The following is a 56,826-nucleotide window of genomic DNA, read 5'->3' as shown; positions in this document are numbered from 1 at the left end:
AAGGCCACCCAGTGGTCGCTCTCCAGGACGACGCGCTCGCCGGCGAGCTCGCGCTCCAGCACGGCGTCGAACAGGTTCTCCCCGCCACTCGCCTCCTTGTGGGCGGCGAGCGATCCGAGCATCAGGGCGGTGCGGGGGGTAGTGAAGGGGTAGGCGTAGATCTGACCGTGCGGGTGACCGAGGGTCACTCCGATCTCCCGGCCGCGGTTCTCGAAGCAGAACACCTGCTCGACGGCGGTCAGATGGGACAGCTCCGCGGTGCGATCGGTCCAGGCGTCCAGGACCAGGCCGGCCTGTTCCTCGGTCAGATCGGCGAAGGAGGCGTTGTGGTCGGAGGTGAAGCAGACGACCTCGCAGCGGCCGGAGTCGCCGGCGAGCGAGGGGAAGCGGTTCTCGAAGACGACCACGTCGTACGAGGAGTCCGGGATCTCGCTCAAGTGCTCGCCCCTGGACGGACACAGGGGGCACTGGTCGGCGGGCGGGAGGTAGGTGCGGCCCTGCCGGTGGGAGGCCACGGCGACCGAGTCGCCCAGCAGCACATCCCGGCGGATCTCGGAGGTCGTGACGGTCCGCTCCAGCGGCCGGCGGTCCACCGCGTCCCGCACGGTGTCGTCGCGCAGGTCGTAGTAGATGAGCTCACGACCGTCGGCCAGCCGGGTCGAGGTCTTCTTCACGACACCTTGCCTTTCTGCAGCACTGCCGGACTCCTCGTCCGCACCGGACCACTCATCAAACATAACCCAACACAACAAACCACAACGCACCACCAGCGTCAACATCACAATCCAACAAAGAGCATCATCAGAAGTGTTCAAATAACGAACATCGAGGCGTAGATTCCGAACTGATTGATTCACGCAACGAAGCGAGTAGGCATGCAAACCCCCACATACCTCGCCACCGGGCTACGGCTCCCCACGAACGGGCTCGACTACACGATCCTCGGGATCTACTTCGCAGTGGTGCTGGGCATCGGCTTCGCTGCCCGGCGGTCGGTGAAGACCAGCCTCGACTTCTTCCTGTCCGGGCGCTCACTGCCCGCCTGGATCACGGGCCTCGCGTTCATCTCCGCCAACCTGGCCGCCACCGAGATCCTCGGCATGGCCGCCAACAGCGCGCAGTACGGCGCCTACACCGTCCACTGGTACTGGATCGGCGCCATCCCCGCCATGGTGTTCCTGGGCCTGGTGATGATGCCCTTCTACTACGGCTCCAAGGTCCGCTCGGTCCCGGAGTTCCTGCTGCTCCGCTTCGACAAGGGGGCGCACCTGCTGAGTTCGATCCTGTTCGCATTCGCAGCCATCCTGATCGCGGGTGTGAACCTCTACGCCCTCGCGATCGTGGTCGAGGCGCTGCTCGGCTGGCCGCAGTGGGTGGCGATCGTGGTCGCCGGGTTCTTCGTCCTCGCGTACATCACCCTCGGCGGACTGTCGTCCGCGATCTACAACGAGGTACTCCAGTTCTTCGTGATCCTGGCCGCCCTCATCCCGCTCACCGTGCTCGGTCTGAAGAAGGTCGGCGGCTGGGACGGCCTGACCGACAAGCTCAGCGCGACCCACGGCCACAACTTCACCACCGCCTGGGGCGGCACCGGCATCGGCCACGTCAATGCGCTGGGCGCCAACTGGCTGACCATCGTCCTCGGCCTCGGCTTCGTGCTGTCCTTCGGCTACTGGACGACCAACTTCGCCGAGGTGCAGCGCGCGCTGTCCGCGAAGAACCTCTCCGCCGCCCAGCGCACCCCCCTGATCGCCGCCTACCCGAAGATCTTCATCGTCTTCCTGGTGATGATCCCGGGCCTGGTCGCCGCCGCCCTGGTGCCGAAGATCGGCACCCCGGGCTCGGGCCTGCAGTACAACGACGCGATCCCGTACCTGATGCAGGAGCTGCTGCCCAACGGCGTGCTCGGCATCGCGGTGACCGGTCTGCTGGCGGCCTTCATGGCTGGTATGGCGGCCAATGTCTCGTCCTTCAACACGGTGTTCACCAACGACATCTGGGCCAAGTACGTGGTCCGGCACCGCGAGGACGAGTACTACGTGAGGTTCGGACGGCTGATCACCGCGGTCGGTGTGCTCGCGTCGGTCGGCACGGCGTTCTTGGCCTCGTCGTTCTCCAACATCATGAGCTACCTGCAGACGCTGTTCTCCTTCTTCAACGTGCCGATGTTCGTGGTGTTCATCGTCGGCATGTTCTGGAAGCGCGCGTCCGCGAAGTCCGGCTTCTGGGGCCTGCTCGCCGGCACGGTGACCGCCATGGTCAACTACTTCGTCGTCTACAAGCAGGGCATCATCGCCATCCCCACCGACCAGGGCGCCAACTTCGTCTCCGCGATCGCCGGTTTCGTGGCCGGTGCCGTCGTCATGGTGGCGGTCTCGCTGTTCACCAGGCCGAAGCCCGAGGAGAGCCTCCAGGGCCTGGTCTACGGCACCCGCTCCCCCGGTATGGCCGAGGCGCCCGCCAAGGGCGACGACGCCTGGTACCGCAAGCCGGCCCTGCTGGGCTGGGGCGCCGTCGTCCTCGCCGCCGCCTGCTACATCCCGTTCTCGCTCTGACCGCGGGAGGATTGAGAGACCATGTCCGAGTACTCCGAGCATGACGTCCAGCGCGCGGTCACCGATCTGGAGGGCAAGTCCGCGACCGCTGCCCGGATCTTCGACCTGCGCCGCATCATCGGCGGCCTCTTCGTGATCTACGGCGTCATCGTCATGATCGCGGGCTTCACCGCCTCCGACGCCGAGATCCACAAGGCCCAGGGCGTCAACATCAACCTGTGGACCGGCCTGGGGATGCTGCTCCTCGGCCTGTTCTTCCTCGTCTGGATGAAGCTGCGCCCGGCGGCCGCACCGGTCCCGGACGAGAAGCCGGAGTGACGCCGAGGGCGTGCCCCGGGTCGCCCCACCAGGGGTGATGTGCCGGCCTGCCGCGTGACCGCCCCGCGCCCGTCCCGGGCGCGGGGACCGCGCACCGGCGCTCCTGGCGGACCGCCCGAGCCCCGCACCCCGCGGACCGTCCCGGCGATCCGGCGTCGCTCACTCCGTGCGTGGCGATGCCGCGTCGCGTGGGCCCGCGCGGTCCAGCAGTCCCGTGCGGGCCGCGAGCGCGGCAGCCTCCAGACGGGAGCCCACACCGAGCTTCATCAGGACCCGCTGGACATGGGTGCGGGCCGTCGACGAGGCGATGCCCATACCGGCCGCGATCAGCCGTGTGTCCTCGCCGTCCGCGACCCGTACCAGGACCTCCACCTCGCGCGGGGTCAGCATCTGCAGCAGGCGCTGCCCCTCGTCGTCGGGCTGGGCCGCCGGATTGAGCAGCTCGCTGAACGCGCCCTGCAGGAGCTGCGGTGCCACCGCCGCCTCACCGGCCCGCGCCTTCATGATCGCCCGCTCGACGCCCTCGATGCGCTCGTCGTGCCGTACATAGCCCGAGGCCCCAGCGGCGAACGCGGCCGCTATGCCGCGCGGATTCGGCACCGGCCCGAGGACCAGCACCGCCACCTGCGGACGTTCCCGCTTGATCCGCACCACCGGGTCGAAGGCCCCCGGGTCCGCGGGAGTCGCCGTCCCCATCAGGCACACCTCGGGCGCCCTGGTGATCACTAGTTCCGCCGCACCCGCCGTGGGCGCCGCCGCGGCCAGCACACGGTGTCCTCGCAGCTTCAGCGCCGAGGCCAGCGCCTCGGCGAGCAACCGGTGGTCGTCGACCACCATCAGCCGCACTCCCATCGAGCAACCCCCCAGTCCCCCCGTGGATGCCCACTATGGATGCCCACTGGGCCGCACGGACACAAGCCCCCGGTCACACCCCCCGGACTTCATGTCCCCGGAAGCTACACGCTTGTTCGACGTTGCGCTCCCCTTACCGGGGGAAAGTGCCCCGGATTACCGACATCCCGCCCATTCGCACACTGATGAGGGGTACGCGCAAGGCCCCGCCCCTGAACAGGGGCGAGGCCTTCTCCGTGCGCGCCGTACGTGCTATTTCACACCGAAGCCGAGCGCGGTGTACGCCTTCGCGTCCGCCGAGTACGGCTTGCTCACCAGTGCCTTGCCGAAGAACAGCCGGCCCTCGGTGTAGAGCAGTTCGGAGGACTTGGGGACCATGCTGCTGATCGCGCCGAGGACTTCCGCGGAGGCCGGCGTCTCCAGCAGCTTGGTCTGCCTCAGATTCGTGCCGTCGACGGAGACCACCTGCGCGCCCTTGTCGAACGGACCGCTCTTGTACGCCAGCAGATTCCCGCCGTCCATGCGGATCGGGAAGATGTCGTAGCCGTCTCCCGCGTCGATCCGGTCACCGGTGGTCTTCCCGGTGGCCAGCGAGAAAGCGACGATCTCGTTGGTCCGCGCGCCCTGGGCCGTACCGTCGTGCTGCTCGGTCGGCACGTACAGCTTGTCGTTCCCGACCACGATCGCGTGGCAGTCGTGGACCTTGCCGACGCCGCACGCGTGCTCGTACTTGCCGTCCGCCAGCGTGATCTTGGTGCGCAGCTTGCCGATGTCGTCCAGCGAGAAGACGTCCGTGGCGCCGGAGGCGGTGATGTCGCCGGAGTCCACGCCGAACACGACCGGCTTCGTGGAGACCACCTTGGCGTTGTCGATGCCCTTGGGCAGCTTGTAGGACCACCGCACGGCGCCCGTCCTCGGGTCGAGGAGCTGCACCTCGTACGCCTCGTCGCCGTAGTCCCCGCACTTGCGCACCGCGACGAGCTGCTCGCCGCCCGCGTAGCCGACGTCCGTGCAGGAGCCCGTCTTGGGCTGCCAGAGCACCTTTCCGCTGGTCGCGTCGAAGGCGGCACCACCGTAGTAGCCGGCGCCGACCGCGACCGTGGTGCCGCTGATCGAGACCTCGCCGAACGCGACGGGGGTGTCACCGGTCTTGACCGACCTGGTCCACAGCTTCTTCCCGGTGGCGACCTCGAACGCCGTGATGTCGCTGCACGGCTTGCGGTCCCGCGCGTTGGCCCGCTTGCCCGACTCGCTGACCACCGCGGCCACGCCGGACGAGCTGATCTCGGGCGAGCCCGCACAGGTCTGGCCGTTCAGCGGAAGCGTCCACTTGGTCGTGCCGGAGTCCGGGTCGTAGCCGACGATCTTGTTGACGCCGGCCTTGGCGTAGACGGAGCCGGTGAGCCAGGAACCGGTGACGCTGTCGATCTCCTGCTTGTCCTTGACCTCGGGCGCGGGCACCTGGAAGAGGACCTTCGCGGCGGTGTCGGCCGGCGCCTTCTCCTTGGACCCGGCGCCCGAACCGCCGGTTCCGCCCTTGTCCTGACCGCTGCCGCCCGACGCGGAGTTGTCGCTCTTGCCGCTGCCGGACGAGCTCTTGGCGTACCAGACTCCGCCGCCGACGATCAGCGCGATGGCCACGACCGCCGAGACGATGATCCACACCTGGGCACTCGGTCCCTTGCGGCCGCCGCCGCCCTGCGGGGGCTGCGGATAGCCGTAAGCGGGCTGCTGCGGGTAGCCGTAGCCGGGCTGCGGAGACGGGTAACCGTAGCCGGGCTGCTGCGGGTTGCCGTAGGGCTGCTGCTGCGGGGTCGGCGGCTGCGGATAGCCGTAACCCGGGCCCTGAGCGGGCGGCGGGGGCGTCGGGGGCGGGGTCTGCGGGGGCACCGGCGGGGTCTGGGGCGCTCCGAAGCCGCCCGGCGGCGGGTTCTGCGGGGCGCCGAAGCCGCCCGGCGGCGGCTGGTTCGGAGGCGGGGGCGGCTGGCTCATGACGTGAGTACCTCGAAGAACCGATGAGTGGTGGGCGGGGACGCGGGAGCAGGCAGCCGGATCACTTGCCGTAGGCCAGCATCAGCTTCTCCTTCGACTGGTTGCGGCCGCTCAGCCGGGTGCTGGAGATGTAGAAGCGCCCGTCCACGTAGTCGATCGCCTTGGCGTAGAAACCGCCCTCGACCGGCGCGGCGCCCGACGGATTCCGCAGCAGCCCGGTGACGGTGTGGCTGCCGTCCGTCGTGGGGAGGGAGACCACTTGGCCGCCGGCGCTGTACGAGGGCTGGACGTAGGCGATCAGACGGGTGCCGTCCGACTTCAGCGGGAGCATCGACTCGTCGCCCGGGGACTTCACCCGCCACTTCTCCTTGCCGGTGTCGAGGTTGACGGCGACGATCTCGTTCGGACCGGTCTTCGCCTCGGTCGGCAGGTACAGGGTGTCCGAGTCGGCCACCACACCCGTGCAGCCCTGCAGGTCACGCTCGAGGACGGCCCAGCCGCACTGGGGGGCGAAGGACTCCTTGGAATGGACGTCGGAGCGGGGGGTGCCGTCGTTCTTCAGCGTGGAGATGGCCGCGGCCTTCTTGTCGTCGTTGGTGAGATACAGGACGACGGGGGCGACCGAGAAGGCCCGCGAGACCGTCCAGCCCTTCGGGATCGGCCTGGTCCACTTGGCCTTGCCGGTCGTGGGGTCGAGCTCCTGCACCTCGTCGTGCTCGTTCGGCCCTCCGGCGCCGCAGGAGGCGACGGAGATCAGCTTCGTGCCGCCCGCGAACGCGCTCGGGAAACAGGCCGCGCCGTAGCGCTGCTTGTCCCAGAGCTTCTTGCCCGTGCCGACGTCGTACGCCGTGCCCGACTGGGAGCGGCCGACCATCAAGGTCTTCCCGGTGACGGTGAGTTCGAGGCTGAGGGTGCTGTCGAACAGGGCACCGTCGGCGACCTCGGCGCTCCAGCCCTTCTTGCCGGTGCCGAGGTCGATCTCCTGGAGCCGGTTGCACTTGGCGTTGCTGCTGACCCCGCTCATGTAGGCCACGACGATCTTGTCGTCGGCCGTCTTTCGCGGGGTCACCGCGCAGATCTTCTGCGGGAAGGAGATCGGGTCCCAACTGGGGGCGCCGTCGGCCACGTTGTAGGCGAAGACCTGCTTGTACGCGGCCTTCACGGCCGACTTGGCGGTGATCCACATACCGGGGGCGTCGGCACCGGAACCGGGCGCGTCGGGCGCCTCCTTGTACCAGAGGACCTTCGACTCGCCTGCCTTGCGGCCCTCGTTGAGGTTCTCCGGATCCGCGCCGCCGTCACCGCCGCCGTCGCCGGGGTTGACCGGGACGGAGGCTCCCGTCGACGGCGTGGCCTTAGGGCTCCCGCCCGCGGTGGGCTTCTTGCCCCCATCGCCGCTGACCGCGTACACGGTGCCGCCTATCACGAGCAGCACGGCGATCGCGGCGCCCACGGCCAGCGCGGGCCTGCCCTTGAAGGGGTTCTTGGAGCCGCCATTGGGAGGCGGGGTGGGCACGCCGGGGAACTGGTGCGGCTGCTGCGGGTACCCATGGCCGGGCTGGGGCTGGACGTAGGGGCCGGACTGCTGGGGGTAGCCGTACCCGGGCTGGCCGTACGGGCCCGCCTGCGGAGGCTGGGCGTAGGGGCCGGACTGCTGCGGAGGGCCGTACCCCGGCTGCGGCGGGACCGGGGGCTGGGCGGGCGGCGGAGGTACGGCCTGCCGCGGATCCTGCGGTGGTCCGAATCCGCCCTGCGGCGACTGCGGATCCTGCGGCGCTCCGAAGCCGCCGCCCGTCGGCGGCTGAGTCATCAGCGCTTCCCCCCTTTTTCTGATGTGTTCCCCACGCCCGTGGTGTCGTTTCCGCCACGTCGTCGGTACTCAGAGTGTTCTCAGGCGGCCTTTTCTATCACCGCGCCGCCCATGAACACGGGGCCACCGCCGGCCCTGTTCCCAAGGGAGGACCGGCCCGTGATGCCCCCGTTACGCGTGCCGGTCCGCAGGACCCCACCACCCTGAAACCGGCACGCGTTCTTCACGTGATGTCCGCAGCCGCCCGCCGAACGGCTAGGCCTCGTCCGCGAGTTCCAGCCAGCGCAGCTCCAGTTCCTCACGTTCGCCCACGAGTTCACGCAGCTCGGCGTCCAGTCCTGCCACCTTCGCGAAGTCCGTGGCGTTCTCGGCGATCTGCTGGTGGAGCTTGGCCTCACGCTCGGAGATCTTGTCCAACTGCCGCTCGATCCGCTGGAGTTCCTTCTTCGCGGCGCGGGCGTCGGCGGCGGAGGCGCCGGCGGGCTTCCGCTCGGCGGCCGCCGGAGTGGCGGCGGCCGCCGCCGTCTCCTCCATACGATGGCGCCGCTCCAGGTACTCGTCGATACCGCGCGGCAGCATGCGCAGCGTGGCGTCCCCGAGGAGCGCGTACACCTTGTCGGTCGTCCGCTCGACGAAGAACCGGTCGTGCGAGATCACGATCATCGAGCCGGGCCAGCCGTCGAGGACGTCCTCGAGCTGGGTGAGGGTCTCGATGTCGAGGTCGTTGGTGGGCTCGTCGAGGAAGAGGACGTTCGGCTCGTCCATGAGGAGGCGCAGCAGCTGGAGGCGCCGCCGCTCACCACCGGACAGGTCACCGACGGGCGTCCACTGCTTCTCCTTGGTGAAGCCGAAGGTCTCGCACAGCTGGCCCGCGGTCATCTCGCGTCCCTTGCCGAGGTCGACCCGCTCGCGTACCCGCTGCACAGCCTCCAGGACCCGCCAGGAGGGGTCGAGCTCGGCGACCTCCTGCGACAGATAGGCGAGCCTGACGGTCTTGCCGACGGCGATCCGGCCCCCGGCGGGCTGCGTCTCCCCGTCGCTGCGCGCGGCGTCGGCCATGGCGCGCAGAAGGGAGGTCTTGCCGGCGCCGTTGATGCCGACGAGGCCGATGCGGTCGCCCGGGCCGAGCTGCCAGGTGACGTGCTTGAGCAGCAGCTTGGGGCCCGCCTGGACGGTGATGTCCTCGAGGTCGAAGACGGTCCTGCCGAGCCGCGACGAGGCGAACTTCATCAGTTCGCTGCTGTCCCGGGGCGGCGGCACGTCCTGGATCAGCTCGTTGGCGGCCTCGACGCGGAAGCGGGGCTTGGAGGTCCGGGCGGGCGCGCCGCGGCGCAGCCAGGCCAGTTCCTTCCTGATCAGATTCTGCCGCTTGACCTCCTCGGAGGCGGCGATCCGCTCGCGCTCGGCACGGGCGAAGACGTAGTCGGAGTATCCGCCCTCGTACTCGTGGACCGTCCCCCGCTGCACGTCCCACATCCGGGTGCACACCTGGTCCAGGAACCAGCGGTCGTGGGTGACGCAGACGAGTGCCGAGCGGCGCTCACGCAGATGGTTCGCCAGCCAGGCGATGCCCTCGACGTCGAGGTGGTTGGTGGGCTCGTCCAGCACGATCAGGTCCTGCTCGGCGATGAGCAGCTTGGCCAGCGCGATCCGGCGCCGCTCGCCACCGGACAAGGGGCCGATGACGGTGTCGAGTCCCTGCGGGAAGCCGGGCAGGTCCAGCCCGCCGAACAGCCCGGTGAGCACGTCGCGGATCTTGGCGTTGCCCGCCCACTCGTGGTCGGCCATGTCCCGGATGACCTCGTGGCGGACGGTGGCGGCCGAGTCGAGGGAGTCGTGCTGGGTGAGCACACCGAGGCGCAGCCCGCCGGAGTGGGTGACACGGCCGGAGTCGGCCTCCTCCAGCTTGGCGAGCATCCGGATCAGGGTGGTCTTGCCGTCGCCGTTGCGGCCGACGACCCCGATCCGGTCCCCTTCGGATACGCCGAGCGAGACACCGTCGAGCAGGGCGCGGGTGCCGTACACCTTGCTGACGTTCTCGACATTGACCAGGTTGACGGCCATTTCTCTCCTGACGCGGGGATCGATCAGCCTTCAAGCCTAGGGCCTGCGGGGGAGGTGGCGGAACGCGAGCGCCTCACCACTCTTTGTAGTGATGAGATCCGTGATCGACGGCCACAGTGAGAGGTAGGCAGCAGGATCCCGTCCATGGGAGGAACCACGACCGCCGACTCCGTCGAGCACCGCTTCAGTGGCCGGTGCCGCCGCAGAACGGCTACACCGTGGACGACCTGTTCACCCTGCCGGATCTCCCGCCGCACACCGAGTTGATCGACGGGAGCCTGGTCTTCGTGAGTCCGCAGCGCCGCTTCCACGCCAGCGTGATCGGCCTCCTGGTCGGCGGTCTGCGTACCGGGCTGCCCGCCGCATTCCGGGTCGGTCGGAAGATGACCGTCATCCTCGACACGCGCAACGGTCCCGAGCCGGATGTCAGCGTGGTACGGGCCGAGGCCATCACAGGACCGGACCAGACCAGTTGCGAAGCGAAGGACGTGGTTCTCGCCGTCGAGGTCGTTTCCCCGGACTCGGGGTCCCGCGATCGTACGACCAAGCCGCGGCATCGACCTGACCGCCGTCGACGACCTCTGAGCCGGGTCAGACGGCCACTTCGCGCCCTCGGCCCGCCCGCTCCACCAGCAGCCACCCGGAGAGCGTCATCACCACGGCCGCGGGAGCGGTGACGTGCACGGCTATCAGCAGCGCCGTCCGTCCTTGCAGAAGTCCCCCGAAGCCGACCATCGACAGGCCCAGGACCCCGAAGAGGCAGAGGGTGACGCCGAGCGCGGCGGCGGGTCCCGCCCAGGCGCGCGGCGCACTCGGCCCCCGTGCACCCGAGGGTTTTTCGAAGACACGGAAGACGGCCACCAGGACACCGGTGAGCGTCACGGCAGCCACGATCCGCAATGGTACCTGTATCCACCACACACCCGAGCCGGGCTCCGGCATCCGGACACCCGCCGCGAGCAGCGCCCCGTAGACGCCGAGCATCGCCGTCAGGTGCCACAGGAAGGCGGTCATCGAGATGCCGTTGGCCGCGACGACCGTGCGCCACACGCGCGGGCGGTTCAGCCACCGTCCCGCGGGTCCGCGCAGCAGCTCCACCGCACCGACCAGCCACAGCCCGTGGCACAGCAGGGCGAGCGTGGGCGGCGCCATGTTGGAGACCTTCTCGCCCGGCATGCCCACCATCGACAGCGGATACGGCCCGTAGGTCACCAGCAGCAAGGCGCCCGCGGCTCCCGCGCCGGCGAGGAGGTACGGCCGGCCGAGCCTGCCGTCCGCGCGCAGAAACCCGAGTTGGTGGATCGCCAGCCAGACGAAGGCGAAGTTGAGGAACTCGACGTAGGGGACGTCGAGGCCGAAGCGAAGCAGGTCGACGAGGACGGCCGCGGCGACGAGCCCGCCGAACGCGCCCCACCCGTACCTCTCGTGGAGCCTGAGCAGCGGCGGGGTGAAGGCGACCATCGCCAGATAGATCCCCACGAACCACAGGGGCTGCGCGACCAGTCGCAGGCTGACGTCGAGCAACCCACCGCCGAGCCCGGCCAGTTGGAGGGCCAGCGCCGCCGCGCCCCACACCGCGATGAACACGACGGTCGGCCGCAGCAGTCGCTGGAGGCGGGCGCGCAGGAAGACCGAGTAGGCCTTGGAGGTACCGCGGCGGGTCGACCGGTAGGAGAGGGCGTGCGAGAAACCGCCGACGAAGAAGAACACCGGCATCACCTGGAACACCCAGGTCAGTGGCTGGAGCCCGGGCTGAAGGGCGAGCAGGTTGCCGACCTGCACCCGTCCGTTCCCGCCGACGGACACGGCGGCCATCAGCCAGTGCCCGAGCACGACGGTACCGAGCGAGGCGACGCGCAACAGGTCGACGAAACGGTCGCGGGAGGCCGGCGTGGCGGCGGCGAGGTCGCTGGGTCTCATGGGAGTACGGTCGCGCGGGCACCAAAGGACGCATCAGCGCACTCGTACTCAAGTGCGGGCTGAGTACGCGGACTTGATCGTGTACGGGTACAACCTCGGGACCCGCATCTGTGCGTAGGCCGGGAGGCGGTGGCCCCACAGCACTTACGCCGGCTCGGGCGGGCGCCCACCCCACGGCAGGAGACGGCAACGGTCGGGCCTCGGCCTTGAGCGCGTCGCTCAAGGCCGGAGCAACCGCGTCAGACCACGGTCGCCCCGAGTGCGGGTGACACGGCCACCCGGGCCGATCGGCACGTGCCCGACGCCGTCAACGCCTGGGCGATCTTCTGCGTGGCGGAGGCGTCCGGGGCGAGGAACGCCGTCGTCGGCCCGGACCCGGACACCAGCCCGGCCAGTGCGCCCGCCGCCCGCCCCGCGGCCAGCGTGTCCGCCAGTTCCGGGAACAGCGACAGCGCGGCTGGCTGGAGGTCGTTGGAGACCGCCGCCGCGAGCGCCTCGGCGTCGCCCTTCGCGAGCGCGTCGAGCAGATCCTGCGAGGCGACGGGCTCGGGAATCCGCACGCCCTCGTTCAGCCGGTCGAACTCCCGGAAGACGGCCGGAGTCGAGAGCCCCCGGTCCGCCATGGCGAACACCCAGTGGAAGACCCCGCCGACCTCGAGCGCGCTGAGCCGCTCGCCCCGCCTGGTGCCCAGCGCCGCCCCGCCCACCAGACTGAACGGCACATCACTGCCCAACTCGGCACAGATCTCCAGCAATTCGGCACGCGGCGCCCGTGTGCCCCACAGCGCGTCACACGCCACCAGAGCCCCGGCCCCGTCCGCGCTGCCGCCCGCCATACCGCCGGCGACCGGGATGTCCTTGGCGATGTGGATGTGCACGGCCGCCTCGAGCCCGTGGCGTTCGGCGAGCGCCAGCGCCGCCCGAGCGGCCAGGTTCGTGAGGTCCAGCGGCACCTGCGCGGCGTCCGGCCCCGAACAGGTGACGCGCAGTTCGTCGGCGGGCGTCACGGTGATCTCGTCGTACAGGCCGACGGCGAGGAAGACGTTCGCCAGGTCGTGGAAGCCGTCGGGGCGGGCGGCGCCCACCGCGAGCTGCACATTGACCTTGGCCGGTACGCGTACGGTCACGCTCACTGCTCGGACTGCTCCTCGTTCTCGGCGGGGCGGTTCTCGGTGCCGCGGTTCTCGGTGACACGGATCTCGGCGGTGCGGTTCTCGGCGATGCGGTTCTCGGCGATGCGGGCGAACTCCTCCACCGTCAGCGACTCCCCGCGCGCCTGCGGCGAGATCCCGGCGGCGACGAGCGCGGCCTCGGCCGCGGGGGCCGACCCCGCCCAGCCGGCGAGCGCGGCCCGCAGCGTCTTGCGCCGCTGTGCGAAGGCCGCGTCCACGACCGCGAAGACCTCGGCCTTCGACGCGGTGGTCTTGACCGGCTCGGTGCGGCGGACCAGCGAGACGAGCCCGCTGTCGACATTGGGCGCGGGCCAGAAGACGCTGCGCCCGATGGCTCCGGCGCGCTTCACGTCGGCGTACCAGTTGGCCTTCACGGACGGCACCCCGTACACCTTCGAGCCCGGGGCGGCGGCCAGCCGGTCGGCGACCTCGGACTGCACCATCACCAGAGTCCGCTCGATGCTCGGGAAGGTGTCGAGCATGTGCAGGAGCACGGGCACCGCGACGTTGTACGGCAGGTTCGCGACGAGCGCGGTGGGTGCCGGAGCCGGCAGCTCCCTCACGTGCAGGGCGTCGGAGTGCACCAGCGCGAACCGCTCTGCGCGCTCGGGCATCCGCGCGGCGATGGTCGAGGGCAGCGCGGATGCCAGCACGTCGTCGATCTCGACGGCGGTGACGCGTTCGGCGACCTCGAGCAGCGCCAGCGTCAGCGATCCGAGCCCGGGCCCCACCTCCACGACGACGTCGTCGGGCCGCACACCGGCGGTGCGCACGATGCGCCGCACGGTGTTGGCGTCGATGACGAAGTTCTGACCACGTTGCTTGGTGGGACGTACGCCGAGGGCGGCCGCCAGTTCACGGACGTCGGCGGGGCCCAGGAGGGCGTCGGGGGTGGGGCTGCTCACGGACCAAGGGTACGGGGCGGCGCGATACGGCCGTGCATGCGTGGCCACAGGCGGCGCCGGACCTCCCCCGGCACCTCGCGGGCCGGGGGAGGCGCGGGCGGCGCGCCTCTCGCCGAGGCAGCGCCCCGGCCCTCGGTGCCCCGGGGAACCGGGAACCGGGGCGAGGCGGTCGCCGCCCGGCCCAGGGAGCTGGGGCCGCCTCCCAGGACGACGAGGCGGGTGCCCAGCCTCCCCGGCACCTCGCGGGCACCGGCCCGGCCCGGGCGGACCGCCGTACCGGCGCCATCCCCCGGGGCGAGGCGGTCGCCGCCCGGCCCAGGGAGCTGGGGCCGCCTCCCGGGACGACGAGGCGGGTGCCGGGGTCCGGTCGGGTCCTGTCGGACGGACGCCGGAGCGGACCTCCGACCGCACCCGTCCGGGGCACCGGCTCGGCGCCGGCGGACCGTCGGCGCGGTACCCGGCCCGGCCGGACCGCCGCGCCGACGCCATCCCCGGGGGGCCTCGCGAGTCCGCCGCTCACCGGTACAGGTGCGATCCGCAGTTCGGCCAGGGACTGGTGCCGTGACGCACGTACAGCTTCTTCGCGCGATACGTCTGCTCCTCGGCCGGAGCGTCCTGAGGCCGGCCCGAGCCGCCGAGACTGCGCCAGGTGCGCCGGTCGAACTGGTAGAGGCCGCCGTACGTGCCCGACGCGTCCAACGCGCGGGTCCGGCCGCCCGACTCGCACCTCGCGAGCCCGTGCCAGTTGAGGTGCTCCGCGCCGTTCACCGAGTCCGGGTGCGGCTTGGTGCCCACCCGCACCAGCTCGGCCTTCGGCTTGCGCACCACCTCGGCCCCGATCCGCCTCGGCTTCTGCGCGACGCCGTTGACGGTGCGCAGGACGTACGTCACCCGGCGCGTGCCCGGCCGCCCGGCGCTCGCCACGATCTCCGTGCCCTTGAAGAGGGTCGGATCGTGGGTGCGCCGCTCATCGAACGGGATCGGCTCCTCGCGGACCTCCCTGTGGCCTTTGACCCGGAGCACGATGACCGTCTCCCCGTCGCGCGGGAAGCTCCCCGGCGTCACGGAGGTCGTGTCCTGCCCGCGCAGGGTGATCCCGGCCTGTTCCACGGCCTCGCGGACGGTCGCGGCGTTCGTCCGGATCGTACGGGCCTCTCCGTCCGCCGTGACCGTCACCGAGCGTTCGGTGCGGACGTCCAGCGCGAGCCCCTGACGGCCGATCGCGCGGGAGCGCGAGGTCGACATATACGCGCCCTCCGGGCGCACCCCGAGCTGCTGGAGCGCGTCGTCCACGTTCTGCGCCGTCGTCCACACCCGGCGCCGGCGTCCGTCGACGGTGAGGAGCAGGAGGCGTCCGTGGTGCACCGCGACCTCGTCGCCGCTGGCGAGCGGCGTACCGGGCGCGGGAGCGACGACGTCGTGCTCGCCCACGCGGACACCCTGCTGGGCGAGCAGTTCGCCCACGTCGCCCGCGAAGGTGTGCAGCACCTGCGGCCTGCCGTCCACGGTGAGCTCGATGGCCTTGTCGTTGGCGACGAAGGCGGTGGTTCCACCGGCGAGGAAGGCGACGACCAGCGCCTGCGGAAGCAGACGGCGCATGGAGTCCGAACGCGCGCCGCCCTTTCTGCGCCGCGCGGCGTGCCGCGCCTGAGCGCGGCCCCCGGTGCGCACCGCGCCGTAGGGCTCCCGGCTCGGCATCGGTCCGGTTATGCCGTCGGCACGCCCCGCACGGGCCCGCGCCTCGTACGCGGGCCGGTAGGTGTCCGGGTACGCCCGCACACGCGGCCCGCGGTCCACGTACGCCTGGGCCGGTACCGGGGCGTCGTACGTCCCGTATGGCGAGTACTGCCGTTCGCTCACGACGACACGCTCCAGAGAGGGTCCGAAACGGGAGACCCAGAACCTAGCGCCTGCCCGTCACTCACCAAAGCAACGCCATTACACGGTGTGGCGACACGCCGCCACTCGAGACTCAGGCGCCCCAGAGAGCTCCTGCCGCCCCGCGATTGATGCCACTCAGTAACCGAAGGCGCGCGCCGTGTTGCGCCCCAGAGCCGTCGCCAGCACGTCCTCCTCCACGCCCTTCACGGCGGCCATCGCACGGACCGTGAGGGGGATGAGATACGGGGCGTTGGGGCGGCCGCGGTACGGCGCGGGCGTCAGGAAGGGCGCGTCCGTCTCCACCAGGACGAGGTCGAGCGGCGCCACGGCGAGCGCGTCGCGCAACGGCTGCGCGTTCTTGAAGGTCACGTTGCCGGCGAACGACATGAAGTACCCGGCACGCGCGCAGACCTCGGCCATCGCAGCGTCACCCGAATAGCAATGGAAAACCGTCCGCTCGGGCGCGCCCTCCTCCTCGAGGACGCGCAGCACATCGGCGTGGGCGTCGCGGTCGTGGATGACCAGCGCCTTGCCGTGCCGCTTGGCGATCTCGATGTGCGCACGGAACGACCGCTCCTGGGCGGCCCTGCCCTCGGGCCCGGTGCGGAAGTAGTCGAGCCCCGTCTCGCCGACGCCCCTGACGTGCGGAAGGGCGGCGAGGCGGTCGATCTCGGCGAGCGCGTCCTCCAGGGCCGTGTCGCCGCCCGGCTCGCGCGCCCCCTGCCGGGACCAGCCGTCGGGATCGCCGAGGACGATACGCGGGGCCTCGTTCGGGTGGAGTGCCACGGCCGCATGCACGTTGTCGTACGCCGCGGCCGTCTCGGCGGCCCAGCGCGAGCCCTTCACGTCACAGCCGACCTGCACGACCGTGGTCACGCCGACGGACGCTGCCTTGGCGAGGCCCTCCTCCACCGTGCCGGACTGCATGTCGAGATGGGTGTGCGAGTCGGCGACGGCCACGCCGAGGGGCTCGGGCAGCGGCGGCGGCGCGTTCTTGTCGGACGCTTGGGAAGGCATGCCCCGATCCTACGAAAGGGGCAAGCCGTCCCTCGTACGGAGGATCGGTCACCCGGCCTTGCGGTGGAGGAACGGGGAGAGCAGGTCCGAGAGGTGCCAGTGGTGTCCTTCGGGTTTCGCCGGCTGCGCGGACGGCTCGTCGAGGCTCGTGTCGGTGGTCTGCCGCGCCGGGGCGTGGTGCCGGTGCAGGGAGTTCTGCACGGAGGACACCTGGCCGGGGCGCATGATGCGCACCACATGGCCGCCGCAGTTCACGCAGGAGGGCCGGCTCAGCGGCGACGGCACGACACGTCCGCCCGCCACGTACATCACGAACTCGTTGCCGTCTCCGTCGAGGTGGTGCTCGATCTCGTACGACTGCTCCCAGCCGTGCCCGCATCGCATGCAGGCGAACGAGTAGGACTCGTGTACGACGGCGGTCGCCGCGCCTCGATCGGACTGCCCGGTGACGGGACCGGCCGACGCGTTCTGACCGGTCCGCCCTGCGATCTCACTCATGCCAGCTCCTCTTGTCCGTCGGACAAGCGCCCCGGTGGGGCGGGCACCTGAATCCCGCGCGGTCCCACGGTGGGCGGGGACGAGAACGTCCCTCGACCCAGTGGACGCCTTCGCCGACGCGAAGGCACCGGGGCCTGTCGAGTGTTGGAGGCGATTTGGACTCTGCTTGCCAAAGTCACCCGATCGCACCGTTAGGGCTTTGCCTTGCACAACAGCGCTTTGCCCACCCATGGGGCGGCCGCTCATGGGAGATGCGCCCTGCTCAGAGGCCGGATGAGCCGGTCGGAGACCCCGGTGCGGACCGCGCGCCCCGCGCCGCCGGAGCGGCTGACCGGCGGGAGCGAGCGGGGTGCGCGCACCGGCCAGGCGGGCGCTCAGCCCTGTCCGACGGCGTTCTTCGCGGCCACCACCGCGTCGAACACCTCTCGCTTCGGCAAGCCCGCATCCGCGGCCACCGCGGCGATGGCCTCCTTGCGGCGCTCCCCCGCCTCCTCGCGCACCCGTACCCGGCGCACCAGCTCGGCCGCGTCCAGCTCCTCGGGGCCCTTCTCGCCCGCGCCCTCCACGACGACGGTGATCTCACCCCGCACGCCCTCGGCGGCCCACTCCGCCAGTTCGCCCAGCGGACCGCGTCTGACCTCCTCGTAGGTCTTGGTCAGCTCACGGCAGACGGCCGCCCGGCGGCCGGACCCGAACGCCTCGGCCATGGCGGCGAGGGTGGCGTGCAGCCGGTGCGGGGCCTCGAAGTAGACGAGGGTGCGCCGCTCCCCGGCGGCCTCCTGCAGCCGCGACAGCCGTTCACCCGCCTTGCGCGGCAGGAACCCCTCGAAGCAGAAACGGTCGACGGGCAGCCCGGACAGCGCGAGCGCGGTGAGCACAGCCGAGGGACCCGGCACGGCGGTGACCCGGACGTCCTTCTCGACGGCGGCGGCGACCAGCCGGTAGCCGGGGTCGGACACGGACGGCATCCCCGCGTCTGTGACCAAGAGCACACGTGCCCCGCCCGTCAGCGCCTCGACCAGCTCAGGAGTGCGGGCGGACTCGTTGCCCTCGAAGTAGGACACGACACGCCCGGCCGGCTGCACGCCCAGCGCCTGGGTGAGCCGGCGGAGCCGCCGCGTGTCCTCGGCGGCGATCACATCGGCCGTGGCCAGCTCCTGCGCGAGCCGGGGCGGCGCGTCCTCGATGTCCCCGATGGGAGTACCGGCGAGGACCAGGGTTCCGGGCGCAACTGTCACCTCTCCATCCTCCCAGGCGCGGGCCCTACCCGATCGAGTAGGGCCCAAGCGCGGGACTCACACAGATGGGTTCCCTACGATGGCGCGGTGACCAGTACCGCGTCCTCCACGGACACCCGGCAGGGCCAGGCCACCGAAGAGCAGCAGCCGTCGTGGCAGCAGCGACTGCGCCGTTTCGGATACACCGAGCGGCCGAGAAACGATGTCCGCGACCGGCTGGTGCCGCCGTACAGCGAGCCCAGCCCGCGCATCTGGGCGGCGATCGGCATGGGCAAGGAGGCCGCCGATCGCATCACTCGCTGGTCTGCCTGGGGCGGCCCGCTGCTCGTGACCCTCATGGCGGGGCTGATGCGGTTCTGGAACCTGGGCAGCCCGAGGGCGGTGATATTCGACGAGACGTACTACGCCAAGGACGCCTGGGCGCTCATTCACAACGGGTACGAGGCGAACTGGGCCAAGGACGCCAACGACCTGATCCTCAAGAACCACGGCCATGTGGCGATCCCGACGGACGCCGCCTATGTGGTGCATCCGCCGATCGGCAAGTACGTCATCGGGCTCGGCGAGCTGATCTTCGGCTTCGACCCGGTCGGCTGGCGCTTCATGACCGCCCTGCTCGGCACCCTGGCGGTCCTGCTGCTGTGCCGCATCGGCCGGCGACTGTTCCGCTCGACGTTCCTGGGCTGCCTCGCCGGTGCGCTGATGGCGGTGGACGGTCTGCAGTTCGTGATGAGCCGCACCTCGCTGCTGGACGGCGTCCTGGAGTTCTTCGTGCTGGCGGCCTTCGGCTGTCTGCTCATCGACCGGGACAAGACGCGCGAGAAACTGGCGGCAGCGCTACCGGTGGACGCGGACGGCCGGGTGCGCCCCGACCCGTACGCCGCCGAGACGACGCGCTTCGGCTGGCGCCCCTGGCGGTGGATGGCGGGCCTGATGCTCGGCCTCGCCATCGGCACCAAGTGGAACGGCCTCTACATCCTGGCGGCCTTCTGCGTGATGGCCCTGCTGTGGGACGTGGGCGCGCGCCGGGTCGCGGGCGCCGGCCGCCCCTTCGCGACCGTCCTCAAGCGCGACACGGGCATCACGTTCCTGGCCACGGTCCCGGTCGCGGTGGCCGTGTACCTGATCTCCTGGATCGGCTGGATCCTGTCCCCCGCCGACGGCTCCGGCGGCTACTTCCGCAACTGGGCGGCCACCGACGGCAAGGGCGGCAACTGGACCTTCCTGCCTGACTGGGTGCGCAGCCTGTGGCACTACGAGCACGAGGTGTACCAGTTCCACGTCGGTCTGTCGTCCCCGCACACCTATCAGTCCAACCCGTGGAGCTGGCTCGTCGTGGGCCGCCCGGTCTCGTACTTCTACGAGTCCCCGTCCCCCGGCCAGGCCGGCTGCCCGCCGGACGCGGGCGACAAGTGCGCCCGCGAGGTCCTGGCGCTCGGCACCCCGCTGCTGTGGTGGGCGGCCTGCTTCGCGATCCTGTACATCCTGTGGCGCTGGGCGTTCCGCCGCGACTGGCGGGCAGGCGCGATCGCCTGCGGCATCGCGGCCGGCTATCTGCCCTGGTTCATGTACCAGGAGCGCACGATCTTCTACTTCTACGCGGTCGTCTTCGTCCCGTTCCTGTGTCTGGCGGTCGCCATGATGATCGGCGCCATCATCGGCCCACCCGACCGCGACGAACGCCGCCGGATCCTGGGCGCGGTGGGCGCGGGCGTACTGGTCCTGCTGATCGCCTGGAACTTCATCTACTTCTGGCCCCTGTACACGGGCACGGCGATCCCGATCGACAGCTGGCGGTCGCGGATGTGGCTGGATACGTGGGTCTAGCTGGGAACACATCTCACGAGGGCGCGGCGGCCGGCCGCGCCCTCGCGGTCGTTGTGGGTCATTGACGGTTGCTGCCGGCCGCCCTCGGACGGCCCAGAGACGGCCCGGGATGTCAGGGTGGCTGACCGGATCACATCGGCACGCGACGGCAACTCCATCGGGAAGTCGACCATGTGGCACGGCTGTGGGCCGATGCTCAGGCCGCGGGCGCCGCGCCTCGGACGGGGTCGTCGGCGAAAATCTCGGGAACCGGCAATCGATCACGCTCGCATGTAGCGCGCCCCAGGCCCAGGGCGTCATGGAGACAAGGTGCGACAATCCGCTCGTATCGTGAAAAGAGATGGAGCGGCGCTCGGCAAGGCAGGAAGATCATGACGGAACCGGAGGTCGACTACGCGGCAGTGTTCCGAGCCCTCCCCGGGGCCGTGGCGTTGGTTACCCCGCAGCTGACCTGCGCGGACGCCAACCCGGAATTCCTGCGCGTCGACCTGCCCGGCGACCGCATCGCCGTCGCCGTCGGTGACGTTGTCGGCCACGGCCTGCCTGCGGTCGGCGTCATGGGACAACTGCGCAGCGCCCTCAGCGCCGCCTCCCCCGTCGCCGAAGACCCCGCCCACGCCCTGGAAGTCGTCGAACTGTACGCCCGCACCATCGACGGCGCTGAGAACACCACAGTGACCACGACATTCATCGACTGGGGCACCCACACCATCACCTACAGCAGCGCCGGCCACCCCCCACCGGCCCTCCTACGGAGGGACGGAACCGTCGAGTTCCTGGACCAGGCCACCGACCCCCCACTGGGCGCCCGCCCTGAACACGCCCCCGAGTCCGGGCTGCCGCGGCCTTCCACGAGGGCGCCGTCCTCGTGCTCTACACCGACGGCCTCATCGAACGCCGCCACGAAGACATCGACACCGGCCTCGCCCGGCTCGCCGACTCCCTGACCCGCCACCGGGCAGCCGACCCCGAGACCCTCGCCGACGCCGTGCTCAGCGACCTTCTTCCACCCGGTGACGCCACCGATGACACCGCGCTGGTCATCGTGCGCCTATGAACCCAGCCCGCCCATTCCGTTGGTCCCGGTGACGGCCATGCGTCGTCCAGCGGCCCAGGACACGGCACGCGGGTTCGTCCCGATACGGAAATCCCGGTTCGAACTATCCAGGGATGCGGGCACGCAGGGCCTGGATGGACCAGTCGAGTACTGGGGACAGGTTCTCGGGGCCCGGCCAGCCGTTGATCACTGCGAGCAGCTCCAAGTACCGCTGCCTGCGGGGGTCGTTCGCGGTCTCCAGCAGGGCAAGCAGCCGGCGGCGAAGTGCGACGTCGTCGGGACGGCCGACGACGTGCGCGTAGTGAACCGTCAGCGCCGCGACGGTCGGATCGGCCTGGGGCGAGGCTGGTTCGATGCCGGCAATGAAGGCTGGACGGACCTGGTTGCGGACCGCTGCGACGGGGTCGCGGTGCAGGACCGCGGTGTCGCCTTCGGCGCGCTCGGCCGCATGGTTCTCAGCCGTCCGCCGCACGCTGGCACGGAAGTCCGGGTCCTGGGACAGTTCGGCCAACTCCACCCATGCCTGGACCTGCTCGGACTCGGGGTTGTCGGGCAGCTCGGGGGTCATCGAGCGCCTGACCCCAGCGAAGTGGGGGTCAGCGCCGAGACCGCCGAAGACGGCGTCGAGGAAGTCGTCGATCAGACGTCGGCGTTCGTCCTCGGAGAGCTTGGCCAGTCTGTGCATGAGATCCGTCTCCTCAGGGGTGGCCCCGCGCTTGGCTACCGCCGTCAGCACCGCGCGTCGCAGGCGCAGGGTGCTGATCTGCACCGCCAGGGCTTCGGCGTGCGCTGCCGCGACCTCGGTGAGGGAGAGCTCCTGGTCCACGACCTTCCGGATCGTGGGAAGGTCCAGTCCCAGGTCACGCAACGTGCGCACGAAGTCCAGGCGTGCGACAGCTTCGATGTCGTAGAGGCGGTAGCCGGCCAGGCTGCGATCAGTCGGCGCCACGATTCCGCGATCGGAATAGAACCGAATGGTCTTGACGGTCAACCCGGTCCGCCGAGCCAGGTCACCGATCGAGTAGAGCGTGTCGCCGTCCATGCCCCCACCCTTGCGCCTCCCCCTACGGGAGACTCAAGCCTCCTTCGCCTGCCGGCCAGCAGCAAACCATCTCTCATCCACAGGCCTTGACAGGAGCATGCGACTCCGCGACCTGCAGCAGGATCACCCGTGACCTGCGAGGACTGTCCGCGAGAGTTCGAGGTTGTGCGTCTCGGTGCGGGGCCGTTGTAGCGCAGTCAGACACACAGTCCCGTGCCGCCTTCTGGGCGCGTCTGGAGAGCCTCATCCATGCATGGGGGATGCGGTAGTGGTTCATGTGCCCGGCGGCGAGCACAGTGCGCAAGACGGGGCCGGTCGACGCACGGTGTTCACAGATGTGACCAAATACCCAGGTCCAAGTCACATCCCTGATCACGCTTCGGACAACAATCATGCATGGTGGTCACACCTTCCCCTCCCGCCGCTTACAGTGCGAGACCTACGGGGAGGGGGCGACGCGCCATGCGCAAGGGGGTCAAGACCGCCATAGTCGGCGGGGTTTTCGCGGTCATGGTGGGAGGCGCCGGGTACGGCGCATACAACGTTCTGCACGCGCTGCACACGAGTACCGCGAGCAACGCCGGCGGCCCGGCACCGGTGAAGACCGGGCCGCCGTCCGCGAGCGAGGTCAAGGAGGCGAGTGCCAAGTTCCTCGCCGCCTGGGCGAAGGGCGACGCGGCCACGGCGGCCTCGCTCACGAACAACGCCGCGGCCGCGGAGGTTCTGCTGACCGCGTACGGCACCAGCGCCCACATCACCAAGGCGCACATCACGGCGGGCACGCCCAGCGGGGACTCGGTGCCCTTCTCGGTGAAGGCGACGGTGTCCTTCGCCGGGAAGTCCAAACCGCTCGGCTACAAGAGCGAGTTGACGGTCGTGCGTGGGAAGACCACCGGGCGGGCGCTGGTCGACTGGCAGCCGTCCGTGGTCCATCCCGACCTGGAGCAGGGCGACACGCTCGTCACCGGTGAGGCCAAGGTTCCGCCGATCGAGGCGGTGGACCGCAACGGCGTGGTGCTGAGCGGGGCCAAGTACCCCTCGCTCGGCCCCGTTCTGGACGCGCTGCGCGAGAAGTACGGCGACAAGGCCGGTGGCAAGCCAGGCATCGAACTGTCCGTGGAGCGCGCCGACCCGAACACACCCGGCAAGACCCTGCTGACCCTGGCCAAGGGCACCCCGGGCAAGCTGAACACCACGATCAGCGCCACCGCCCAGGCGGCGGCCGAACATGCGGTGCGACAGTACGCGGAGTCCTCGGTGGTGGCGGTGAAGCCGAGCACCGGCGAGGTGCTCGCGGTCGCCAACCACCGGCAGGACGGGTTCAACGCCGCCTTCGAAGGGCGGCTCGCGCCGGGTTCCACGATGAAGGTCATCAGCGCGGCGACGCTCATCGACAACGGCATCACCAGCATGAACGGTCCGGCGCCCTGTCCCGACTCGGCCGTCTGGCAGAGCCAGACCTTCCACAACCTCAAGGGCCTCCTCCCCAACGAGCGGGCCACGCTCGCCAACAGCTTCATGCGGTCGTGCAACACGGCGTTCGTGAAGTACGCGGACGCCGTGAAGGTCGACTCGCTCACCCGCGAGGCCGAGGACCGCTTCGGGCTCGGGCGCAACAACTGGAAGACCGGCATCGTCTCCTTCGACGGGTCGGTGCCCGCCTCCGGCGGCCCGGACACCGCGGCCAATCTGATCGGCCAGGGCCAGGTCCAGATGAGCCCGCTGAACATGGCGTCGGTCACAGCGACCGCCACCACCGGCGCGTTCCGGCAGCCCTACCTGGTCTCGCCGAAGCTCGACGGCCGCCAACTGGCCCAGGCCAGAGGCCTGTCCGCGAACACCGTCGCCCAGTTGAGGGCCATGATGCGGCTGACGGCGACCCAGGGCACGGCCGCACACGTCATGGCGGGACTCGGTGGCGACATAGGGGCGAAGACCGGGTCCGCGGAGGTCGACGGCCAGACGAAGTCCAACAGCTGGTTCACCGGCTACCGGGGCGACGTCGCGGCGGCGGCCATGACCCAGGAGGGCGGCCACGGCGGCGACGCGGCCGGTCCTATCGTCGCAGCTGTGCTACGAACCGGCGGCTGAAGTCACCCCTGTAACCCCGGGACTCTAGTGTGGTGCTCTCGTTGAGGAGCGTGAGGGCAACGGGGGACCTGGGGACTGCGGAGGATCGGGAGCTGTGGGCAAGAGAAGGCGCGTCGCCGAGCGCAAGAAGAATCAGCCGCTGGTGATCGGAGGACTGATCGCCCTCGTCGGCGTGGTCGGGGCCGTCGGCGCCTACAGCCTGCTCAGCGGTGGCGCGGCGGCCGACGACGGCAAGGCGTTCAAGGGCATCCTCAGGCCCGCGAAGACCGGCCCACCGTCCGCGTCCGAGGTCCGTACGACGGCCGCGGCGTTCCTCACCGCCTGGCAGAAGGGCGACGTGGCGAAGGCGGCGGCCGCCACGGACGACTCGTCCGCCGCGACCCAGACCCTGACGGGCTACAGCAAGGACGCGCACATCACAGGCGTGACCCTGACCCGTGGCACGCCCTCCGGCGCCTCCGTCCCCTTCTCCGTCAAGGCGACGGTGTCCTACCAGGGCAAGAGCAAGCCGCTGGCGTACGCGTCGAAGCTGACGGTCGTACGCCGGGCCAAGGACGGCGCGCCGCTCGTGCGGTGGCAGCCGTCCGTGGTACACCCCGACCTCACCGAGGGGGACCGCCTGGTCACCGGCGAGGCCGGGACGCCCCCCATCAAGGCCCTGGACCGGGACGGTGGCGAGCTGACGACGGCCAAGTACCCCTCCCTCGGCACGGTCCTGGACGGCCTGCGGGAGAAGTACGGGAAGAAGGCCGGCGGCAAGGCGGGCATCGAGCTGCGGATCGTACGCAAGGCGGCGGCCAAGGGCACCCAGAAGACACCCGACAAGACGCTGGTGACGCTGAGCGAGGGCACGCCGGGCACGGTGAAGACGACGCTGAGCCCCGCGCTCCAGGCGAAGGCGGAGCAGGAGGTGACGACGAAGGACAAGGCGTCCGTGGTCGTCATGCGCCCGTCGACGGGCGAGATCCTGGCGGTGGCGAACTCCAACCACGGTTTCAACGTGGCGTTCCAGGGCTCTCTCGCGCCGGGCTCGACGATGAAGATCGTGACGTCGACGCTGCTGTTCGAGAAGAACCTGGCGCAGGTGGACAAGCCGCACCCCTGCCCCAAGTACGTGACGTACGGCGGCTGGAAGTTCCAGAACGACGACAAGTTCGAGATCAAGAACGGCACGTTCAAGGCGAGCTTCGCGCGGTCCTGCAACACGGCCTTCATCAGTCAGGCGGAGAAACTGCACGACGCCGACCTCACCCAGGTCGCACAGCAGATCTACGGTCTGAGCATGAACAACTGGGCCATCGGCGTACCGTCCTTCGACGGCACGGTCCCGGTGCAGAGCGCGGCCCAGATGGCGGCGTCCCTGATCGGCCAGGGCGGCGTCCGCATGAACCCGCTGAACATGGCCTCGGTGGTCTCGACGGCCAAGACCGGCGTCTTCCACCAGCCGTACCTGGTCTCGCCCGCGGTGGACAACCGCACGCTGGCGAAGGCGACCCGCACGATGTCGGCGTCGACCCAGGCCCAGCTGAAGGAAGTCCTGCAGTACACGGCGGCGGCAGGCACGGCCGCCCAGGCGATGGCGGGCCTCGGCCCGGACTACGGCGCCAAGACCGGCTCGGCCGAGGTCGACGGCCAGAAGCAGCCCAACGGCTGGTTCACGGCCTGGAAGGGCGACCTGGCCGCGGCGGGCGTGGTCCAGGCGGGCGGCCACGGCGGCGACTCGGCGGGACCGATCGTGGCGGCGTTGCTGCGCGCGGGAAGCTGAGCGGGACCGACACGTACCGGGCGGGCCCGTCCACACGGGCCCGCCCGGTGCATGCTCACGACGGGGGGGGCGACCGTCCCCGGCGTGAGTCCTGCTAGGCCTGGGGCACCGGCCGTACCACCGGCGCTCCCGCCGTATAAGTACGCCGCAGGAACCGCAGCAGCGCCTTCGACTCCAGCTGCACCACCTCGACGCCCTGCTTGGAGTGGAATTCCATCACTGCCTGGACCCGGCCGCAGGGCCAGATTCTGACGTCACCCGTGCTCGCGGGGGCGCGCAGACCTTCTTCCAGGAGGTCCCGGGAGAACGCCCACTCGTGCGGGCCGGGCAGGCCGATGCGGACGGAGCGCGGATCGGCGTCGGGGTCATAGCGCAGAACGATGGGGACGGCGTCCGGAGCGTCCGGGGAGTCCGTGACCACATGGGCTCGAGCGTACTGTTCCACTACTGTCATCGGATTGCTCCTCACGCTGCGTCACCCACGCAACAGGTGAATCCGCCACTCCTCTAATGTCGCATATTTGGATAAAAGGGGCTTTCGATGCGAGCTCGCCGTATCGACGTTCGCCTGGCTCTTGCAAAGGGTTCGCAATAAGCCGCTATCCTCTTACGGTGCATGTACCCGACGGATTCATCAACGCACCCGCGTCCGCCGTGACCGGTGTCATAGCCGCGGGCGCCCTGGCCGTCAGCCTCCGGGGTGCCCGGCGCGAACTCGACGAACGCACCGCGCCGCTCGCCGGCCTGGTGGCCGCGTTCATCTTCGCCGTCCAGATGCTGAACTTCCCGGTCGCAGCCGGCACCAGCGGACATCTGCTGGGCGGGGCGCTGGCCGCCATCCTTGTAGGCCCCTACACCGGGGTGCTGTGTGTGTCCGTCGTCCTGCTCATGCAGGGCATCCTGTTCGCCGACGGTGGCCTGACCGCCCTTGGCGTCAACATCACCGACATGGCGATCGTGACGACCGTGGTCGCCTACGCGGTCTTCCGTGGGCTGGTCCGGGTCCTCCCGCGCACGCGCCGCTCGGTCACCGTGGCCTCCTTCGTCGCCGCGCTGGTCTCCGTACCGGCCGCCGCCGTCGTCTTCACCGCGATCTACGCGGTCGGCGGCACCACCGACGTCCCCATCGGCAGGGTCGCCACCGCGATGATCGGCGTCCACGTCCTCATCGGCATCGGCGAGGCCATCATCACCGCCCTCACCGTGGGAGCCGTCATCGCCGTACGCCCGGACCTCGTCCACGGCGCCCGGGGTCTGCAGCAGCGTCTGAAACTGCGCGTCGGCGGCGAACTGGTCGACGCGCCCGCCGCCGAGCCCGTGCCCGTCGCGGCCCGTTCCCACCGGGGGATGTGGATCACCGGTCTCGTCACCTCCCTCGTCCTCGCCGGATTCGTCAGCTTCTACGCCTCCGCCAACCCGGACGGCCTGGAGAAGGTCGCCACGGACCAGGGGGTCAGCCAGAAGGCGAAGCCGCACGCGGCCGCCGACTCCCCGCTGGCCGGCTACGGCGTCAAGGACATCGGCGATGCCCGCCTCTCCGGCGGTCTCGCAGGCGTGATCGGCGTCGGGGTCACCGTCGTCGCGGGCAGCGCGGTCTTCTGGGCCGTCCGCCGACGCCGCGCCGACGACACCACCTCGGTGGCCTGACATGGGTGCGGGCCACGCACACCGGCTGTACCGGCACGGGCACTCGCCCGTGCACGCACTGCCCCCGCACACCAAGCTCGCCGCCGTCTTCGCCTTCGTTGTCGTCGTGGTGTCCACGCCGCGCGAGGCGATGTGGGCGTTCGCGCTGTACGCCGTTCTCCTCGCCGGGGTCGCACACACGGCCCGCGTGCCGGCTGGTTTCCTGCTCCGACGTCTGCTGATCGAGGTCCCCTTCGTCGCGTTCGCGGTGCTCATGCCGTTCGTGGCGGAGGGCGAGCGGATCGACGTCCTCGGTCTCTCGCTCAGTGTCAACGGGCTGTGGGGCGCCTGGAACGTGCTGGCCAAGGGCACGCTCGGCGTCGCCGCCTCCGTCCTGCTCGCCGCCACCACCGAACTGCGCGAACTGCTCCTCGGGCTGCAGCGCCTCAAGCTCCCGCCCCTCCTGGTGCAGATCGCCACGTTCATGATCCGCTACGGGGACGTGATCACCGACGAGATGCGGCGGATGCGGATCGCCCGGGAGTCCCGCGGCTTCGAGGCCCGGGGCCTGCGCCACTGGGGCGTGCTCGCCAAATCCGCGGGCGCGCTCTTCATCCGCACCTACGAGCGCGGCGAGCGGGTCCATCTGGCCATGGTGAGCCGGGGCTACACCGGTTCGATGCCGGTCATCGACGAGGTGACGGCGTCCCGCGCTCAGTGGTCCTACGCGCTCGCCCTGCCCTCCGCCGCACTCATCGTCTGCCTGCTGGGATGGACCCTGTGACACCTTCGCTGGAAGTGACCGGACTGGCCTTCGCCTATCCCGACGGCCACCAGGCCCTGTTCGGCGTCGACTTCACCGTCGCGCGCGGCGAACGGGTCGCGCTCCTCGGGCCGAACGGTGCCGGGAAGACCACCCTCGTGCTCCATCTCAACGGCATCCTGACCGGTGGCACGGGCACGGTGAAGGTCGCCGGACTGCCCGTCGGCAAGCGGCACATGGCCGAGATCCGGCGCAGGGTGGGCATCGTCTTCCAGGACCCGGACGACCAGCTCTTCATGCCCACCGTGCGCGAGGACGTGGCCTTCGGGCCCGCGACGGCCGGCCTGAAGGGCGCCGAGCTGGAGGACCGTGTGGACCGCGCCCTCGAACAGGTGGGGATGGCCGCCTTCAAGGACCGTCCGCCACACCACCTCTCCTTCGGCCAGCGCCGCCGGGTGGCGGTGGCCACCGTCCTGGCCATGGAGCCGGAGATCCTCGTCCTCGACGAACCGTCCTCGAACCTCGACCCCGCCTCGCGGCGCGAACTCGCCGACATCCTGCGGTCCCTGGACGTCACGGTCCTGATGGTCACGCACGACCTGCCGTATGCGCTGGAGTTGTGCCCGCGCTCGCTGATCCTCAGCGAAGGCGTGATCGCGGCGGACGGGAAGACGGGCGAACTCCTCGCCGACGACGTGCTCATGCGCGCCCACCGTCTGGAGCTCCCCTTCGGCTTCGATCCCCGTTCGGTGCCTGCCGACACGGCCCGTCCATGACAATGGGCGTGTGACGAACGAAGAGGACGCCGCGTCGCTGCTGCTGGACGACCAGCTGTGCTTCGCGCTGTACGCGGCCCAGCGCGCCGTCACCGCGGCGTACCGTCCACTCCTCGACGAACTCGGCATCACCTACCCGCAGTACCTCGTCCTGCTGGTGCTCTGGGAACGCGGCGAGACCACTGTCAAGGAACTGGCCGCGGCCCTGCGGCTCGACTACGGCACCGTCTCGCCGCTGCTCAAACGGCTCGAGTCGGCCGGCCTGGTGCGCCGGGAGCGGTCGGCGCACGACGAGCGCTCGGTGCTCGTCGCGCCCACCCGGCGGGGTGAACAACTGCGGGAGGGCGCAGGGCACGTCCCGCACACCCTGCTGTCGGCGACCGGACTGGGCACAGGCGAGGCGGCCCGGTTGCGCGAGGAGCTGTGGCGGCTGGCGAAGAAGGCGGAGGCCGCCGCGGACCGCGCCCGCTGACCGCCGGAAGATTCACCCCCTGGACTACCCCGTCTACCTACCGACCGGTACCTTGTGCGCGATGTACTTGCACACACTTGTGTTGCCTGTCGTTGTGTCCGTCCCGGGGGAGATCCTGCCGTGAGCGAAGGTGCCGCTGTCGACACCCGTCCGATGAAGATCATGTACGTGGCCGAGGCCACCGCGCACGGCGGCCGGGAGGGGCACGTCACCAGCCAGGACGGCCATATCGGACTGCGGGTCGCGATGCCGTCGGAGATGGGCGGCGATGGCAACGGCACCAATCCGGAGCAGCTCTTCGCCGCCGGGTACAGCTCCTGCTTCCACAACGCGCTCATCCTGGTCGGCAACCGCGCCGGCTACGACCTGACCGGCTCCACGGTCGCCGCCAAGGTCGGCATCGGCCCCAACAAGCATCGCGGCTACGGCCTCGCGGTCGCCCTGAGTGTCTCGCTGCCGGTTCTCGACCAGGAGGTGGCGGCCGAGCTGGTGGACGCGGCCCACGCGGTCTGCCCGTACTCGAACGCCACACGCGGCAATATCGACGTCACGATCGTTCTGGGCTGAGGAATCCAAGGCGGGGAACCCGTGTTCTACTCACTGTCGCAGGTCGAGTGAAGGGAACACGGGCGTGGACGTGCACGGCGTGGTGGCCGAGGGCTTCGAGCCGGTCCGGGAAGCGTTCGCGGGCAACTTCGAGACGCTCGGTGAGCGCGGGGCGGCGGTCGCCGTGTACCGGGACGGGCGCAAGGTCGTGGACCTGTGGGCCGGAACGCGGGACGTCGACGGGACGGACCCCTGGGAGCGGAACACCGCTCAGATCGTCCGGTCGGCGACCAAGGGCGTGGCCGCGGCCGTTCTCCTGATGCTGAGCGAGCGCGGGGAGCTGGACCTGGACGCCCCGGTCGGCCACTACTGGCCCGAGTTCAAGGCACAGGGCAAGGAGCACACCCTGGTGCGGCATGTACTGGCGCACCGGGCCGGCGTACCCGTCCTGGACCGTCCGCTCACCCCCGTCGAGGCCGCCGACCCTGACCTGGCCGCCACCGCGCTGGCCGCGCAGGCACCCGCCTGGGAGCCCGGCACGGACCACGGCTACCACGCACAGACGTACAGCTGGCTGACGGGCGAGCTGGTGCGCCGGGTGACGGGCCGGTCGATCGGCGAGTGGATCGCGACGGAGATCGCCGGGCCCCTGGGCCTCGACCTGTGGGTGGGTCTGCCCGAGGCCGAGGCGCACCGCGTGGGCCGGGTCGGCCTCGTCGAGGAGACCGTGCGGGACGGCGCGCTGCGCACCCGCCCCAAGCGCGCGGTCGCCGACGCGTACGCGGACCCCGGCAGCCTCACCCGCCGCGCCTTCGCCGCGATCACCCCGCTGCCCGACGAGAACGACCCGGCCTACCGCGCCGCGGTCCTCCCGGCGTCGAACGGCATCGCGACGGCCGACGGCCTCGCCCGCTTCTACGCGGCGCTGACCGGCGAGGTGGACGGCATACGCCTGTTCGCGCCCCGGACTCTGGAACACGCCCGTACGGAGGCGTCCGCCGGCCCCGACCGCGTGCTGGTGGTCACCACCCGCTTCGGCCTCGGCTACATGCTCCACGGCAGCGCGTCCCCGCTTCTCGCCTCCGGCTCCTTCGGCCACCCCGGCCGCGGCGGCGCCCTCGGCTTCGCCGATCCCGAGTCGGGAATCGCCTTCGGCTATGTCACCAACGGCTTCCGCAAGAGCGTGACGGCGGACCCGCGGGCGCAGGCCCTGGTGCGTGCGGTGCGGTCGTCTCTGCCGTAGCCACCGCCGCACGGAGTGATGCCCGTACGCGTGCGGCGTACGGGCATCACCGGGACGCAGTCAGTGCGTCAGCGGGCGGGACGTCCTGCCCGACGACTCGTCGATCTCTTCGTGCGCCTTCGTGAGCAACTGCATGGCGAGGTCGTTGAGCGCGCGGGCCCCCGCGATCTCCTCCCCTACACGGGGCTGATTCGAATCGGTGTGGTGACGGCTGGCATACCCGCGGGACCGTACCTCGTTCCCGTCCGGGAGCCGCACCAGCGCCGCTGCCCGCGTACGCTGCTCGTCCTCCTCGAATTCGAGTTCCACATGCCAACCGACCGCGGTGTGCATCATGACGATCACCTCCGGAACCGCTGATTCCAGAGTGCTCCTCCTCGGTGCCCCGCGCACGGTGCGGACACGGCTCACCCCGCCTGGTCGCTGTCCTTGAACTCTCCCCACCCGTGCCACCTGTCGATGGTGATCCAGGCGCTGACCCGGCCGCGCACCCGGTCCGGATACGGCTTGCCGGTGTAGTGCTCGGAGATGCGGTCGATGTCGACCTGGCCCTCGTCCTCGTGGATGTCGGTGACGCGGCCGATGAGGGTGATGTGCGTGTACCACTGGTCCTTGTCCAGGACGGTGAGGCTCACCCGCGGGTCGCGGCGCAGATGCTGGAGGCGTACCCGGCCCTCGTCCATGTTGACCAGCACCCGGCCGTCCTCCCACAGGTACCAGGTGGGGGTGGACACGGGCGCGCCGTCGGCGCGCAGGGTGGAGATCACGCTGGGGTTGGCACGGCTCAGCATGGCTTGAGCCTCGGAGGACAGCGGTGGCTTGGACACGTAGGACTCCTCGGTCAGTGGGAGGGGGGCTCTTCGTCGAAGCTCGCGAAGTAGGCGGCGGCCATGTCCTCGTCGGCGTGACCCTGGGCGGCGGCCCGGCGGAATCGTTCGGCCGCGGCCGCGGCCACGTCGAGGCGGACGCCGCCCCGCTCACCGGCCTGCACGATCAGACGGGCGTCCTTCTCGGCGGTCGCCACCGCGAAACTGGCCGGAGTCAGCTTGCCGTTCAGGATGAGATCGGCCTTGGCGTGCAGGTAGCCCATGTCGAGCGGGCCGCCGCCGATGAGGTCGAAGAAGTTCTGCGGATCCACCCCCAGGCCCTTGGCCAGGGCGAGCACCTCGCCGACCGCGGCGGTGGCCGCGACGACCCAGCTGTTGGCCACCAGTTTCAGCCGGGTGGCGCTGCCCGCCGCACCGTCCTCGCCGGTCCAGAGCGTACGGGCGCCGACGGCGTCGAAGACGGGGGCCACCGCGTCCCTGCTCTCGGTGGGGCCACCGGCGAGGACGGTCAGCTGCCCGGCCTCCGCGGGCTGGCGGGTGCCGAGCACCGGGGCGTCGTAGAAGACGAGTCCGTGCTCCTGGGCGAAGGCGGCCAGATCGCCGACGTCCTCGATCCCCACGGTGGTCGACTGCACCCAGACGATCCCCGAACGCAGCCCGCCGACGGCCTCCCGCATGACCTCCTGCACGGCCCTGCCGTCGTACAGCATGGTCAGGACGACATCTGCGCCCTGTACGGCCTCGGTGGGGGTGTCGGCGACGAGCGCGCCGTCGGCGGCCAGCGGTTCGGCCTTGGCGCGGGTGCGGTTCCAGGCGCGGACGGTGTGTCCGGCGCGGACGAGGTTGCGGGCCATCGCCGCACCCATGATCCCGGTGCCCAGAACGCTCACGGTGAGCTTGTCCGTCATGACGTCAACTTCCTGATCCGTACGGTGAGTAGTGCGCTAACCATGCTCGCTCAGCCGCGCGCCTTCCCCGACGGGGGGCGGACCAGTCCGCTCGAACCGGACCCGCCGGCCGTCACGCACCGGGTCTCCGCCCGGCCGGTTGCGCGCCGGCCGGTCTGCGTCCAGACGGACCCTCCGCCGTTCGGGAGGCCGACGCCGTTGACGCCGTCGCGGCACGGCTTCCGCACCGAGGTGCTGCGTGGTCATGAAAGGGCGACCTCTCCTCTGGGCATCGTCGGCCGCCGCGCGATGCGCCGCCACTCGGCGTGGCACGTGCCGGACCCTCCGGCACACGCTCCGGGCCGGGTGAGGACCGGCCGGCCGAGGTGCGGCATCGGGCCGCTTCCGGCCACCGGCGGGCCGGACGCCGCGCTGCTCGGCCCACCGAGGCGCGTCTCGGCGAAGACCGCGCGGATCGCCGCGCCGACAGTGATCGGCACGGCGAGGCACCCGAGCCGCTCCGGGCCCCGGATGGCCCAACAGCCCCCGGCGCGGGGCCCACCCCGGCGGTAGAAACGGAACGGGGCGTCGTGTTTCCGGGTGGTCGGTGAGGAGCGGGTCGAGATGCAGATCGTGGTGGACCTCAGCCGCTGTCAGGGCTATGCGCAGTGCGTGTTCCTCGCGCCGGAGGTGTTCGAGCTGCACGGCGAAGAGGCGTTGCTGTACAACCCCGATGTCCCAGACGAACAACGCGAACGCGTGCACCAGGCCGCGGCGGCGTGTCCGGTCCAGGCCATCCTGGTCGGTGAGGAGGTGGGCGCCGGTGTCCGGTGACCTCCGGGAGGGCCGGATCGTCATCGTCGGCGCGTCACTGGCCGGGCTGCGGGCCGCCGAGGCGCTGCGCGAGAAGGGCTTCACCGGCTCCCTGACCGTCATCGGGGACGAGCCCCACCCGCCCTACGACCGTCCGCCGCTGTCCAAGCAGGTGCTGCTCGGCAAGGTGGCGGCGAACGCCACCGCGCTGCCCGTGCGCCGTGACCCGCACGCGGAGTGGCGGCTCGGGGTGCGCGCCACCGGACTGGATCTGATCGACAAGCAGGTACTGCTGGCCGACGGGAAGGCGGTGCCCTACGACCGGGTGCTGATCGCCACCGGGACGCGGGCGCGGCCCTGGCCCGACCCCCAGGAGGCCGCCCTGGACGGGGTGTTCACCCTGCGCACCAGCGAGGACGCGGGGCTGCTGGCCGAGCGGCTGGCTGCCGGGCCGCGCCGGGTGCTGGTGATCGGCGGAGGCTTCACCGGCTCGGAGATCGCATCGGCCTGCCGGGAGCGCGGTCTCGAGGTCACGGTCACCGAACGCGGCCCCGCGCCGCTGGTGGGCGCGCTCGGCGGGACGCTGGCGAAGCTCGCCGCCGCCATGCAGCGGAACCACGGCGTGGACCTGCGCTGCGGGGTCACCGTCACCGCGCTGCGCGGCAACGGCCGGTTCACCGGCGCCGACCTGTCGGACGGCAACCGCGTCGACGCGGACGTGTGCATCGTGGCCATGGGGGCGGTCCGCAACGTGGAATGGCTGGCGGAATCCGGGCTGGCCGCGGGCCCGCGCGGAATCGCCTGCGACGCCGGGTGCCGCGCCTTCAACATGTACGGGATCGTCACCGACGACGTCTTCGTGGCCGGCGACGTCTCCCGCTTCCCGCACCCGTTGTTCGACTACCAGATGCTGTCGCTGGAGCACTGGCGCAACGCGGTGGACCAGGCCGAGGTGGCCGCCCACAACATGGTCAATCCGGGACCGCTGCGGCGCCCGCACCTGTCGGTCCCGACGTTCTGGTCGAGCCAGTTCGGGCTCAACATCAAGTCGGTGGGCGTCCCCACCTTCTCGGACCAGGTGGTCATCGCCCAGGGGTCGCTGGAGGCGCGCCGCCTGGCGATGGTCTACGGCTACCGGGGCCGCATCACGGCGGCGGTCACCGTCAACATGGCCAAGTCGCTGGAGTTCTACCAGGACCAGATCGAGACCGCCGCCCCGTTCCCGCCCGCGCCCGGCGCGTCGGACCGTCCCCTGGCAGCCGAGGTCCCGGTCCCCTCCGACGTGCCGGATCCGAGCAGGCTCTCCCACGGCCCCACCGTCGCGCTCACCGGTCATCTGCCGGACCGCCGACTGGCCCTGATGCGGCCCACCGGATGATCCACCGCCCCGCCTGTCCACGAGGAGCCCCCCATGACCGCCGACACGCTGCTGGAGCGGATCACCGACTACTCCAACCGCCCCAACCCCTACCCGCTGTACGCGGAACTCCGCGAGGCCGGTCCGGTGGTGCGGCAGCAAGACGGCAGCTATCTGGTCGGCTCCTACCACGAAATCCTCGCCCTGCTCCACAACCCGCGGATCAGCGCGGACGTCCGCAGCCTCAGCGCCCCGTCCCCCGACCTGTCCGAAACGGCGCTGCAGCCGCCGTTCCTGCGACTCGACGACCCCGAACACCAGAGGCTGCGCTCCCTGGCCATGCGGCCGTTCGGCCCTCCGCACAGCCCCGGCCGGGTCGACGCCATGCGCGGAGAGATCACCCGCATCACCGGGGAACTGCTCGACTCTCTCCGGGACCGCGAGGAGATCGACGTCGTCGACGACTTCGCCTATCCCCTGCCCGTCACCGTCATCTGCCGGCTGCTCGGCGTGCCGCGCGAGGACGAGCCGATGTTCCGGGCATGGACCGACACGATCGTCGCGGCCGCCGACATCGGGCCCAAGGAAGACACCACCGAGCGGGACCGGACAGGCGACCAGGCCCGACGCGAGTTGGGCCAGTACCTGGTGAACCTCGCCGAACAACGCCGCGACCGGCCGGTCGGCGACCTGCTCTCCGCGTACATCAACGAACCTGACCCCGCGATGCGGCTCACCACCGAGGAGCTGGCGCAGACCACCGTTCTGCTGCTCATCGCCGGGCACGAGACCACGGTCAACCTGATCACCAACGGCGTCCTCACCCTGCTGCGCCACCGCGACCAGCTGGAGCGGCTGAACCGGGAACCCGGCCTGCTCCCGCGCGCGGTGGAGGAACTACTGCGCTACGAGCCCCCGGTCCATATGCGGGAGCGCTGTCCCCTGGCCGATGTGGACGTCGCGGGCATCACCGTTCCCAAGGGGACCTCCGTGGTGCTCGCGCTGGCATCGGGCAATCGGGACCCGAAGCGGTTCCACGACCCGGACCGGTTCGACCCCACCCGCCCGGACAACGAGCATCTCGGCTTCGGCAGCGGCATCCACCTCTGCTACGGCGCGCCGCTCGCCCGCATCGAAGCCCAGACCGCACTCGGATCGCTGATCCCCCGTCTGGCCCCCGCGACCCTGCTCCAGGACCCACCGCCCTACCGGAGCAACGCCATGCTGCGCGGACCCCGCCACCTGCCCATCGCGCTCTGAACCACGCACCGGCCCCCGGGTGACGGGCGGCGTCAGGCGGACTGCTCGCGCACGTCCACCACCGTGCCGCCCGCGTGGGCGATCAGAGCCTCGGGGTTCATCGGGAAGACCGCGTGCGGGTTGCCCGCGGCGGCCCACACCGTGTCGTGGTCGAGCAGTGACCGATCGGCGAGCACCCGCGTCTTCGTACGGTGCCCGAAGGGCGGCACCCCGCCGATCGCGTACCCGGTGGTCTCCCGCACGAGGTCCGCCCTGGCCCGGGTCACCTCGGCGGCGCCGAGCACCTCCCGGACGCGCTCCAGGTCGACCCGGGAGGACCCGTCCATGAGGACGAGCACCGGCGAGCCGTCCGCCGTGAAGATGAGCGACTTGCAGATCTGGCCGAGCTCGCACCCGATCGCGGCGGCGGCCTCGGCCGCGGTCCGGGTCGCGTCCGGGAAGCGCCGGATCCGGCCGTGGAGCTCACCGAGCCCCAGCTCTTCGAGGGCCTCGGCGAATCGGGGGTGGGCTGCGGAGTTCGCTGCGGCGGGCGTCGTCATGACCGGCAGGCTAGCGGCCGGTTATGTGTACAGCGAATGAATTCCGGTCGGCGCGCCCGGAGCGCGCAACGGACTGCCGCGCCACCTCCGGCGGTGGCGCGGCAGTCCGTATCCATCGGTCGGGGCCTCAGACCCGTACCAGTTCCCGGTCCGGGTCCGCGTCCGGGTCCCTGCGTTCGCCGCCCTGGCGCGAGCGCAGCCCCTCGCCCTCCACGTCCACGTTCGGCAGGATGCGGCCCAACCACTTCGGCAGCCACCAGGCCTTGCGGCCCAGCAGCGCCAGTACCGCCGGGACGAGCGCCATCCGCACCACGAACGCGTCGAAGAAGACGGCGATCGCGAGCCCGAAGCCGATCATCTTGATCATCGACTCACTGGAGCCGATGAAGCCGGAGAAGACGGCGATCATGATGATCGCGGCCGCGGTGACGACCCGCGCCCCGTGCCGGAAGCCCGTCACGATCGCCTGGCCGGGGTTCTCCCCGTGGACGTATGCCTCCCGCATACGGGTGACGAGGAAGACCTCGTAGTCCATCGCCAGTCCGAAGACCACGCCCACCATGAAGATCGGCATCATCGACATCACCGGGCCGGTCTCCTCGACGCCCATCAGGCCGGACAGCCAGCCCCACTGGAAGACCGCGACCACCGCGCCGAGCGCCGCCGTCACCGAGAGCAGGAAGCCGAGCGCCGCCTTCAGCGGCACCAGGATCGAGCGGAAGACCACGATCAGCAGGAGGAAGGCGAGGCCGACCACCAGCGCCAGATACGGGATCAGTGCGTCGTTCAGCTTCTGCGAGACGTCGATGTTCATCGCCGTCGTACCTGTGACCAGGACCTGCGCGTCGGTGTCCGCCTTGATGCCGGCGCCCGCGTCCCGGATGCCGTGCACCAGGTCCTCGGTCGTGGCCGAGGACGGCTTGGAACCGGGGATGACCGTGATCATCGCCGTGTCACCGGCCTTGTTGTACGTCGCGGGCGTCACCGTCACGACGTCCTTGAGGCCCTTGATGTCGTCGGTCACCGTGGCGACCGCCGCCTTCGGACTGTCGCTCTCCTTGGCGTCGACCACCACCATCAGCGGTCCGTTGAAGCCGGGTCCGAAACCCTCCGACAGCAGGTCGTAGGCCCGGCGCTGCGTCGTGGACGTGGGCTGCGAACCGTCGTCCGGCAGGCCCAGTTCCAGCTTGGTCGCCGGAACGGCCGCGGCGCCGAGTCCGATGACGCCGAGCAGCAGCACGGCGACGGGGCGGCGCACGACGAAGCTCGCCCAGCGCGTGCCCATGTTGGGGCGGCTCTTCCTGGCGGTGGCCCGGCCGCCGCCCAGCATCCGGCTCTTCTCGCCCGCCGGCTTGACCTTGCGGCCCGCGAAGCCGAGCAGCGCCGGGATCATCGTCAGCGCGATCAGCACGGCGATGGCGACCGTGCCGGCCGCTGCGACACCCATCTTGGTGAGCATCGGAATGTTCACGACGGCGAGGCCGACGAGGGCGATCACGACGGTCAGACCCGCGAAGACCACCGCCGAACCGGCCGTGCCGACCGCCCGGCCCGCCGCCTCCTCGCGCTCGCGGCCCTCGGCCAGTTCGCCCCGGTAGCGGGAGACGATGAACAGCGCGTAGTCGATGCCGACCGCGAGGCCGATCATCGTCGCCAGCGTCGAGGTGGTCGAGCCGAGGTCCAGCGCGCTCGCCAGCGCCGTGATCGTGGAGACTCCGATGCCGACCCCGATCAGGGCCGTGAGCAGGGGCAGTCCGGCCGCCACCAGCGAACCGAAGGTGATGACGAGGACGACCGCGGCGATCGCGATGCCGATGACCTCCGTGGCGCCCGTCTCCGGTACCGCGGACAGCGCGTCACCGCCGATCTCGACGGCCAGCCCGCCGTCCCGCGCGTGCTGCGCGCCCTCCTTCAGGGCGTCCTTGGAGGCGTCCTCCAGCTCCATGCCGGAGACCTTGTACTTCACCTGCGCGTAGGCGATCGTGCCGTCCTTGCTGACGGCGTGCGCGGTGAACGGGTCCGCGACGGAGACGACTTCGGAGCCGTCGCGCAGCTCCCTCACGGTCTTCTCGACGACCGCCTTGTTGCCCTTGGCGGTCACCTTCTCCCCGCCCGGTGCCTTGAAGACGACACGGGCGGTCGCGCCGTCGGCGCTCATGCCGGGGAAGCGCTGTTCCAGCAGGTCGAAGGCCTTCTGGGCCTCGGTGCCCGGGATGGAGAAGGACGAGGAGCCCGCCGCGGGAGCACTGGCGGCACCGACGCCCGCGAGCGTCAGCAGCGCCACCCAGATCAGGGCGACGAAATGCCGTCGCCGGAAGGCGAGTCGGCCGAGTTTGTAGAGGAACGTGGCCACGGGGGCGTACTCCGGTCAGGTCGTGGGGGTGTTCAGGGCAGGGGTGATCAGCCCGACGACGTGAGCGGTGACGTCAGATGGGGGCTAGCCGAGGGGACTGGTCAGGTGGTGGGGGCGCCGAGGGCGGGGAGGACCACGGCGTCGATGTACGACTTGAGGAAGGCCTGGGTCGGCGGCTGGTCGTCGATCAGGGCACGGGTGACGAAGCCGCCGATCAGCATGTGCACCAGGAAGTCCAGCGCCGGGCAGTCCGGACGGATCTCCCCGCGCTCGACGGCGCGTTGCAGCACGCGCTGGAACTCCGCCATCTCGGGTTCGATCAGCTGGTCCCGGAACGCCTGACGCAGGTCGTCGTTGTGGTGCATCGCCATGGCGACGCCCCGCATCAGCGCGGAGTTCTGCTCCATGACGCAGTCGTCCTCGCGTGACACCAGTGCGTGCAGATCGCCCCGGAGCGAGCCGGTGTCGATCGCGTCGATGGGGCCCGGCTTGCCGTGCCGGATGGCCTTGACCACCAGTTCGGCCTTACCGCCCCACTGGCGGTAGAGCGTCGCCTTGCTGGACCGGGTACGGGCAGCCACGGCGTCCATCGTCAGCGTGTCGTAGCCGACTTCCCGGAGCAGGTCGAGCACGGCCTCGTACAACTCGGCCTCGCGCTCGGGGGTGATCCGGCTGCGTCGCCCCGGTCCGGGCACGACCTCCGCCGGAGCGGCTGACGCCGCGCCCCTGGACGCTTCGGTCACGCCACTCACCTTCCTGCTGCGCGTCCGGAGCGGCAGCGCTCCGAACGACACGGTTTCGTACGTCCCTGACGATACCCCTCGCCCGAACGAAACGAAACCGTTTCGTACGTGTCCTGCATCACGGACCCCGCGCTCAACCCGTGACAGGGCCGGTCACTCGGTCGCACGCCCGGCCCACGAGTTGCCGCGACCGGTCCGGAGGAAAAGCATGGGTAGGTGACCGACGGGAGCGACGTGTTCGAGAAGGCGCCCGGCTACCTCCGTTACCCGCATCTGCACGGCGAACGCCTCTGCTTCGCCGCCGAGGACGATCTGTGGGTGGCGCAGGTGGACGGGTCCGGTCGCGCCTGGCGGCTCACCGTCGACCGTACGAAGATCGGTCACCCCCGCTTCTCGCCCGACGGACGCCTGATCGCGTACACGAGCTGGCGCAGCCTCGTTCCGGAGATCCATCTGACACCGGTGGACGGCGGACCCGGCAGACGGCTCACCTACTGGGGCAGCGCCGACACCCGGGTGTGCGGCTGGACGCCACCCGACAGCGACGGGAACACCGACATCCTCGCGGTCGCCTCGCACGGCGAGCCCTTCTCGTACTTCACCTGGGCCTACAAGGTCCCCACCGACGGCGGCCCCGGCGGAAAGCTGCCCTGGGGCCCCGTCGCGGACATCGCCGTGGCCGATGTCGAGGGCGAGCACAGGACCCTGCTGCTCACCGGCACCCCACCCCACGAACCGGCCTCCTGGAAGCGCTACCGCGGCGGCGCCATGGGCAGGTTGTGGCTGCACGGGCAGCGGCTGCTCGCCGATGTCAAAGGCCATCTCGACTCGCCCATGTTCGTCGACGGGCGGATCGCGTTCCTCTCCGACCACGAGGGCATCGGCAACCTCTACTCGTGTGCGTACGACGGCACCGATCTGCGCCGCCACAGCGACCACGACGCCTTCTACGCCCGCCATGCCTCCAGCGACGGCACGCGAGTGGTGTACCAGTGCGCGGGCGACCTGTGGATCGTCGACGACCTCTCCCCCGTCTCGATCCCGCGCCGCCTCGACGTGCGCCTCGGCGGCCCGCGCGCGGGGCGCCGCAAGTACCAGGTACCGGCCGCGCAGCATGTGGACGGGATCGCGGTGGACGACACCGGACGGGCCAGCGCCGTCGTCGTCCGCGGCAGTCTGTACTGGCTCACGCACCGGGAGGGTCCCGCCCGGACGATCACGGACACCCCGGGCGTGCGCGTCCGGCTGCCGGAGATGCTCGGCGTGGGCGGACAGGTCGCCTATGTCACGGACGCGGAGGGCGAGGACGCGATCGAGATCGCCTATCTGCCCCGGGCCTCGGGCGACCGCGAGCCTCGGCGGCTGGCCTCCGGACGGCTGGGCCGGGTACTGGAGATGGTGGCGGACCTGCAGGGCGAACGACTCGCGATCGCCTCCAACGACGGGCGCCTGCTGCTGGTCACGGTGGCCGAGGAGGCGGCGGCCGCCGCGGGGACGGAGGAGCCGGAGGCCGCGGCCGCCGCGGGGACGGAGGAGCCGGAGGAGCCGCGGGAGCCGGAGTCCACGGACGATGCGGTCACCGAGGTGATCCGCTCGATCAACGGGCCGGTGCGGGACCTGGCGTTCTCCCCGGACGGCGCGTGGCTCACGTGGTCGCATCCAGGGATCGGGCGGTCGCTGCGACAGATCAAGATGGCCCGGATCAAGGACCGGCTGATCGTAGACGTCACGAACGGCCGCTTCGAGGACGAGAACCCGGTCTTCACCCGGGACGGGCGGTATCTGGCCTTCCTGTCCTGGCGCGGCTTCGACCCGGTGTACGACGTGCACACCGGTGACCTGTCCTTCCCGCTCGGCTCCCGCCCGTATCTGGTCCCCCTCTCCTCGGCCACCCCCTCCCCCTTCGCGGTGAACCCGGAGGGGCGCCCCGCGGCCGGCGGCCTGGATCCGCTGGAGGAGGAAGAAGGCGACGGGGTGGTGACGGTCGAGATCGAGGGACTGGAGAGCCGGGTGACGCCGTTCCCGGTCACGGCCTCGAAGTACTCGGAGCTGCGGCCGGTCGCGGGCGGCGGCCTCGTGTGGATGCGCTGGCCGATCTCGGGTGCACTCGGCGAGACCTTCGTGAACCCGGACGACACCACCGGCCGCCCGTCCCTGGAGCACTTCAGCATCAGCAAGGCGAAGAAGTCCGACCTCGTCGCCCATCTGGACTGGTTCGCGGTGAGCGGGGACGGCACGCGGCTGGTGGTCGTCGATGAGGGCGACCTGCGGGCCGTGCCGTCGACCGAGTCCGGCGATTCCGACACGACGGTCTGGATCGACACGCGCCGGATCATGCACGTGGTGGACCCGCCGGCGGAGTGGCGGCAGGCCTATGCGGAGGCGGGGCGGCTCATCCGGGCGTACTTCTGGGAGCCGGGCATGTGCGGGATCGACTGGGACGCGATCCTGGAGCAGTACCGCCCGCTGGTCGAACGGGTAGCCTCGCCCGACGACTTCGCGGACCTGCTGCGCGAGGTCCTGGGCGAGCTGGGCACGTCGCACGCGTACGTGGTGCCGGCCCGGCGCAACGAGGGACCCCCGCACTACCAGCGCTACCAGGGGCTGCTGGGTGCCAACTTCACACGCCGGGACGACAGATGGGTGGTCAGGCGGATCCTGCCGGGCGAGTCGTCGGACTCGAAGGCGCGCTCACCGCTCGCGGGCACGGGGATCCGGGACGGCGCCGTCCTCACCCATGTGGACGGGCGGCCGGTGGACCCCGTCACGGGGCCCTATCCGCTGCTGGCGGGCTCGGGCGGTACGACGGTCGAGCTGACCTTCGCACCGGCGGACGGGGAGGGCGGCCACCGCCGGGTGGCCGTGGTTCCCCTCATCGACGAGCGGCCACTGCGCTACCAGGACTGGGTGGCCAAACGCCGCCAGGTCGTACGGGAGTTGAGCGGCGGCCGCTGCGGATACCTGCACATCCCGGACATGGGGGGCTCGGGCTGGGCCCAGTTCAACCGGGACCTGCGGATGGAGGTCGCCCGGCCCGCGCTCATCGTGGATGTACGGGGCAACGCGGGCGGCAACATCAGCGAGCTGGTCATCGAGAAGCTCACGCGCAAGATCCTCGGCTGGGACCTCACCCGCAACGCCCAGCCGGTGTCGTACGCGTCCAACGCCCCCCGAGGTCCCATCGTGGCGCTGGCCGACGAAGCGACCTCCTCCGACGGCGACATGATCACAGCGGCCATCAAACTGCTGAATCTCGGCCCGGTGGTGGGCTCGTGCACCTGGGGCGGAGTGGTCGGCATGACAGGCCGGCACCGCCTGGGCGACGGCACCGTGATCACCGTCCCGATGAACGCGGCGTGGTTCGCGGAGTACGGCTGGTCCGTGGAGAACCGGGGCGTGGATCCGGACCTGGAGATCCTGCGTACGCCGCTGGACTGGGCCGAGGGCCGCCACAGGCAACTGGACGACGCGGTCGGACTGGCCGTCGAACTCCTCCACACCAACCCGCCCGCGACCCCGCCGGACTACAGCGGTATCCCGGACAGGACCCGCCCGAAACTGCCCCCGCGGAAGAGGGGTTGACCCGGTAGCGCTGCCGGTGTGCCCGGTCTTGCCGTGAGCACACGAAGAGTGGGGTGCCCTCCGAAGAACGGGCACCCCACTCAAGGCCGAAGTCAAGGGCAGCGACTAGGCGTCGTAGTCCTGATTGAAGCGGTCCTCAGCCTCGTCCCGCAGCCGCTGCTGGTCGTCCTGCGACTGCCGGCCACGCTGCGGGGACTGCTGGCCGCGCTGCGGGGACTGCTGCCGACCACGCTGCTGGGCCTGCTGCTTGCCCTGCTCCATCTTCTGCTTGGCCTGCTGCTTCGCCTGCCCGGACTTCTCCTGGAACTGGTCCTTCATGCCCATGTGTGTTCACTCCCGTAGTGGGTGAGGGGATTGGGCCTCGACCAGATTTACACGACCGGACAAACAACGCATTTCGATCAGTTACGCAGCGTACTGCGCTGCTGCTCATCGGCCTCTCCGCCGGCCCCCACCAGCCCAGTGCCGACCCCCTTGAGCCGCGGCTCGAACCTGCGCATCTCGCGCTGCCCCACCGTCGCGATGATGCCCGGGAGATAACCGCGCACGGCCTGCATCCCGCGCAACCACCCCTGTCCGTAGACATGACCGGACCGCCGCTCGATCCCGGACACGATCCGGTCCACCGCAGGTCCGAGCGGATACGTCTTGTTGGACGGCCACGGCAGCCGTTGCCGCAACTCCCGCATGGCCTCGTCCTGGTCGGCGCCGCGTACCATGTCCGTGTCGGTCCAGGAGAGATACCCGACGCCGACCCGTACACCCTTGTGGGCGACCTCCGCACGCAGGCTGTGCGCGTACGCCTCCACACCCGACTTGGACGCGCAGTACGCCGTCATCATCGGCGCGGGCGTGATCGCCGCCAGCGAGGCGATCTGAAGCAGATAGCCGCGGCTCTCCGTCAGCACCGGCAGGAACGCCCGGGCCGTCACCGCGGAGCCGATCAGATTGACCTCGATCACCCGCCGCCATGCCTCGGGGTCGGAGTCGGCGAACGGCCCGCCGTTGGCCACGCCCGCGTTGGCGACCACGATGTCGACCTTCCCGAACCGCTCCTTGACCTCCCGGGCGACCCGCGTCATCGCCTCGTGGTCGGTGACGTCGGCGTACCAGTGGGCGCTGTCCCCGTACAGCTGTTCCGAGACCTGCTTGAGTGCGTCCGGCTCCAGGCCGACGAGCGCCACCTTCGCACCGCGCGCCGACAGTTTGCGGGCCAGCAGTTCGCCGACACCCCGCGCGGCGCCGGTGACGACTGCGACCTGCCCCTCCAGACTCACCTTGCTCATGCGCCCTCCTCCAGCCGTGCGTCCACCGCGTACCGGGTGACGAGTTCCCGGATTTTCCCGTTGACCGGCTCCGGCGCCTCCACCGGCGTCATATGGCCGAGCCCCGGCAGCTCCGTGCTTCCCACGCAGTAGGGCAGCCCGGCGACCAGCTCCCGCGCGTGCACCGGCGGCGTGAGCCGGTCCGCGGTGCCGACCAGGACCTCCGTCGGCACCGTCAACTCCCGTACGTCGGCCTCCAGATCCAGCCCCTCGAGCACACGCGACCAGGCGTGGCGCACCCCGCGCGGGCAGGCGTGCACCACCTGCGCGCACGCCTCCACCATGTCCGGCGTCGAACCGGCGCCCATGGTGGCGTACTTGAGGATGCGCCGGGCCGTCGGCGTGACCGGCCCGAGCGGGGCGGGCGAACCCAGGATGCGCGCCGTGAGCCAGGTGCGGAAGCGCCCGGGGCGCAGCGGCAGCACGAGCGCCTCGGCGACCAGGCGCGCACTGCCCGTGCTGCACAGCAGGACGGCCGCCGTCCGCTCCCTGAAGCGGGGGCGCGCGGCCGCGGCCAGTACCGCCATCCCGCCCATGGAGTGCCCCACGACCACGGCCTTCCCACCGGCTGGGAGCGTCTCGGCGAGCACCGCCTCCAGGTCGTCGGCGAGCGCCTCCGTGCCGTACGTGGGGCCGGCCGGGCTGCGCCCGTGTCCCCGCTGGTCGTAGGCGATCACCCGGTGGTCGGCGGCGAGGTCTCGCACCTGCGCCGCCCAGAAGGCGGTCGAGCAGGTCCAGCCGTGGGCGAGGACCACCGCGGGCGCACCCTCGGGGCCATGCAGTTCGACGTGCAACCGGGCACCGTCGGCGGACCGTACGGTCAGCTCGCGGGCCGGGACCGGGGGCGCGTACGGCCCGCTCACCACATGCGCTGGACGGCTCATGCGCGTGCCTCCGCCTTCGTCGTGCCGGAACCCTCGTCCGTCCGCGGTGCGCCGGGCGCCCGGACCACCTCGTACTCGCCGAGGTCCACGCGTCGCGTCGCGCTCCGGAACTCGGTGGTCGTACCGGGCCAGATGGTGGTGTTGCGGCCGCTCGCGTCCAGATACCAGCTGGTGCATCCGCCGGTGTTCCACACTGTGCGCTTCATGCGTTCCTGCACCGTGTGGTTCCAGGCGTCGACGGCCTCCGTCTGCGCGTCCAGCGCGGCCCGGCCGCCGAGGACGTCCAACTGCCGCAGATAGTCGGCCATGTAGTTCAGCTGGGACTCGATCATCAGGATCATCGAGGAGTTCCCAAGGCCCGTGTTGGGGCCGATGATCGTCATCCAGTTGGGGAACCCGGCGGCGGTCGCGCCGCGCAGCGACCTCATGCCCTGGCTCCAGGCCGCCGCGAGCGTGCGCCCGTCGGCGCCGACGACCCGCTCCGCGATCGGCATGTCCGTGACGTGGAAGCCCGTTCCGAAGACGATCGCGTCGACCTCCGCCTCGGTGCCGTCCGCCGCGACGAGGGTGGAGCCGCGGACCTCGCTGAGGCCACTGGCGACGACGTCGACGTTCGGCCGGGAGAGCGCCGGATAGTACGAGTTGGAGAGCAGGATCCGCTTGCAGCCGATGCGGTAGTCGGGCGTCAACTTGGCGCGCAAGGCCGGGTCCTTGATGCCCCGGGCGATGTTGCGCCTGGCCAGCCGTTCGATAAGACCCAGTTCGTCGGGGTGCTTGGTGAACGCCTGGACCTGCAGCTCCCGGATGCCCCACAGGAGGCCCCGGCGCAGCCCGGTGGTGAACGGCAGCGCGCGGTGCAGCCGTCGCTCGAGGCCGCTGATGGCCCGGTCGACGCGCGGCATCACCCACGGCGGGGTGCGCTGGAAGAGGGTGAGGCTGCCGACCACCGGCTGGATCTCGGGCACGATCTGGATCGCGGACGCCCCGGTGCCGACCATCGCGACACGCTTGCCGCGCAGGTCGTAGTCGTGGTCCCAGCGGGCGGAGTGGAAGATTTTGCCCGGGAAGCCGTCGAGGCCCGGGATGTCCGGCACCTTGGGGTCGGACAGCGGCCCGGTGGCGGAGACGACGACATCGGCGGTGAGCGAACCGCCGCTGGTCTCGATCGTCCAGTGCAGTCGCTCCGTGTCCCAGGTCATCAGCTTCACCTCGGAGTCGAAGCGGATGTGCGAGCGCAGCCCGTAGAGGTCCGCCACATGCTCCAGGTACGCGCGGATGTGCTCCTGGCCGGAAAAGGTGCGCGGCCAGTCGGGGTTGGGCGCGAAGGAGAAGGAGTACAGGTGGGACGGCACGTCACAGGCGCACCCCGGGTAGCTGTTGTCGCGCCAGGTGCCGCCGACGGAGCCTGCCCGCTCCAGGACGACGAAGTCGGTGATGCCCTCCCGCCGCAGCCGCACGGCGGCCCCGAGCCCGCCGAACCCGGATCCCACCACCGCCACCCGTACATGAGGCACATGCTCGTGCTCGGCCATTACGCCCCTCCATGCTCTGTGCGACTCTGCCAGTGAGCGCTGGCGCAATGGGAGGGTAGGGCAGCCGTGTACCGATGGGTAGGGGGTGGGACGAGGAAAGTTACCCGGGGTACGACGTAGGGTGCGGGAGTGGTTGAGGACGGGGAGCGGCGCGAGTACCGCATGGAGGAGTTGGCCGAGCGGGCCGGCATCACGGTGCGCACCCTGCGTTTCTACCGCGAGCGCAAACTGATCCAGCCCCCGCGCCGCGAGGGCCGGATCGCCTGGTACGACGACACGCACCTGGCCCGGCTTCGCACGATCTCGGCGCTGCTGGAACGCGGCCACACCCTGAGCGGCATCGCGGAACTCGCCGAGGCCTTCGACCACGGCAGAGACGTGGGCGACCTGCTCGGCCTCGGCGCGCCCACCGAGGAGACCCCGGTCCGCCTGACGCCCGAGGCGCTGGCCGATGTGTTCGGCACCGAGGCGACCCCCGAGAACCTGGCCGCGGCCCTCGACCTCGGCTACCTGGGCACGGACGGCGGCGAGATAGTCCACATCAGCCGGCGCCTGCTCGATGTGTCGGCGGCCCTGGTCCGCGAGGGCATCCCGCTCGCGGACGTCCTGGGCGCCGCGCGCCGGGTCCGCGACCACGCGGAGGCACTGGCGGACCTCTTCGCCGACCTGCTGACCGCCCACGACCGTCCCGCGGAGGACGCCGAGCGCCTGCGGCCCCTGACCAAAAGCGTCATGGAGGCGGAACTCTCCCTGGCCCTGGACCGCCGCCTGCGCAAGCGCTAGAGCCGTTCCGGAACGCCCCGCCCGGTCGGCTACCTTTCGAAGGTCACCGTCACGGGAGCGTGATCCGACCACCGCTCACCATGGCTGGCCGCCCGTTCCACGACCGCCTTGACGGCCCGTCCCGCGAGCCCGGGGGTCGCCACGGCCAGGTCGATCCGCCACCCCGTGTCGTTGTCGAAGGCCCGTCCCCGGTAGGACCACCAGGTGTACGGCCCCTCGGTGTCCGGATGCAGGGCCCGCACCATATCGACGAACCCGCCGTCCGCGGGATCGAGGACCCGGCTCAGCCACGCCCGTTCCTCGGGCAGGAAACCGGAGTTCTTCTGGTTGCCACGCCAGTTCTTCAGGTCGGTCTCGGCGTGGGCGATGTTCCAGTCACCGCAGACGACGACCTCGCGGCCGTCGGCGGCGGCCCGCTCCCGGAGGTCCTTCAGATAGCCGAGGAACTCCGCCATGAAACGGACCTTCTCCTCCTGCCGTTCGGTCCCCACTTCCCCCGAGGGCAGATACAGGCTGGCGACGGTGACGCCGGGCAGATCCGCCTCGACATACCGCCCGCTGCCGTCGAACTCGGCGGACCCGAACCCGATCCGCACACGGTCGGGCTCACGCCGCGTGTAAAGCGCCACCCCGGCGCGCCCCTTGGCCTCGGCGGGCGCGTGCACGACATGCCACCCCTCCGGCGCCCGTACGCCCTCCGGAAGCTGCCCGGCCTCGGCCCGCACCTCCTGGAGGCACACCACATCGGCCGAGGTACCGGCAAGCCATTCCACGAAGCCCTTCTTCGCGGCGGCGCGCAGCCCGTTCACATTCACGGAGGTCACAGTGAGCACCCGGGAACCATACCGGCACACTGGTAGGGCCCCTGTTCCGAGATATGCATAGATGTACGATAACTGGTATGGATATTCGCCGCGTTTCGTTCGACCACCCCGACGCCGTCAAGCTCAACGACGAGGTCCAGGCCGAGTACCACCTGCGCTACGGCGACGGTGGCGATGTCACGTACCTGGATCCGGCGATGTTCGAGCCGCCCGCCGGTCTCTATCTGATCGCCTACGACGAACAGGACCGTCCCGTCGCCACGGGCGGCTGGCGCGCCCAGGAGAAGAACGACGAGGGGTATCTGGCCGGGGACGCCGAACTCAAGCGGATGTTCGTCACAGAGGAGCTGCGCGGCAGAGGCCTGGCACGCCGCATACTGGCCGCGCTGGAGGAGGACGCCCGTGCGGCCGGCCGCACCCGCATGGTCCTGGAGACGGGCAGCAAGCAGCCGGAGGCCGTGGCACTCTACGCCTCGAGCGGCTACGAACCGTGCGCCAAGTTCGGCTACTACCGCTTCCACGAACTCAGCCTGTGCTTCGCGAAGCCGCTGTAGGGCACGGCCGCGAAACGCCCGGCTCTGCGCGCCGCTCCCCGCTGTGAACCATGCGGCGGGCGCGCCGCGTTCGGACGGGATCCGGGATCCCTTCAACTGCCCTGTTTCGCTGGCTGATCCCGACTCGTCGCGACGCCCGCAATGCGCGGCGGGGCTGGTCGCAGTGTCCAGACCCGGCGGCTCCTTTGCGCGCAGGGTCACAACCCGCTTTTGGCGCCAGGGAATTGCCCTTCCGGAATCCAGGAACCCATCGGCTTGGCCGGGGACGGTCCCGACTTCATATTCGCATCGCGATGCAGATCCCGCGCCACAGCAAGATCGCAGCGACGAGGGAGGAGTCCACACGTCCGACCCGAGGGGGCCCGTCGAGCGCTGAGCAAGGCCGGTAAGCACCTCGGTAGCAAGATCCAGAGTAATTGCCGCGCATCTTTCCTGCACAACACGTCAGAGCCCCGGTCGGTGTTCACCGACCGGGGCTCTGAGCTGCGTGGACCTGAGGGGATTTGAACCCCTGGCCCCCTCGATGCGAACGAGGTGCGCTACCGGACTGCGCCACAGGCCCTTGCAACGAGTGAAACTCTAGCATCCTCATCGGCCTGCCCGGAAATCCGTTCCGCCCTGGTCAACCACGGGGGCGGAGGGCCGGCGGCGCACCCGCTGCTACTCGTTGGCGGCCTTGGGGCGCTCCCCGTCCTCGTACTGGTCGAACAGCGGGGTGCGCCCCCGCTCCCGGGAACGGCGCGCGGACGCCGCGCGGCGGGCGTCGGTTCGGCCGCCGTCGGCGGCCTCCGTCTGGTCCTCGGCTTGCGCACCGGACTCCCCGGAGTCCGGCTCGGCACCGGCCGCGGACACGTCCGGTACGGGCGCAGCCGCCTCCGCCGCGCTCGACCGGGCCGAGCTCCACGCGTCCGGCGCCCCGAGGTCCACACTGGGCGTCGCCCGCGGAGCGACCGGCGCGGTCACATACGTCGGCAGGGGCACCGGCACCGGGTCCCAGCTGTCGCCGTGGCCTGGCCTGCGCTGCCGCTCGCGCTGCTGGTCCACCCACTCGGCGTGATCCGTCTGCTCGACCAGGGCCCGGCGGTCGGCCGCCAGCGCGGACAGCCCGGGATCACTTTCCGACTCGGGCCCCTCCTCCGGCTTGTCCGCGCCGGAGTCGACTGGCGGCCGCCGCCTCGGCTGCCGCTCGCGCAGCCGCTGCGCCGCCGCCTCGGCCCGCTGCCGGTCCATCGTGTAGGTGAACCGCTTGCGCTCCTTCGCCCTCAGATGCGCGATGTAGACGCTCAGCAGGACGGCGGGTACACCGGGCGCCCACAGGAAGGCCAGCCCCCCGACCGCGGCGACGATCGCGCCGAGCGTGAACGCAAGGAAGAGCATCACAGTCGTGCGCCGCCGGCGTGCAAGTACCTTCGAGCGCCGGGCACGCGCCATGGCCTCCGCCGAAGACACCTTCCGAGCCCCGGACGCCCCCTTGCCCACCGCGGGGCGGGCGACCTTCGCCTCGGAAGCGGGCGCGCCCTTGGACTGCGCCCCGGCGGCCTTGGACGGGGACGGCGATGCCGACGGCGACGGGGACTGCGTGCCGGGCTTGGCCGCGCCCGGATCTGTCTGCTCGCGCCTGGCCTGCCCCTCCGGTTCCACCCGGGCCCGCGCCTGCGCGTCGGTCGGGGGCATGGCGAAGGCCCGGACGTCCACCGAATCGGTGACGACGTCCGGCCCGGAACTGCGCTCCCCCTCTTCGGAGGAGCGCGCCCGCAGGTCCTTGGCGTATCGACGCTCCATGCCCGACCGTCCGGACAGCAGCCGGATGGCTGTGCTGAAGCGTTCCGTCGGACGAGACTCGTTCAGCTCGTCCTGCCTACGGAGCCACATCGGCACCAAGTAGGCGGCCCAGGCCCCGACAATGACTGCGTAGATGAGGCCGCTGCTGCTCACGCCTCACACGGTAGAGGGGTTTGCATGGGGCCATCTGCCAATTGGGCCGGTGTGTCGCACGATCTGGCTGATATTTCGAACTTTTCTTGGGATCGATGCGATCAGCAGGCCATCGGGACCGCCAATTCATTGGCCCAGACGATCATCGCCCGATCAATTTCGAACATATTTTTTATTTACCGGAGTGGCCCGGCTTACTCGGATCCCTGCTCGTCCCCTGTATGCGGGCACTGCCGCTCTGCGCACCAGCCTGTTGTGAGCGTGCCCGGTGCCAGCGCGCCAGCAGTCCCTCGGGCACCTCTTCCGCGGTGAGTGCGAACACCAGATGGTCGCGCCAGGCCCCGTCGATGTGGAGATAACGCGGCCGGAGCCCCTCCTCGCGGAATCCCAGTTTCTCCACGACCCGGCGGCTCGGCCGGTTCTCGGGGCGAATACAGACTTCGATGCGGTGCAGTCCGACGGTCCGGAAGCAGTGGTCGACGGCGAGCGCCACGGCGGTCGGCATCACCCCGCGGCCCGCGACCGCCTCGTCCACCCAGTAGCCGACGTGCCCCGAGCACATCGAGCCCCAGGTGATCCCGGCCACCGTCAGCTGTCCGGCGAGCCGTCCCTGGTACTCGATGACGAAAGGCAGCATCCGGCCCGCGTTGGCTTCGCTGCGCAGATGCCGGACCATCTGCCGGTAGGTCGGCCGCTGAGTGAGGGGACCGCTGGGCGTGGGCGGCGGAATGGTCGCCTCCCACGGGCGCAGCCAGTCCCGGTTGCGCCGGTTGACCTCGCGCCACAGCCGCTGGTCGCGCAGCTTTATGGGCCGCAGGACGACATCGTCGTCCACCAGCTCGACGGGCCAGGATGGGCTGTTCAGCTCGCACCCCCACTCGGTCTGGAGCGGTTCTCGCCGGCCGGGGACCCGTCCGCGTCGGCCCTCGGGTGGTCACCGCCGCGCAGCTGGTCGACGGCGTGGACCAACAGGGGTTCCAGCACGGCCAGTCCGTCCTTCACTCCGCCGGTCGATCCCGGCAGGTTGACGATCAACGTCCCGTCGGCGACTCCGGCGAGTCCCCGGGAGAGCGCCGCCGCGGGCACCTTCTCCCTTCCGAACGCCCTGATGGCCTCCGGAATGCCCGGCACCTCGTAGTCGATCACCGCGCGGGTCGCCTCGGGGGTGCGGTCGGTGGGCGAGAGTCCGGTGCCGCCGGTCGTGACGATCACGTCGTACCCGGCCCGGGACCCCGTCCGCAGCGCGTCCTCCACCGGGTCACCGTCGGGCACCACCCACGGCCCGTCGACCGCGAAGCCGAAGCGGGTGAGCGCCTCCGCGATCAGGGGGCCGCCCTTGTCCTCGTACACGCCCGCGGCCGCGCGGTTGGACGCGGTCACCACGAGCGCCGCGTACGCCGCCGACAGGGCGCCGCCGGCCGGCGCGCCGTCCGGTGCCGTCATGCCCGGCTCCAGTCGCCGGACTTGCCGCCCGTCTTCTGCTCCACGCGCACGTCCGTGATGACCGCCCCCTTGTCGACCGCCTTGACCATGTCGATCACGGTCAGTGCCGCGACGCTGACCGCGGTGAGCGCCTCCATCTCGACGCCCGTGCGGTCGGTGGTCTTCACGGTCGCGGTGATCTCCACCGCGTCGTCCGCCACCGCCAGATCCAGCTTCACACCGGACACCGACAACGGGTGGCACAGAGGGATCAGGTCCGGGGTGCGCTTGGCGCCCATAATGCCCGCGATACGCGCGGTCGCGAGCGCGTCGCCCTTGGGCACGCCCTCCCCGCGCAGCAGCTCGATCACGCGCCGCGAGACCAGCACGCGACCACTGGCCCGCGCGGTGCGCTCGGTCACGTCCTTCCCGGAGACGTCGACCATGCGGGCGGCTCCCGCCTCGTCGATATGGGTCAGTCGGTCCTGCGTACTCATGTGCTGCGGCACTCCCGGTCCCGGGCCCGGCGCGGTGCGCGGGTCTGCTGTGCGCGACACGGTACCGCCAACTCGACGCGATCAGCCGAGCGAGGTCCATGGAGCGGCCCTCCCGGTCAGGAAGGGGCTCCCTGGTACCGCGGGCCCGGCCGGGCGAAGGTCGCGGCCCGGGCACTTTGCGGAGCCTCACGGAACACGGCGGCACCACCGGCCCCGCACCGCACGTCCGGGCGCGCGGCGGCTCCGAGGCCGCGCCTTCAGCCGAGGAGGATCACCTCGACCTCGGCGCCCGGCTCGACGGAGGTGTCGTCCTCGGGGACGACGATCAGCGCGTCGGCGTGCGCGAGCGCTGCGACCAGGTGTGATTCCGCGCCGCCCACCGTGGTCACCGTGCCGTCGGCGTACTTCCCGCGCAGGAACTGCCTCCGGCCCGCGGGCGAGCTCAGCGCCTTGTCCGCCTTGAGGACGGCCCTGGCCCGGGGGCGGTGCACATCCGTCAGGCCCATCAGGGTGCGGATCGCCGGGCGTACGAACAGTTCGAAGGAGACGTACGACGACACCGGGTTGCCCGGCAGCGCGAGCAGTGGTGTGTGGTCACGGCCGATGACGCCGAAGCCCTGCGGCTTTCCGGGCTGCATGGCGAGCTTGCGGAACTCGACACCGCCGCCCGCCTCGTCCTCGTCCCCGACGGAGGTGAGGGCCTCCTTGACGACGTCGTACGCACCCACGCTCACCCCTCCGGTGGTGACCACGAGGTCGGCGCGCAGGAGCTGGTCCTCGATGGCGGAACGAAGGGTGTCGGCGTCGTCCGCGACCGCGCCGACCCGGTAGGCGATGGCGCCGGCGTCCCGTGCGGCGGCCGTGAGGGCGAAACTGTTGGAGTCGTAGATCTGGCCGACCGCCAAGTCCTCGTCGGGCTGGACGAGTTCGCTGCCGGTCGACAGAACCACCACGCGTGGGCGCGGGCGCACCCGTACCGTACCGCGGCCGATCGCGGCGAGCAGCGCGATCTGCGGTGCCCCGATCACGGTGCCCGCCTCGAGGGCGAGGTCGCCCGCCTTCACATCGCTGCCCTGTGCGCGCACATGCGCGCGGGCCTCCGCCGGGCGGTGCACGCGCACCTGCCCGGTGGCTCCCTCCGGGGCCACGCTGCGAGCCGGCATCCCGGAGACGGGACCGCCGCCGAGACCGCCGTCGGTCCACTCGACGGGCACGACGGCTTCGGCGCCGGGCGGCAGCGGGGCGCCCGTCATGATCCGCGCGGCCTGGCCCGGTCCCACCTGGAGCAGGTCGGCCGCGCCCGCCGCGACGTCCCCGACCACCGTGAGGACGGCCGGGAACTCCTCGCTCGCCCCCGCGACATCCGCGACCCGCACCGCGTACCCGTCCATCGAGCTGTTGTCGAACGGCGGCAGTGAGACCGGCACCGTGACGTCGTCGACCAGGACGCACCCCTGGGCGTCGAGCAGCTGCAGCTCGATGGGCTCCAGGGGTCGAACGGTCGCGAGGACGTCCTCCAGGTGTTCGTCCACCGACCAGAGATGGTCCCGGTCGGCGGGGCGGCTCGCGGCGGCACTCAAATCGCTACATCTCCTCGGTCACGTAACTGCGAAGCCAGGTCCGGAAGTCCGGACCCAGATCTTCACGTTCGCACGCGAGTCTGACAATGGCACGCAGGTAGTCGCCGCGGTCGCCGGTGTCATAGCGGCGGCCCTTGAAGACGACGCCGTGCACGGGGCCGCCGACCTTCTCGTCCTCGGCGAGCTGCTGGAGGGCGTCGGTGAGCTGGATCTCGCCGCCGCGCCCCGGCTCGGTCTTGCGCAGTATGTCGAAGATGGCCGGGTCGAGGACGTAGCGGCCGATGATCGCGTAGTTGGACGGCGCGTCCATCGGGTCCGGCTTCTCGACCAGACCGCTCACCCTGACGACGTCGCTGTCCTCGGTGGTCTCGACGGCCGCGCACCCGTAGAGGTGGATCTGCTCCGGCGCGACCTCCATGAGCGCGATGACGCTGCCGCCGCGCTGCTCCTGGACCTGCACCATGCGGGCCAGCAGGGGGTCGCGCGGGTCGATCAGGTCGTCGCCGAGGAGGACGGCGAAGGGCTCGTGGCCGACGTGCGGGGCGGCGCACAGCACGGCGTGCCCGAGGCCCTTGGGGTCGCCCTGGCGGACGTAGTGCATGGTGGCGAGGTCGCTGGACTCCTGGACCTTGGCCAGCCGCTCGGCGTCGCCCTTCTTCTCGAGGGCGGACTCCAGCTCGTAGTTGCGGTCGAAGTGGTCCTCGAGGGGCCTCTTGTTGCGACCGGTGATCATCAGTACGTCGTCGAGCCCCGCGGAGACGGCCTCCTCGACCACGTACTGGATCGCGGGCTTGTCGACGACCGGCAGCATCTCTTTGGGGGTGGCCTTCGTGGCCGGCAGGAACCGGGTGCCGAGGCCTGCTGCAGGAATGACAGCCTTGGTGATCGTGGGGTGCGACTCAGTCATGCCCGCCACCATATCCGGTGGCAATGTGCGGAATCTGCACCCCTGCAGTATTTGCTGCCATATGACCGCATTCAGAAAGGGCAGGGCACTGACCTGTGACTCCCAAGGAAAACCGGACCGAGCCTGACAAGCGAATGTTGCGGCGGGGACTCCTCGAGGTGAGGGACAGGTTGACGGCGAATGACGTGCGCGAGGCGGCCGCCGCCCTCGCCCGGCGGGCGCTGCAGCTGCCCGAACTGGCTCAGGCGCGCACCGTGGCCGCGTACGTCTCCGTCGGCAACGAACCCGGCACCCTGGCACTCCTCGACACGCTGCGCGCTCGGGGAGTGCGGGTGCTGCTCCCCGTGCTCCTGCCGGACAACGACCTCGACTGGGGAGCGTACGCCGGTCCCGACTCCCTCGTACGCGTCCGGCACGGCGGGCGGATGGCCCTTCTGGAGCCTGCGGGCGAGCCGCTGGGCCCCGAGGCCGTGGGGCAGGCCGACGCCGTGCTGCTGCCCGGCGTCGCGGTCGACGCGCGGGGCATGCGGCTCGGCCGCGGCGGCGGCTCGTACGACCGCGTGCTGGCCCGCCTGGAGCGCGCGCAGTCCGATCCCGCTCTGGTGGTGCTCCTGTACGACACGGAGGTCGTGGAGCGCGTGCCCGAGGAGCCGCACGACCGCCCGGTGCACGCGGTGGTGACCCCGTCGGGGGTACGCCGCTTCCGGGAGCCGTCCCGCGGGCCCACTAGCCGAGGACCTGCGCCGGCCCTGGGAACTGCCGGCCGAGCCCCGCCGCCTCACCCCCGCCCGG

48 protein-coding genes, 1 tRNA gene and 3 pseudogenes (1 of these 52 only partly in view) are annotated in these 56,826 nt (G+C 70.8%); 20 read left to right on the top strand and 32 right to left on the bottom strand.

The genetic code is table 11. The annotated features are described in order from the left end of the window. A protein-coding gene (gene galT / locus ACWDA7_RS18780; RefSeq protein ID WP_450605374.1) for a galactose-1-phosphate uridylyltransferase crosses the window boundary here: on the bottom strand, window positions 1–674 show its 5' portion. Its footprint begins 427 nt before the window's first position; 674 of the gene's 1,101 nt are visible here — the first part of the coding sequence; it begins with the start codon at window positions 672–674; its stop codon lies beyond the left edge, outside the window. Between the two features lie 201 nt (window positions 675–875). On the opposite strand from galT, the gene ACWDA7_RS18775 reads away from it, so the two are divergent. Continuing rightward, on the top strand, window positions 876–2,555 hold the full coding sequence (locus tag ACWDA7_RS18775; protein ID WP_450605373.1) for a sodium:solute symporter family protein: 1,680 nt from the start codon (window positions 876–878) through the stop codon (window positions 2,553–2,555). Between the two features lie 21 nt (window positions 2,556–2,576). Continuing rightward, window positions 2,577–2,873 carry a hypothetical protein gene (locus ACWDA7_RS18770; protein WP_450605372.1) on the top strand — a complete coding sequence of 99 codons (297 nt, stop codon included), beginning with the start codon at window positions 2,577–2,579 and terminating at the stop codon, window positions 2,871–2,873. Window positions 2,874–3,032: 159 nt separating this feature from the next. On the opposite strand, the gene ACWDA7_RS18765 is transcribed toward ACWDA7_RS18770, so the two are convergent. From ACWDA7_RS18765 to ACWDA7_RS18750, 4 genes are all read right to left on the bottom strand, one after another. Beyond that, on the bottom strand, window positions 3,033–3,725 hold the full coding sequence (locus ACWDA7_RS18765) for a helix-turn-helix transcriptional regulator (protein ID WP_450605371.1): 693 nt from the start codon (window positions 3,723–3,725) through the stop codon (window positions 3,033–3,035). A 252-nt stretch (window positions 3,726–3,977) separates the two neighbouring features. Next, on the bottom strand, window positions 3,978–5,717 hold the full coding sequence (locus ACWDA7_RS18760; RefSeq protein WP_450605370.1) for an outer membrane protein assembly factor BamB family protein: 1,740 nt from the start codon (window positions 5,715–5,717) through the stop codon (window positions 3,978–3,980). Window positions 5,718–5,778: 61 nt separating this feature from the next. Then, window positions 5,779–7,527 (bottom strand): outer membrane protein assembly factor BamB family protein, encoded by a 1,749-nt coding sequence (locus tag ACWDA7_RS18755; protein WP_450605369.1) that lies wholly within the window; start codon window positions 7,525–7,527, stop codon window positions 5,779–5,781. A 255-nt stretch (window positions 7,528–7,782) separates the two neighbouring features. After that, entirely contained in the window at window positions 7,783–9,591 is a 1,809-nt protein-coding gene (locus ACWDA7_RS18750; protein WP_450605368.1) for an ABC-F family ATP-binding cassette domain-containing protein, read from the bottom strand. Window positions 9,592–9,735: 144 nt separating this feature from the next. Between ACWDA7_RS18750 and ACWDA7_RS18745 the strand changes: the two are divergent. Then, window positions 9,736–10,142: pseudogene (locus ACWDA7_RS18745) on the top strand (Uma2 family endonuclease); the annotation flags it as partial. A 40-nt stretch (window positions 10,143–10,182) separates the two neighbouring features. Here ACWDA7_RS18745 and ACWDA7_RS18740 read toward each other — a convergent pair. The 7 genes from ACWDA7_RS18740 to rsmI all read right to left on the bottom strand — a co-directional run bounded on the left by ACWDA7_RS18740 (window position 10,183) and on the right by rsmI (window position 18,222). Next, window positions 10,183–11,511, bottom strand: a complete 1,329-nt coding sequence (locus tag ACWDA7_RS18740) for an acyltransferase family protein (protein ID WP_450605367.1) — start codon at window positions 11,509–11,511, stop codon at window positions 10,183–10,185. Window positions 11,512–11,750: 239 nt separating this feature from the next. Then, the gene (locus ACWDA7_RS18735) at window positions 11,751–12,644 is read right to left on the bottom strand and encodes a 4-(cytidine 5'-diphospho)-2-C-methyl-D-erythritol kinase (RefSeq protein WP_450605366.1); all 894 of its coding nucleotides are present in this window, start codon (window positions 12,642–12,644) and stop codon (window positions 11,751–11,753) included. After that, on the bottom strand, window positions 12,641–13,588 hold the full coding sequence (gene rsmA / locus ACWDA7_RS18730; protein ID WP_450605365.1) for a 16S rRNA (adenine(1518)-N(6)/adenine(1519)-N(6))-dimethyltransferase RsmA: 948 nt from the start codon (window positions 13,586–13,588) through the stop codon (window positions 12,641–12,643). Before rsmA ends, ACWDA7_RS18735 begins: the two co-directional genes overlap by 4 nt. 516 nt (window positions 13,589–14,104) lie before the next feature. Then, the gene (locus ACWDA7_RS18725) at window positions 14,105–15,448 is read right to left on the bottom strand and encodes a ubiquitin-like domain-containing protein (RefSeq protein ID WP_450605364.1); all 1,344 of its coding nucleotides are present in this window, start codon (window positions 15,446–15,448) and stop codon (window positions 14,105–14,107) included. Between the two features lie 156 nt (window positions 15,449–15,604). Next, window positions 15,605–16,486, bottom strand: coding sequence for a TatD family hydrolase (locus ACWDA7_RS18720; protein WP_450605363.1), 882 nt, complete (start codon window positions 16,484–16,486; stop codon window positions 15,605–15,607). 48 nt (window positions 16,487–16,534) lie between these two features. Continuing rightward, window positions 16,535–16,984: a hypothetical protein gene (locus ACWDA7_RS18715; RefSeq protein ID WP_360997951.1), complete on the bottom strand. Its 450-nt coding sequence runs from the start codon at window positions 16,982–16,984 to the stop codon at window positions 16,535–16,537. Between the two features lie 374 nt (window positions 16,985–17,358). After that, window positions 17,359–18,222 carry a 16S rRNA (cytidine(1402)-2'-O)-methyltransferase gene (gene rsmI / locus ACWDA7_RS18710; protein ID WP_450605362.1) on the bottom strand — a complete coding sequence of 288 codons (864 nt, stop codon included), beginning with the start codon at window positions 18,220–18,222 and terminating at the stop codon, window positions 17,359–17,361. Between the two features lie 87 nt (window positions 18,223–18,309). On the opposite strand from rsmI, the gene ACWDA7_RS18705 reads away from it, so the two are divergent. Together ACWDA7_RS18705 and ACWDA7_RS18700 are read left to right on the top strand one after the other, a co-directional pair. Further along, window positions 18,310–20,049, top strand: coding sequence for a dolichyl-phosphate-mannose--protein mannosyltransferase (locus tag ACWDA7_RS18705; protein WP_450605361.1), 1,740 nt, complete (start codon window positions 18,310–18,312; stop codon window positions 20,047–20,049). A gap of 482 nt (window positions 20,050–20,531) precedes the next feature. Beyond that, window positions 20,532–21,106, top strand: a pseudogene (locus ACWDA7_RS18700) (PP2C family protein-serine/threonine phosphatase); the annotation flags it as partial. 103 nt (window positions 21,107–21,209) lie between these two features. Here ACWDA7_RS18700 and ACWDA7_RS18695 read toward each other — a convergent pair. Further along, window positions 21,210–22,148: a MerR family transcriptional regulator gene (locus ACWDA7_RS18695; RefSeq protein ID WP_450605360.1), complete on the bottom strand. Its 939-nt coding sequence runs from the start codon at window positions 22,146–22,148 to the stop codon at window positions 21,210–21,212. Between the two features lie 462 nt (window positions 22,149–22,610). Between ACWDA7_RS18695 and ACWDA7_RS18690 the strand changes: the two genes are divergently transcribed. Together ACWDA7_RS18690 and ACWDA7_RS18685 are read left to right on the top strand one after the other, a co-directional pair. Further along, window positions 22,611–24,239, top strand: a complete 1,629-nt coding sequence (locus ACWDA7_RS18690) for a penicillin-binding transpeptidase domain-containing protein (RefSeq protein WP_450605359.1) — start codon at window positions 22,611–22,613, stop codon at window positions 24,237–24,239. 94 nt (window positions 24,240–24,333) lie between these two features. Next, window positions 24,334–26,004, top strand: coding sequence for a penicillin-binding transpeptidase domain-containing protein (locus tag ACWDA7_RS18685; protein ID WP_450605358.1), 1,671 nt, complete (start codon window positions 24,334–24,336; stop codon window positions 26,002–26,004). A 94-nt stretch (window positions 26,005–26,098) separates the two neighbouring features. On the opposite strand, the gene ACWDA7_RS18680 is transcribed toward ACWDA7_RS18685, so the two are convergent. Then, window positions 26,099–26,458: an SsgA family sporulation/cell division regulator gene (locus ACWDA7_RS18680; RefSeq protein ID WP_359404730.1), complete on the bottom strand. Its 360-nt coding sequence runs from the start codon at window positions 26,456–26,458 to the stop codon at window positions 26,099–26,101. A gap of 158 nt (window positions 26,459–26,616) precedes the next feature. Here ACWDA7_RS18680 and ACWDA7_RS18675 point away from each other — a divergent pair, with 158 nt between their 5' ends. The 6 genes from ACWDA7_RS18675 to ACWDA7_RS18650 all read left to right on the top strand — a co-directional run bounded on the left by ACWDA7_RS18675 (window position 26,617) and on the right by ACWDA7_RS18650 (window position 31,430). Next, window positions 26,617–27,651, top strand: coding sequence for an energy-coupling factor ABC transporter permease (locus ACWDA7_RS18675; RefSeq protein WP_450605357.1), 1,035 nt, complete (start codon window positions 26,617–26,619; stop codon window positions 27,649–27,651). A gap of 1 nt (window position 27,652) precedes the next feature. Continuing rightward, a complete protein-coding gene (gene cbiQ, locus ACWDA7_RS18670; protein ID WP_359404724.1) occupies window positions 27,653–28,414 on the top strand; it encodes a cobalt ECF transporter T component CbiQ in 762 nt (253 codons plus the stop codon). Further along, complete coding sequence (locus tag ACWDA7_RS18665; RefSeq protein ID WP_450605356.1) at window positions 28,402–29,169, top strand: energy-coupling factor ABC transporter ATP-binding protein; 768 nt, start codon at window positions 28,402–28,404, stop codon at window positions 29,167–29,169. The genes cbiQ and ACWDA7_RS18665 overlap by 13 nt, the downstream gene beginning before the upstream one ends. 10 nt (window positions 29,170–29,179) lie before the next feature. Further along, window positions 29,180–29,641: a MarR family winged helix-turn-helix transcriptional regulator gene (locus ACWDA7_RS18660; protein ID WP_450605355.1), complete on the top strand. Its 462-nt coding sequence runs from the start codon at window positions 29,180–29,182 to the stop codon at window positions 29,639–29,641. A gap of 120 nt (window positions 29,642–29,761) precedes the next feature. Then, entirely contained in the window at window positions 29,762–30,208 is a 447-nt protein-coding gene (locus ACWDA7_RS18655) for an organic hydroperoxide resistance protein (protein WP_450605354.1), read from the top strand. A gap of 64 nt (window positions 30,209–30,272) precedes the next feature. Next, entirely contained in the window at window positions 30,273–31,430 is a 1,158-nt protein-coding gene (locus tag ACWDA7_RS18650; RefSeq protein ID WP_450605353.1) for a serine hydrolase domain-containing protein, read from the top strand. Window positions 31,431–31,490: 60 nt separating this feature from the next. Here ACWDA7_RS18650 and ACWDA7_RS18645 read toward each other — a convergent pair whose 3' ends face one another. From ACWDA7_RS18645 to ACWDA7_RS18635, 3 genes are all read right to left on the bottom strand, one after another. Continuing rightward, window positions 31,491–31,766 (bottom strand): DUF1876 domain-containing protein, encoded by a 276-nt coding sequence (locus ACWDA7_RS18645; protein ID WP_432928642.1) that lies wholly within the window; start codon window positions 31,764–31,766, stop codon window positions 31,491–31,493. A 71-nt stretch (window positions 31,767–31,837) separates the two neighbouring features. Continuing rightward, window positions 31,838–32,257 (bottom strand): PPOX class F420-dependent oxidoreductase, encoded by a 420-nt coding sequence (locus ACWDA7_RS18640; RefSeq protein ID WP_450605352.1) that lies wholly within the window; start codon window positions 32,255–32,257, stop codon window positions 31,838–31,840. A 14-nt stretch (window positions 32,258–32,271) separates the two neighbouring features. Continuing rightward, on the bottom strand, window positions 32,272–33,165 hold the full coding sequence (locus tag ACWDA7_RS18635) for an NAD(P)-dependent oxidoreductase (protein ID WP_450605351.1): 894 nt from the start codon (window positions 33,163–33,165) through the stop codon (window positions 32,272–32,274). 603 nt (window positions 33,166–33,768) lie between these two features. On the opposite strand from ACWDA7_RS18635, the gene ACWDA7_RS18630 reads away from it, so the two are divergent. The 3 genes from ACWDA7_RS18630 to ACWDA7_RS18620 are packed head-to-tail and all read left to right on the top strand — an operon-like array spanning window position 33,769 to window position 36,574. Then, window positions 33,769–33,978: a ferredoxin gene (locus ACWDA7_RS18630; RefSeq protein WP_359404705.1), complete on the top strand. Its 210-nt coding sequence runs from the start codon at window positions 33,769–33,771 to the stop codon at window positions 33,976–33,978. After that, window positions 33,968–35,335, top strand: a complete 1,368-nt coding sequence (locus ACWDA7_RS18625; protein ID WP_450605350.1) for an NAD(P)/FAD-dependent oxidoreductase — start codon at window positions 33,968–33,970, stop codon at window positions 35,333–35,335. Before ACWDA7_RS18630 ends, ACWDA7_RS18625 begins: the two co-directional genes overlap by 11 nt. Before the next feature lie 33 nt (window positions 35,336–35,368). Next, window positions 35,369–36,574, top strand: coding sequence for a cytochrome P450 (locus ACWDA7_RS18620; protein WP_450605349.1), 1,206 nt, complete (start codon window positions 35,369–35,371; stop codon window positions 36,572–36,574). A gap of 32 nt (window positions 36,575–36,606) precedes the next feature. On the opposite strand, the gene ACWDA7_RS18615 is transcribed toward ACWDA7_RS18620, so the two are convergent. From ACWDA7_RS18615 to ACWDA7_RS18605, 3 genes are all read right to left on the bottom strand, one after another. Then, on the bottom strand, window positions 36,607–37,113 hold the full coding sequence (locus tag ACWDA7_RS18615) for a YbaK/EbsC family protein (RefSeq protein ID WP_450605348.1): 507 nt from the start codon (window positions 37,111–37,113) through the stop codon (window positions 36,607–36,609). 127 nt (window positions 37,114–37,240) lie between these two features. Beyond that, complete coding sequence (locus ACWDA7_RS18610; RefSeq protein WP_450605347.1) at window positions 37,241–39,466, bottom strand: MMPL family transporter; 2,226 nt, start codon at window positions 39,464–39,466, stop codon at window positions 37,241–37,243. Window positions 39,467–39,567: 101 nt separating this feature from the next. Then, a complete protein-coding gene (locus tag ACWDA7_RS18605) occupies window positions 39,568–40,161 on the bottom strand; it encodes a TetR/AcrR family transcriptional regulator (protein WP_450605389.1) in 594 nt (197 codons plus the stop codon). 264 nt (window positions 40,162–40,425) lie between these two features. On the opposite strand from ACWDA7_RS18605, the gene ACWDA7_RS18600 reads away from it, so the two are divergent. Then, complete coding sequence (locus ACWDA7_RS18600) at window positions 40,426–43,791, top strand: S41 family peptidase (protein WP_450605346.1); 3,366 nt, start codon at window positions 40,426–40,428, stop codon at window positions 43,789–43,791. A 105-nt stretch (window positions 43,792–43,896) separates the two neighbouring features. Here ACWDA7_RS18600 and ACWDA7_RS18595 read toward each other — a convergent pair whose 3' ends face one another. The 4 genes from ACWDA7_RS18595 to ACWDA7_RS18580 form a co-directional block, all read right to left on the bottom strand. Beyond that, window positions 43,897–44,115, bottom strand: a complete 219-nt coding sequence (locus ACWDA7_RS18595) for a hypothetical protein (protein ID WP_450605345.1) — start codon at window positions 44,113–44,115, stop codon at window positions 43,897–43,899. 77 nt (window positions 44,116–44,192) lie between these two features. Then, a complete protein-coding gene (locus ACWDA7_RS18590) occupies window positions 44,193–45,077 on the bottom strand; it encodes an SDR family oxidoreductase (protein ID WP_450605344.1) in 885 nt (294 codons plus the stop codon). After that, on the bottom strand, window positions 45,074–46,000 hold the full coding sequence (locus tag ACWDA7_RS18585; RefSeq protein ID WP_450605343.1) for an alpha/beta fold hydrolase: 927 nt from the start codon (window positions 45,998–46,000) through the stop codon (window positions 45,074–45,076). The genes ACWDA7_RS18590 and ACWDA7_RS18585 overlap by 4 nt, the downstream gene beginning before the upstream one ends. Further along, window positions 45,997–47,532, bottom strand: a complete 1,536-nt coding sequence (locus tag ACWDA7_RS18580) for a flavin-containing monooxygenase (protein WP_450605342.1) — start codon at window positions 47,530–47,532, stop codon at window positions 45,997–45,999. The genes ACWDA7_RS18585 and ACWDA7_RS18580 overlap by 4 nt, the downstream gene beginning before the upstream one ends. Before the next feature lie 162 nt (window positions 47,533–47,694). Between ACWDA7_RS18580 and ACWDA7_RS18575 the strand changes: the two genes are divergently transcribed. Beyond that, the gene (locus ACWDA7_RS18575; RefSeq protein ID WP_450605388.1) at window positions 47,695–48,315 is read left to right on the top strand and encodes a MerR family transcriptional regulator; all 621 of its coding nucleotides are present in this window, start codon (window positions 47,695–47,697) and stop codon (window positions 48,313–48,315) included. A 29-nt stretch (window positions 48,316–48,344) separates the two neighbouring features. Here ACWDA7_RS18575 and ACWDA7_RS18570 read toward each other — a convergent pair whose 3' ends face one another. Next, window positions 48,345–49,169, bottom strand: a complete 825-nt coding sequence (locus ACWDA7_RS18570; RefSeq protein WP_450605341.1) for an exodeoxyribonuclease III — start codon at window positions 49,167–49,169, stop codon at window positions 48,345–48,347. 47 nt (window positions 49,170–49,216) lie between these two features. Here ACWDA7_RS18570 and ACWDA7_RS18565 point away from each other — a divergent pair, with 47 nt between their 5' ends. Continuing rightward, entirely contained in the window at window positions 49,217–49,693 is a 477-nt protein-coding gene (locus ACWDA7_RS18565) for a GNAT family N-acetyltransferase (protein WP_450605340.1), read from the top strand. Window positions 49,694–50,181: 488 nt separating this feature from the next. On the opposite strand, the gene ACWDA7_RS18560 is transcribed toward ACWDA7_RS18565, so the two are convergent. The 7 genes from ACWDA7_RS18560 to galU all read right to left on the bottom strand — a co-directional run bounded on the left by ACWDA7_RS18560 (window position 50,182) and on the right by galU (window position 56,034). Then, a tRNA-Ala gene (locus ACWDA7_RS18560) sits at window positions 50,182–50,255 on the bottom strand. A 98-nt stretch (window positions 50,256–50,353) separates the two neighbouring features. Further along, window positions 50,354–51,628, bottom strand: coding sequence for a divisome protein SepX/GlpR (gene sepX / locus ACWDA7_RS18555; protein WP_450605339.1), 1,275 nt, complete (start codon window positions 51,626–51,628; stop codon window positions 50,354–50,356). A gap of 172 nt (window positions 51,629–51,800) precedes the next feature. Next, window positions 51,801–52,463: a GNAT family N-acetyltransferase gene (locus ACWDA7_RS18550; RefSeq protein ID WP_450605338.1), complete on the bottom strand. Its 663-nt coding sequence runs from the start codon at window positions 52,461–52,463 to the stop codon at window positions 51,801–51,803. Between the two features lie 26 nt (window positions 52,464–52,489). Continuing rightward, entirely contained in the window at window positions 52,490–53,071 is a 582-nt protein-coding gene (locus tag ACWDA7_RS18545) for a MogA/MoaB family molybdenum cofactor biosynthesis protein (RefSeq protein WP_359404665.1), read from the bottom strand. Then, entirely contained in the window at window positions 53,068–53,547 is a 480-nt protein-coding gene (gene moaC, locus ACWDA7_RS18540; protein ID WP_450605337.1) for a cyclic pyranopterin monophosphate synthase MoaC, read from the bottom strand. The genes ACWDA7_RS18545 and moaC overlap by 4 nt, the downstream gene beginning before the upstream one ends. A 257-nt stretch (window positions 53,548–53,804) precedes the next feature. After that, complete coding sequence (gene glp / locus ACWDA7_RS18535; protein WP_450605336.1) at window positions 53,805–55,127, bottom strand: molybdotransferase-like divisome protein Glp; 1,323 nt, start codon at window positions 55,125–55,127, stop codon at window positions 53,805–53,807. Window positions 55,128–55,131: 4 nt separating this feature from the next. Then, window positions 55,132–56,034 carry a UTP--glucose-1-phosphate uridylyltransferase GalU gene (gene galU, locus ACWDA7_RS18530; protein WP_450605335.1) on the bottom strand — a complete coding sequence of 301 codons (903 nt, stop codon included), beginning with the start codon at window positions 56,032–56,034 and terminating at the stop codon, window positions 55,132–55,134. Window positions 56,035–56,168: 134 nt separating this feature from the next. Between galU and ACWDA7_RS18525 the strand changes: the two are divergent. Further along, window positions 56,169–56,741, top strand: a pseudogene (locus ACWDA7_RS18525) (5-formyltetrahydrofolate cyclo-ligase); the annotation flags it as partial. Between the last annotated feature and the right edge of the window lie 85 nt (window positions 56,742–56,826).

Source organism: Streptomyces sp. NPDC001156, from assembly GCF_053598275.1.
This window is presented reverse-complemented; position numbering and strand designations above follow the sequence as displayed.

What these genes read in the sequence shown, in the direction of transcription:
- ACWDA7_RS18775 (WP_450605373.1), top strand. Translation starts at nt 876, where the DNA reads ATGCAAACCCCCACATACCTCGCCACCGGGCTACGGCTCCCCACGAAC.
- ACWDA7_RS18770 (WP_450605372.1), top strand. Translation starts at nt 2,577, where the DNA reads ATGTCCGAGTACTCCGAGCATGACGTCCAGCGCGCGGTCACCGATCTG.
- ACWDA7_RS18765 (WP_450605371.1), bottom strand. Translation starts at nt 3,725, where the DNA reads ATGGGAGTGCGGCTGATGGTGGTCGACGACCACCGGTTGCTCGCCGAG.
- ACWDA7_RS18760 (WP_450605370.1), bottom strand. Translation starts at nt 5,717, where the DNA reads ATGAGCCAGCCGCCCCCGCCTCCGAACCAGCCGCCGCCGGGCGGCTTC.
- ACWDA7_RS18755 (WP_450605369.1), bottom strand. Translation starts at nt 7,527, where the DNA reads ATGACTCAGCCGCCGACGGGCGGCGGCTTCGGAGCGCCGCAGGATCCG.
- ACWDA7_RS18750 (WP_450605368.1), bottom strand. Translation starts at nt 9,591, where the DNA reads ATGGCCGTCAACCTGGTCAATGTCGAGAACGTCAGCAAGGTGTACGGC.
- ACWDA7_RS18740 (WP_450605367.1), bottom strand. Translation starts at nt 11,511, where the DNA reads ATGAGACCCAGCGACCTCGCCGCCGCCACGCCGGCCTCCCGCGACCGT.
- ACWDA7_RS18720 (WP_450605363.1), bottom strand. Translation starts at nt 16,486, where the DNA reads ATGCCTTCCCAAGCGTCCGACAAGAACGCGCCGCCGCCGCTGCCCGAG.
- ACWDA7_RS18715 (WP_360997951.1), bottom strand. Translation starts at nt 16,984, where the DNA reads ATGAGTGAGATCGCAGGGCGGACCGGTCAGAACGCGTCGGCCGGTCCC.
- ACWDA7_RS18695 (WP_450605360.1), bottom strand. Translation starts at nt 22,148, where the DNA reads ATGGACGGCGACACGCTCTACTCGATCGGTGACCTGGCTCGGCGGACC.
- ACWDA7_RS18690 (WP_450605359.1), top strand. Translation starts at nt 22,611, where the DNA reads ATGCGCAAGGGGGTCAAGACCGCCATAGTCGGCGGGGTTTTCGCGGTC.
- ACWDA7_RS18680 (WP_359404730.1), bottom strand. Translation starts at nt 26,458, where the DNA reads ATGACAGTAGTGGAACAGTACGCTCGAGCCCATGTGGTCACGGACTCC.
- cbiQ (WP_359404724.1), top strand. Translation starts at nt 27,653, where the DNA reads ATGGGTGCGGGCCACGCACACCGGCTGTACCGGCACGGGCACTCGCCC.
- ACWDA7_RS18665 (WP_450605356.1), top strand. Translation starts at nt 28,402, where the DNA reads ATGGACCCTGTGACACCTTCGCTGGAAGTGACCGGACTGGCCTTCGCC.
- ACWDA7_RS18645 (WP_432928642.1), bottom strand. Translation starts at nt 31,766, where the DNA reads ATGATGCACACCGCGGTCGGTTGGCATGTGGAACTCGAATTCGAGGAG.
- ACWDA7_RS18635 (WP_450605351.1), bottom strand. Translation starts at nt 33,165, where the DNA reads ATGACGGACAAGCTCACCGTGAGCGTTCTGGGCACCGGGATCATGGGT.
- ACWDA7_RS18630 (WP_359404705.1), top strand. Translation starts at nt 33,769, where the DNA reads ATGCAGATCGTGGTGGACCTCAGCCGCTGTCAGGGCTATGCGCAGTGC.
- ACWDA7_RS18620 (WP_450605349.1), top strand. Translation starts at nt 35,369, where the DNA reads ATGACCGCCGACACGCTGCTGGAGCGGATCACCGACTACTCCAACCGC.
- ACWDA7_RS18615 (WP_450605348.1), bottom strand. Translation starts at nt 37,113, where the DNA reads ATGACGACGCCCGCCGCAGCGAACTCCGCAGCCCACCCCCGATTCGCC.
- ACWDA7_RS18595 (WP_450605345.1), bottom strand. Translation starts at nt 44,115, where the DNA reads ATGGGCATGAAGGACCAGTTCCAGGAGAAGTCCGGGCAGGCGAAGCAG.
- ACWDA7_RS18590 (WP_450605344.1), bottom strand. Translation starts at nt 45,077, where the DNA reads ATGAGCAAGGTGAGTCTGGAGGGGCAGGTCGCAGTCGTCACCGGCGCC.
- ACWDA7_RS18585 (WP_450605343.1), bottom strand. Translation starts at nt 46,000, where the DNA reads ATGAGCCGTCCAGCGCATGTGGTGAGCGGGCCGTACGCGCCCCCGGTC.
- ACWDA7_RS18580 (WP_450605342.1), bottom strand. Translation starts at nt 47,532, where the DNA reads ATGGCCGAGCACGAGCATGTGCCTCATGTACGGGTGGCGGTGGTGGGA.
- ACWDA7_RS18575 (WP_450605388.1), top strand. Translation starts at nt 47,695, where the DNA reads ATGGAGGAGTTGGCCGAGCGGGCCGGCATCACGGTGCGCACCCTGCGT.
- ACWDA7_RS18565 (WP_450605340.1), top strand. Translation starts at nt 49,217, where the DNA reads ATGGATATTCGCCGCGTTTCGTTCGACCACCCCGACGCCGTCAAGCTC.
- ACWDA7_RS18545 (WP_359404665.1), bottom strand. Translation starts at nt 53,071, where the DNA reads ATGACGGCACCGGACGGCGCGCCGGCCGGCGGCGCCCTGTCGGCGGCG.
- moaC (WP_450605337.1), bottom strand. Translation starts at nt 53,547, where the DNA reads ATGAGTACGCAGGACCGACTGACCCATATCGACGAGGCGGGAGCCGCC.
- galU (WP_450605335.1), bottom strand. Translation starts at nt 56,034, where the DNA reads ATGACTGAGTCGCACCCCACGATCACCAAGGCTGTCATTCCTGCAGCA.